General features: G+C 58.9%; 58 protein-coding genes, 1 tRNA gene and 1 other RNA gene (2 of these 60 running past the window's edge). 41 read left to right on the forward strand and 19 right to left on the reverse strand.

Translation table 11 applies throughout. The features are described 5' to 3' along the window. The 10 genes from ABJO75_RS10590 to ABJO75_RS10635 form a co-directional block, all read left to right on the forward strand. Window positions 1-1,593: the end of an indolepyruvate ferredoxin oxidoreductase family protein gene (locus ABJO75_RS10590; RefSeq protein WP_348130028.1), read on the forward strand. The gene continues 1,830 nt to the left of window position 1, outside the view; the window shows 1,593 of its 3,423 coding nt (coding positions 1,831-3,423); the start codon falls outside the window, past its left edge; the stop codon is at window positions 1,591-1,593. Window positions 1,594-1,678: 85 nt separating this feature from the next. Beyond that, window positions 1,679-2,557 carry a lysophospholipid acyltransferase family protein gene (locus ABJO75_RS10595; protein WP_348130031.1) on the forward strand — a complete coding sequence of 293 codons (879 nt, stop codon included), beginning with the start codon at window positions 1,679-1,681 and terminating at the stop codon, window positions 2,555-2,557. A gap of 5 nt (window positions 2,558-2,562) precedes the next feature. Continuing rightward, window positions 2,563-3,372 carry an aspartate/glutamate racemase family protein gene (locus ABJO75_RS10600; protein WP_348130469.1) on the forward strand — a complete coding sequence of 270 codons (810 nt, stop codon included), beginning with the start codon at window positions 2,563-2,565 and terminating at the stop codon, window positions 3,370-3,372. Between the two features lie 97 nt (window positions 3,373-3,469). Next, complete coding sequence (argC, locus tag ABJO75_RS10605) at window positions 3,470-4,498, forward strand: N-acetyl-gamma-glutamyl-phosphate reductase (protein ID WP_348130034.1); 1,029 nt, start codon at window positions 3,470-3,472, stop codon at window positions 4,496-4,498. A 35-nt stretch (window positions 4,499-4,533) separates the two neighbouring features. Next, window positions 4,534-4,980: a cytochrome c maturation protein CcmE gene (gene ccmE, locus ABJO75_RS10610; RefSeq protein WP_348130037.1), complete on the forward strand. Its 447-nt coding sequence runs from the start codon at window positions 4,534-4,536 to the stop codon at window positions 4,978-4,980. 112 nt (window positions 4,981-5,092) lie between these two features. Next, window positions 5,093-5,704, forward strand: coding sequence for a holin-associated N-acetylmuramidase (locus tag ABJO75_RS10615; RefSeq protein WP_348130040.1), 612 nt, complete (start codon window positions 5,093-5,095; stop codon window positions 5,702-5,704). Then, complete coding sequence (locus ABJO75_RS10620; protein WP_348130042.1) at window positions 5,695-6,273, forward strand: holin family protein; 579 nt, start codon at window positions 5,695-5,697, stop codon at window positions 6,271-6,273. Before ABJO75_RS10615 ends, ABJO75_RS10620 begins: the two co-directional genes overlap by 10 nt. Window positions 6,274-6,349: 76 nt before the next feature. Next, on the forward strand, window positions 6,350-8,317 hold the full coding sequence (locus ABJO75_RS10625; protein ID WP_348130045.1) for a heme lyase CcmF/NrfE family subunit: 1,968 nt from the start codon (window positions 6,350-6,352) through the stop codon (window positions 8,315-8,317). Then, window positions 8,314-8,769, forward strand: coding sequence for a cytochrome c-type biogenesis protein (locus tag ABJO75_RS10630; RefSeq protein ID WP_348130048.1), 456 nt, complete (start codon window positions 8,314-8,316; stop codon window positions 8,767-8,769). Before ABJO75_RS10625 ends, ABJO75_RS10630 begins: the two co-directional genes overlap by 4 nt. Window positions 8,770-8,838: 69 nt before the next feature. Next, a complete protein-coding gene (locus ABJO75_RS10635) occupies window positions 8,839-9,615 on the forward strand; it encodes an enoyl-CoA hydratase-related protein (protein ID WP_348130051.1) in 777 nt (258 codons plus the stop codon). Window positions 9,616-9,838: 223 nt separating this feature from the next. Here the strand turns inward: ABJO75_RS10635 and ssrA are convergent. Continuing rightward, window positions 9,839-10,186: a transfer-messenger RNA gene (gene ssrA / locus ABJO75_RS10640) on the reverse strand. Window positions 10,187-10,244: 58 nt separating this feature from the next. Then, a complete protein-coding gene (locus ABJO75_RS10645) occupies window positions 10,245-10,982 on the reverse strand; it encodes an FCD domain-containing protein (RefSeq protein ID WP_348130053.1) in 738 nt (245 codons plus the stop codon). Window positions 10,983-11,037: 55 nt separating this feature from the next. Between ABJO75_RS10645 and ABJO75_RS10650 the strand changes: the two genes are divergently transcribed. The 7 genes from ABJO75_RS10650 to ABJO75_RS10680 all read left to right on the forward strand — a co-directional run bounded on the left by ABJO75_RS10650 (window position 11,038) and on the right by ABJO75_RS10680 (window position 17,640). Continuing rightward, entirely contained in the window at window positions 11,038-11,856 is an 819-nt protein-coding gene (locus ABJO75_RS10650) for a DUF2182 domain-containing protein (protein ID WP_348130056.1), read from the forward strand. A 4-nt stretch (window positions 11,857-11,860) separates the two neighbouring features. Continuing rightward, window positions 11,861-12,565 (forward strand): DUF1326 domain-containing protein, encoded by a 705-nt coding sequence (locus ABJO75_RS10655; RefSeq protein ID WP_348130059.1) that lies wholly within the window; start codon window positions 11,861-11,863, stop codon window positions 12,563-12,565. Further along, on the forward strand, window positions 12,562-13,074 hold the full coding sequence (locus tag ABJO75_RS10660) for a DinB family protein (RefSeq protein ID WP_348130061.1): 513 nt from the start codon (window positions 12,562-12,564) through the stop codon (window positions 13,072-13,074). Before ABJO75_RS10655 ends, ABJO75_RS10660 begins: the two co-directional genes overlap by 4 nt. Beyond that, window positions 13,074-14,183, forward strand: a complete 1,110-nt coding sequence (locus ABJO75_RS10665) for a dimethylsulfoniopropionate demethylase (RefSeq protein WP_348130472.1) — start codon at window positions 13,074-13,076, stop codon at window positions 14,181-14,183. Before ABJO75_RS10660 ends, ABJO75_RS10665 begins: the two co-directional genes overlap by 1 nt. A 111-nt stretch (window positions 14,184-14,294) precedes the next feature. Further along, complete coding sequence (gene acuI, locus ABJO75_RS10670) at window positions 14,295-15,287, forward strand: acryloyl-CoA reductase (RefSeq protein ID WP_348130064.1); 993 nt, start codon at window positions 14,295-14,297, stop codon at window positions 15,285-15,287. A 247-nt stretch (window positions 15,288-15,534) separates the two neighbouring features. Beyond that, window positions 15,535-15,954, forward strand: a complete 420-nt coding sequence (locus tag ABJO75_RS10675) for a universal stress protein (protein ID WP_348130067.1) — start codon at window positions 15,535-15,537, stop codon at window positions 15,952-15,954. Between the two features lie 51 nt (window positions 15,955-16,005). Beyond that, window positions 16,006-17,640 carry a BCCT family transporter gene (locus ABJO75_RS10680; protein WP_348130070.1) on the forward strand — a complete coding sequence of 545 codons (1,635 nt, stop codon included), beginning with the start codon at window positions 16,006-16,008 and terminating at the stop codon, window positions 17,638-17,640. A 57-nt stretch (window positions 17,641-17,697) separates the two neighbouring features. Here the strand turns inward: ABJO75_RS10680 and ABJO75_RS10685 are convergent, their stop codons facing one another. After that, complete coding sequence (locus ABJO75_RS10685; RefSeq protein WP_348130073.1) at window positions 17,698-18,072, reverse strand: VOC family protein; 375 nt, start codon at window positions 18,070-18,072, stop codon at window positions 17,698-17,700. 132 nt (window positions 18,073-18,204) lie between these two features. Here ABJO75_RS10685 and ABJO75_RS10690 point away from each other — a divergent pair, with 132 nt between their 5' ends. From ABJO75_RS10690 to ABJO75_RS10720, 7 genes are all read left to right on the forward strand, one after another. Next, entirely contained in the window at window positions 18,205-19,428 is a 1,224-nt protein-coding gene (locus tag ABJO75_RS10690; protein WP_348130076.1) for an aminotransferase class V-fold PLP-dependent enzyme, read from the forward strand. 48 nt (window positions 19,429-19,476) lie between these two features. Beyond that, window positions 19,477-20,898, forward strand: coding sequence for a deoxyribodipyrimidine photo-lyase (locus ABJO75_RS10695; RefSeq protein ID WP_348130079.1), 1,422 nt, complete (start codon window positions 19,477-19,479; stop codon window positions 20,896-20,898). Window positions 20,899-20,975: 77 nt separating this feature from the next. Next, a complete protein-coding gene (locus ABJO75_RS10700; protein ID WP_348130082.1) occupies window positions 20,976-22,184 on the forward strand; it encodes a cyclopropane-fatty-acyl-phospholipid synthase family protein in 1,209 nt (402 codons plus the stop codon). Window positions 22,185-22,199: 15 nt separating this feature from the next. After that, complete coding sequence (locus ABJO75_RS10705; protein ID WP_348130085.1) at window positions 22,200-22,640, forward strand: TrgA family protein; 441 nt, start codon at window positions 22,200-22,202, stop codon at window positions 22,638-22,640. 20 nt (window positions 22,641-22,660) lie between these two features. Further along, window positions 22,661-23,782: an NUDIX domain-containing protein gene (locus ABJO75_RS10710; protein ID WP_348130088.1), complete on the forward strand. Its 1,122-nt coding sequence runs from the start codon at window positions 22,661-22,663 to the stop codon at window positions 23,780-23,782. A 72-nt stretch (window positions 23,783-23,854) separates the two neighbouring features. Next, window positions 23,855-24,889: a cysteine synthase A gene (locus ABJO75_RS10715; protein ID WP_348130091.1), complete on the forward strand. Its 1,035-nt coding sequence runs from the start codon at window positions 23,855-23,857 to the stop codon at window positions 24,887-24,889. A 1-nt stretch (window position 24,890) separates the two neighbouring features. Continuing rightward, window positions 24,891-27,311 carry a DUF3772 domain-containing protein gene (locus ABJO75_RS10720; protein ID WP_348130093.1) on the forward strand — a complete coding sequence of 807 codons (2,421 nt, stop codon included), beginning with the start codon at window positions 24,891-24,893 and terminating at the stop codon, window positions 27,309-27,311. 500 nt (window positions 27,312-27,811) lie between these two features. On the opposite strand, the gene ABJO75_RS10725 is transcribed toward ABJO75_RS10720, so the two are convergent. After that, window positions 27,812-28,651, reverse strand: a complete 840-nt coding sequence (locus ABJO75_RS10725; protein ID WP_348130096.1) for a MoxR family ATPase — start codon at window positions 28,649-28,651, stop codon at window positions 27,812-27,814. A 184-nt stretch (window positions 28,652-28,835) separates the two neighbouring features. On the opposite strand from ABJO75_RS10725, the gene dksA reads away from it, so the two are divergent. Further along, the gene (gene dksA, locus ABJO75_RS10730) at window positions 28,836-29,258 is read left to right on the forward strand and encodes an RNA polymerase-binding protein DksA (RefSeq protein WP_348130099.1); all 423 of its coding nucleotides are present in this window, start codon (window positions 28,836-28,838) and stop codon (window positions 29,256-29,258) included. A gap of 72 nt (window positions 29,259-29,330) precedes the next feature. Continuing rightward, window positions 29,331-30,485, forward strand: coding sequence for an FAD-dependent monooxygenase (locus ABJO75_RS10735; protein ID WP_348130102.1), 1,155 nt, complete (start codon window positions 29,331-29,333; stop codon window positions 30,483-30,485). Window positions 30,486-30,494: 9 nt separating this feature from the next. On the opposite strand, the gene xth is transcribed toward ABJO75_RS10735, so the two are convergent. Next, entirely contained in the window at window positions 30,495-31,274 is a 780-nt protein-coding gene (gene xth, locus ABJO75_RS10740) for an exodeoxyribonuclease III (protein ID WP_348130104.1), read from the reverse strand. Then, the gene (locus ABJO75_RS10745) at window positions 31,207-31,545 is read right to left on the reverse strand and encodes a hypothetical protein (RefSeq protein ID WP_348130107.1); all 339 of its coding nucleotides are present in this window, start codon (window positions 31,543-31,545) and stop codon (window positions 31,207-31,209) included. The genes xth and ABJO75_RS10745 overlap by 68 nt, the downstream gene beginning before the upstream one ends. Window positions 31,546-31,653: 108 nt before the next feature. On the opposite strand from ABJO75_RS10745, the gene ABJO75_RS10750 reads away from it, so the two are divergent. From ABJO75_RS10750 to ABJO75_RS10760, 3 genes are all read left to right on the forward strand, one after another. Further along, a complete protein-coding gene (locus ABJO75_RS10750) occupies window positions 31,654-32,202 on the forward strand; it encodes a hypothetical protein (RefSeq protein WP_348130110.1) in 549 nt (182 codons plus the stop codon). 69 nt (window positions 32,203-32,271) lie between these two features. Next, a complete protein-coding gene (locus ABJO75_RS10755) occupies window positions 32,272-33,348 on the forward strand; it encodes a hypothetical protein (RefSeq protein ID WP_348130112.1) in 1,077 nt (358 codons plus the stop codon). Then, a complete protein-coding gene (locus ABJO75_RS10760) occupies window positions 33,345-34,262 on the forward strand; it encodes a DMT family transporter (RefSeq protein ID WP_348130115.1) in 918 nt (305 codons plus the stop codon). The genes ABJO75_RS10755 and ABJO75_RS10760 overlap by 4 nt, the downstream gene beginning before the upstream one ends. 9 nt (window positions 34,263-34,271) lie before the next feature. Here the strand turns inward: ABJO75_RS10760 and ABJO75_RS10765 are convergent, their stop codons facing one another. Continuing rightward, window positions 34,272-34,595, reverse strand: coding sequence for an iron-sulfur cluster assembly accessory protein (locus tag ABJO75_RS10765; protein ID WP_348130118.1), 324 nt, complete (start codon window positions 34,593-34,595; stop codon window positions 34,272-34,274). A gap of 82 nt (window positions 34,596-34,677) precedes the next feature. Here ABJO75_RS10765 and ABJO75_RS10770 point away from each other — a divergent pair, with 82 nt between their 5' ends. The 7 genes from ABJO75_RS10770 to ABJO75_RS10800 all read left to right on the forward strand — a co-directional run bounded on the left by ABJO75_RS10770 (window position 34,678) and on the right by ABJO75_RS10800 (window position 41,528). Next, window positions 34,678-35,847 (forward strand): deoxyguanosinetriphosphate triphosphohydrolase, encoded by a 1,170-nt coding sequence (locus ABJO75_RS10770; protein WP_348130121.1) that lies wholly within the window; start codon window positions 34,678-34,680, stop codon window positions 35,845-35,847. 142 nt (window positions 35,848-35,989) lie between these two features. After that, window positions 35,990-37,735, forward strand: a complete 1,746-nt coding sequence (gene argS, locus ABJO75_RS10775; protein ID WP_348130474.1) for an arginine--tRNA ligase — start codon at window positions 35,990-35,992, stop codon at window positions 37,733-37,735. An 84-nt stretch (window positions 37,736-37,819) separates the two neighbouring features. Continuing rightward, window positions 37,820-38,773 (forward strand): SPOR domain-containing protein, encoded by a 954-nt coding sequence (locus tag ABJO75_RS10780; RefSeq protein WP_348130123.1) that lies wholly within the window; start codon window positions 37,820-37,822, stop codon window positions 38,771-38,773. After that, the gene (nagZ, locus tag ABJO75_RS10785; RefSeq protein ID WP_348130126.1) at window positions 38,770-39,774 is read left to right on the forward strand and encodes a beta-N-acetylhexosaminidase; all 1,005 of its coding nucleotides are present in this window, start codon (window positions 38,770-38,772) and stop codon (window positions 39,772-39,774) included. Before ABJO75_RS10780 ends, nagZ begins: the two co-directional genes overlap by 4 nt. Next, on the forward strand, window positions 39,767-40,558 hold the full coding sequence (locus ABJO75_RS10790; protein WP_348130129.1) for a ScpA family protein: 792 nt from the start codon (window positions 39,767-39,769) through the stop codon (window positions 40,556-40,558). Before nagZ ends, ABJO75_RS10790 begins: the two co-directional genes overlap by 8 nt. A 53-nt stretch (window positions 40,559-40,611) precedes the next feature. After that, window positions 40,612-41,220 (forward strand): SMC-Scp complex subunit ScpB, encoded by a 609-nt coding sequence (scpB, locus tag ABJO75_RS10795; RefSeq protein WP_348130477.1) that lies wholly within the window; start codon window positions 40,612-40,614, stop codon window positions 41,218-41,220. Between the two features lie 65 nt (window positions 41,221-41,285). Beyond that, complete coding sequence (locus tag ABJO75_RS10800) at window positions 41,286-41,528, forward strand: hypothetical protein (RefSeq protein ID WP_348130132.1); 243 nt, start codon at window positions 41,286-41,288, stop codon at window positions 41,526-41,528. Between the two features lie 12 nt (window positions 41,529-41,540). On the opposite strand, the gene ABJO75_RS10805 is transcribed toward ABJO75_RS10800, so the two are convergent. From ABJO75_RS10805 to ABJO75_RS10840, 8 genes are all read right to left on the reverse strand, one after another. Next, complete coding sequence (locus ABJO75_RS10805) at window positions 41,541-42,614, reverse strand: 2'-deoxycytidine 5'-triphosphate deaminase (protein WP_348130135.1); 1,074 nt, start codon at window positions 42,612-42,614, stop codon at window positions 41,541-41,543. A gap of 43 nt (window positions 42,615-42,657) precedes the next feature. Then, a tRNA-Pro gene (locus tag ABJO75_RS10810) sits at window positions 42,658-42,734 on the reverse strand. Between the two features lie 60 nt (window positions 42,735-42,794). Beyond that, window positions 42,795-43,574, reverse strand: coding sequence for a MerR family transcriptional regulator (locus ABJO75_RS10815; protein ID WP_348130137.1), 780 nt, complete (start codon window positions 43,572-43,574; stop codon window positions 42,795-42,797). Between the two features lie 15 nt (window positions 43,575-43,589). Then, window positions 43,590-43,895, reverse strand: a complete 306-nt coding sequence (gene ihfA, locus ABJO75_RS10820; RefSeq protein WP_348130140.1) for an integration host factor subunit alpha — start codon at window positions 43,893-43,895, stop codon at window positions 43,590-43,592. A gap of 100 nt (window positions 43,896-43,995) precedes the next feature. After that, a complete protein-coding gene (locus ABJO75_RS10825; RefSeq protein WP_348130143.1) occupies window positions 43,996-44,967 on the reverse strand; it encodes a beta-ketoacyl-ACP synthase III in 972 nt (323 codons plus the stop codon). Beyond that, on the reverse strand, window positions 44,964-46,088 hold the full coding sequence (plsX, locus tag ABJO75_RS10830) for a phosphate acyltransferase PlsX (protein ID WP_348130147.1): 1,125 nt from the start codon (window positions 46,086-46,088) through the stop codon (window positions 44,964-44,966). The genes ABJO75_RS10825 and plsX overlap by 4 nt, the downstream gene beginning before the upstream one ends. Before the next feature lie 21 nt (window positions 46,089-46,109). Next, window positions 46,110-46,316 (reverse strand): 50S ribosomal protein L32, encoded by a 207-nt coding sequence (gene rpmF, locus ABJO75_RS10835; protein WP_316774968.1) that lies wholly within the window; start codon window positions 46,314-46,316, stop codon window positions 46,110-46,112. Window positions 46,317-46,530: 214 nt separating this feature from the next. Next, entirely contained in the window at window positions 46,531-47,067 is a 537-nt protein-coding gene (locus ABJO75_RS10840; RefSeq protein ID WP_348130150.1) for a DUF177 domain-containing protein, read from the reverse strand. Between the two features lie 84 nt (window positions 47,068-47,151). Between ABJO75_RS10840 and ABJO75_RS10845 the strand changes: the two genes are divergently transcribed. From ABJO75_RS10845 to ABJO75_RS10855, 3 genes are all read left to right on the forward strand, one after another. Then, on the forward strand, window positions 47,152-47,622 hold the full coding sequence (locus ABJO75_RS10845; RefSeq protein WP_348130152.1) for an outer membrane protein assembly factor BamE: 471 nt from the start codon (window positions 47,152-47,154) through the stop codon (window positions 47,620-47,622). Window positions 47,623-47,701: 79 nt separating this feature from the next. Next, on the forward strand, window positions 47,702-48,442 hold the full coding sequence (locus tag ABJO75_RS10850; RefSeq protein WP_348130154.1) for a GNAT family N-acyltransferase: 741 nt from the start codon (window positions 47,702-47,704) through the stop codon (window positions 48,440-48,442). Window positions 48,443-48,515: 73 nt separating this feature from the next. Next, window positions 48,516-50,321, forward strand: a complete 1,806-nt coding sequence (locus ABJO75_RS10855) for an ATP-binding cassette domain-containing protein (protein WP_348130157.1) — start codon at window positions 48,516-48,518, stop codon at window positions 50,319-50,321. Here the strand turns inward: ABJO75_RS10855 and ABJO75_RS10860 are convergent. Further along, window positions 50,318-51,073, reverse strand: a complete 756-nt coding sequence (locus ABJO75_RS10860) for a 3-hydroxyacyl-CoA dehydrogenase (RefSeq protein WP_348130160.1) — start codon at window positions 51,071-51,073, stop codon at window positions 50,318-50,320. The genes ABJO75_RS10855 and ABJO75_RS10860 overlap by 4 nt on opposite strands. Window positions 51,074-51,137: 64 nt before the next feature. Beyond that, window positions 51,138-52,067, reverse strand: a complete 930-nt coding sequence (locus ABJO75_RS10865) for a GNAT family N-acetyltransferase (protein ID WP_348130163.1) — start codon at window positions 52,065-52,067, stop codon at window positions 51,138-51,140. Between the two features lie 46 nt (window positions 52,068-52,113). Between ABJO75_RS10865 and ABJO75_RS10870 the strand changes: the two genes are divergently transcribed. After that, the gene (locus tag ABJO75_RS10870; protein WP_348130166.1) at window positions 52,114-52,251 is read left to right on the forward strand and encodes a hypothetical protein; all 138 of its coding nucleotides are present in this window, start codon (window positions 52,114-52,116) and stop codon (window positions 52,249-52,251) included. 3 nt (window positions 52,252-52,254) lie between these two features. Here the strand turns inward: ABJO75_RS10870 and tyrS are convergent, their stop codons facing one another. Then, entirely contained in the window at window positions 52,255-53,508 is a 1,254-nt protein-coding gene (gene tyrS, locus ABJO75_RS10875) for a tyrosine--tRNA ligase (protein WP_348130169.1), read from the reverse strand. A gap of 63 nt (window positions 53,509-53,571) precedes the next feature. Here tyrS and ABJO75_RS10880 point away from each other — a divergent pair, with 63 nt between their 5' ends. Then, window positions 53,572-54,696, forward strand: coding sequence for an anhydro-N-acetylmuramic acid kinase (locus ABJO75_RS10880; protein WP_348130172.1), 1,125 nt, complete (start codon window positions 53,572-53,574; stop codon window positions 54,694-54,696). Here the strand turns inward: ABJO75_RS10880 and ABJO75_RS10885 are convergent. Then, window positions 54,662-54,865: the 3' portion of a fatty acid desaturase gene (locus tag ABJO75_RS10885; protein WP_348130175.1), read on the reverse strand. Its footprint extends 687 nt past the window's final position; only the last 204 of its 891 coding nucleotides appear in the window; its start codon lies off the right edge, out of view — the gene reads right to left on this strand; its stop codon occupies window positions 54,662-54,664. The genes ABJO75_RS10880 and ABJO75_RS10885 overlap by 35 nt on opposite strands.

A 54,865-nucleotide genomic window follows, 5' to 3' on the forward strand; every position in this document is an offset into this window, starting at 1 on the left:
GCCGAAAAACGTCGCCGCCGCAAGCGCGGGTTGTTTCCTGATCCCGACAAGCGCGTCTTTATCAATACGGATATCTGCGAAGGCTGTGGCGATTGCGGTGTTCAGTCCAACTGTGTGTCGATCGTGCCGGCCGAAACCGAACTGGGGCGCAAGCGGGCGATCGATCAATCCAGCTGCAACAAGGATTTTTCCTGTCTCAAGGGCTTCTGCCCGTCTTTCGTGACGCTGGAAGGGGCCAAGGTAAAGAAAGAGGCAACCACCGAGTTGACGCTTCCTGACTTGCCGCATCCGGATCTGCCCGAGATCAACGGCACTCATAACGTGGTGATTACCGGCGTCGGGGGCACTGGCGTGGTCACGATTGGCGCCCTGTTGGCGCAGGCTGCCCAGATCGACGGCAAAGGCGCCGGAATGATGGAAATGGCAGGGCTGGCCCAAAAGGGCGGCGCCGTGCACATCCACTGCCGGCTCGCCAACAAGCCCGAGGATATCAGCGCCATCCGGGTTGCGACAGGTGAGGCACACGCGCTGATCGGTGGTGATCTGGTGGTCAGTGCCGGGTCCAAGACGATTGGGCTGATGAAAACCGGACAAACCGGAGCAGTGGTGAACAGCCACGAGATCATCACTGGCGATTTTACCCGCAACACCGAGTTCGCGCTCCCCTCTGATCGGCTGGCACTGGCTCTGCAGGCGCGGATAAAGGAGCGGCTTGACCTGTTTGATGCCTCGGATCTGGCGCGTGCCACGCTGGGGGACTCAATCTTTTCCAACATGATGGTGTTTGGCGGAGCCTGGCAGCGCGGGTTGATCCCGGTGAGCTATGAAGCGTTGACTGGCGCGATCCAATTGAATGGCGCCGCGGTTGAGCGGAACCTTCGGGCGTTTGAAATCGGCAGATGGGCGGTGCTCTATCCCGACGAGGCAGCGGCCCTGTCCAAGCCCAAGGTGATCGAACTGCCGAGAACGCTGAACGACAAGATCGCATATCGCGTCGACCATTTGACTCAGTATCAGAACAAGCGGTTGGCCAAACGCTATCGTAAACTTGTGGATAGTGTAGAGGGCTCTGAATTGAGGGAAGCCGTGGCCAAGGGGTACCACAAGCTGCTGGCCTACAAGGACGAATACGAGGTGGCCCGCCTGTTGCTGAGCAGTCAGGAAAAGGCCGCCGCCGAGTTTGACGGTGATTTCAAGATGACATTCCATCTGGCGCCGCCGATGTTGGGTGGCACCGGTTCCGACGGACGCCCGAAAAAACGTGCCTTTGGTCCATGGATGCAAACACCTCTCAAAATGTTGAGGTCGCTCAAGATGCTGCGTGGTACGCCGCTGGACCTGTTCGGATACGGTGCAGAACGCAAGATGGAACGGGCGCTGATCCGGCAATACGAGACAGACATGCAGGAGGTATTGTCGAAAGTGACTCCGCAGACCCAGGAGATAGCAGTGGCGCTGGCACGTCTGCCTCTGGATATCCGAGGGTTCGGTCCGGTCAAGGTGGCGAACGAGGCTAAGGCGGCAAAACGGCGCGAGGAATTGCTCGCGGCGTTCCGCAAGGGAGGGCCGGAAATGGCTGCGGCAGCCGAATAGAAAAACTGTTACGAGTCTGATATACGATCATTCAGAGTGACAGCTATCGGCCAAGGCCGAAGCCCTGCAATAGTGGTCCGTCCGCATGATATCACGCCGACATGTTGTCCGCGACATTTCCTATTCCCATTCCGCCGCAACGCGCGGTGGACGCGTAATGATCCGGTTGATGGAAAACAGCACGGGACGGATACGGCTGATCAAACGCGCCATCGGATATGAGCAGGAGATTGCGCAAGGACGCGACTTTTGGTCGGTGATGGTCGAACGGTATGGCCTGACACTGGATGTGGTCGAAGGATCGTTGGCGAATATCCCGTCCGAAGGCCCACTGATCCTGATTGCCAACCATCCCTACGGGATTCTTGATGGGTTGATGATGGGGCATATTCTGTCGCAGACGCGCGCGGAGTTTCGAATTCTCGCCCACCGGATTTTTCGCAAGGCCGAGGAACTTGAGCGGATCGTCCTGCCGATTTCCTTTGATGAAACCAAGGAGGCCGTGCGCCTGAATCTTGAAACGCGGAAAGAGGCGTTGGGATATTTGCATCAGGGCGGCGCGATCGGGCTTTTCCCCGGGGGGACTGTCAGTACCGGGGTGAAGCCATTTTCCTATCCGATGGACCCGGGTTGGCGCAGCTTTACCGCAAGGATGATTGCCAAATCGAATGCCACGGTCGTGCCGGTGTTCTTTGATGGACACACCAGCCGATTGTTCCAGATCGCCAGCCATTTGCACACGAACTTGCGTATGGGGCTGCTAATCAAGGAGTTCCGCAAGCGCATCGACAGCCCAGTCAAGGTGGTCATTGGAGCACCGTTGGGGCGCGACATTCTCGACCCGCTTGCCAAAGACTCAAAAGCGATGATGGATTTTCTACGAAAAGCCACTTATGAGCTGTCTCCAACGCCGTTAAAGTCCTATGACTACGGCTGTGAGTTTGAGGACAAGCATCGCGCTTGAGCAAGATGGCAGTAGGTATTTTCGATTCCGGGCTGGGCGGGTTGACCGTTCTTGCGGCGGCGCAAAAGCGTCTGCCGGATGTGGATTTTCTGTATCTTGGCGACAGTGCCAACGCGCCCTATGGGGTTCGGGATGCGGATGATGTTTATGATCTGACGACCAAGGCGGTCGAACGCTTGTGGGATGCGGGCTGTGATCTGGTTATTCTCGCCTGCAACACCGCCAGCGCCGCTGCATTGCGGCGGATGCAGGAAGGTGGGTTGCCCAAGGGCAAACGGGTTCTGGGTGTCTTTGTGCCGTTGATTGAGGCCATGACCGAGCGGCAATGGGGCGACAATTCTCCGCCGCGTGAAGTCGCAGTCAAGCATGTCGCGCTGTTTGCTACCCCCGCGACCGTGGCCAGTCGGGCCTTTCAGCGGGAACTGGCGTTTCGCGCAATCGGTGTCGATGTCGAGGCGCAGGCCTGTGGCGGGGTCGTCGATGCCATTGAGGATGGCGACATGATCCTGGCCGAAGCCTTGGTGCGCAGTCATGTCGATGCACTGAAGCGCAAGATGCCGCACCCGCAGGCGGCAATCCTCGGCTGTACGCATTATCCTTTGATGCAGCAGGCGTTTCAGGATGCTCTGGGTCCCGACGTGCAGGTATTCAGTCAGGGCACGCTGGTCGCCGAAAGTCTCGCAGACTATCTGGAGCGGCATCCTGATATGCTGGGTACAGGCGCGGCCGGATATCTGACCACGGGCGATGCGCGCCGTGTGAGTGACCGCGCAACACAGTTCTTGCGACGACAGATCACATTTGACGCGGCCTGATCTTGGTCAAGGCGCGCACTGGATACAGCCGCTAGATTTCCCTTCGTTCCGAGGGCACTGGCACATCTCAATTCACTATCAATGAACGAAGTCTGACATGACCCACAAAATCGCAATTCTTGGTGCCAGCGGATATACAGGCGCCGAACTGATCCGGTTGATCGCCGGGCACCCGAACATGGAAATCGTTGCCCTGTCCGGTGAACGTAAGGCCGGAATGAAGATGGCCGAGGTGTTTCCACACCTGCGCCATATGGACCTGCCGACACTGTGCAAGATCGACGAGATTGATTTTACCGGCGTAGACCTGTGTTTCTGTGCCTTACCGCACAAGACGAGCCAAGAGGTCATTCGTGATCTTCCGAAGAACCTGAAAATCGTTGATTTGTCCGCTGATTTCCGGCTGCGTGACGCGGCGGACTATCAGAAATGGTATGGCAACGCTCATGCGGCCTTGGCGCAGCAGGACGAGGCGGTTTACGGACTGAGCGAGTTCTACCGTGACGAGATCCGCGCCGCGAGATTGGTGGCCGGAACCGGTTGCAACGCAGCGACCGGGCAGTTCGCACTGCGGCCATTGATTTCGGCAGGGGTCATTGATCTGGATGATATCATCCTCGATCTGAAATGCGCGGTTTCCGGCGCAGGGCGGAGCCTGAAGGAAAACCTGCTGCATGCGGAGTTGAGCGAGGGCTACAATGCCTATGCTGTCGGGGGCACGCACCGGCACCTTGGAGAATTTGATCAGGAATTCAGTGCCTTGGCAGGTCGTCCTGTGCGTGTACAATTCACGCCGCACTTGATCCCGGCGAACCGGGGTATTCTTGCGACGGTCTATGTCAAAGGCGATGCACAGGTGATCTACGAGACCTTTGTTGCGGCTTATGGCGACGAAACTTTTGTTGAAGTTCTGCCGTTTGGGAAAGCGCCAAGCACGCATGATGTGCGCGGATCGAACTTTGTCCATATCGGCGTTGCGGCGGATCGGATCGAAGGGCGGGCAATCGTGATCGCGGCACTGGATAATCTGACCAAAGGCAGCAGCGGGCAGGCATTGCAAAACGCCAACCTGATGCTGGGCGAGGAAGAGACTTTGGGGTTGATGATGGCTCCGCTGTTTCCCTGAATTCAGCGCATGACGCGCATATTGGAGGGCGATAGATGCGAAACCTGAAAAAACAACGCCGAATGCAGGTGATCGCATTGGCTGCGGTGTCTTTGCTGTTGGCAACCGCTTTGATCGGGTACGGGATGCGAGACGGGATCAACTTTTTCCGCGCGCCGAGCCAGATTATGGCGGAACCGCCGGCTCCGAATGAGGTCTTTCGCATTGGCGGATTGGTCGAGGAAGGCACGCTTGAACGTGGGCAGGGCGAAGTGATCAGGTTCTCCGTGACCGATGGGGGCGCGTCGGTCCCCGTCACGTTCTCTGGCGTGCTACCCGATCTTTTTGCCGAGAACCAAGGGATGGTGGGGACCGGAAATTACGTCAACGGGGTTTTCGAAGCCACTGAAATTCTTGCGAAACATGACGAAACTTATATGCCCAAAGAGGTTGTCGACGCGTTGAAGGAACAAGGCGTGTATCAGGATCCTAACGACAGCTGAACGCGTTGTCCTGACCGTGGTCGCGAAGTGTTCAGAACCGATGCGTACGGTGTAATTGGCAGGAATTAACATTTCTTGTGGAGATTTTCCGGCGTTGGTTCGGGAGACATCCATGCAGAGTGTACGTCAGATAGCCGAAGAAATCGTTGCCCGCGAAGGTGGGTATGTGAATGATCCGGATGATCGGGGAGGCGCGACAAAGTACGGCGTGACCATCCATACGATGCGCCGGTTGAGGCTGGACCTGACCGGGGATGGTGTGGTGGGCGTCGGCGATGTGCAAGCGTTGAGCCGAGCGCAAGCTGTCGACATTTTCATCACCCACTATTTTGAACAACCCCGGATCGCGGAAATGCCTGCCGCGCTGCAGGCCAGCCTGTTTGACATGTATGTGAATGCAGGCGGCAACGCGGTTAAGATCTTGCAACAGATGTTGCGTGATATGGGGTATGCCGTTGCCGTTGATGGGGCGATCGGGCCACAGACATTAAAGGCGGTGCGGGACGCTGCGGCGCCAGATGCTGCCTCATTGCGCGATGCCTATGGCGTGGCTCGACGTAACTACTATTTCCGGATTGCCGACAGCCGCGTGGCGAGCCGCAAGTATGCACGCACACGTGCTGGAGGAAAGGGCGGCTGGATCAAACGCGCCGAAGAGTTCCTGTCGCCTAAATTTCATCTCTCGCAGGCGCAGTTTCAACAGAGGGTGGCGGCATGGGGCTGATTCAGGGATTTCTGACACTGGTGTTTGGGAGCGGGCGAAATGTGATCCGCGAGACGGCCGAAGTCTTTACCGAAAATTCCGAGGCCGGAGCCCAGCGGGCAGCATCCGTTCAGGGGCAGGCGATGCAGCAATTCGGTGCCGAGTTCGCGGTGCCACGGGCCGGGCTGTTTGATCGGTTTATGGACGGGCTTAATCGGTTGCCGCGACCGGCATTGGCTCTTGGGACGCTTGGCCTGTTCATAACTGCAATGATTGATCCTTTGTGGTTTGCGGCGCGGATGCAGGGGATTGCGCTGGTGCCGGAACCGCTGTGGTGGTTGCTGGGCGTCATCGTGTCGTTCTACTTTGGTGCGCGTCACCAGATGAAAGCGCAACATTTTCAGCGCGAGGTCGCGACTACGATGTCGCGCGTGCCGCAGGTGATCGAGAACATCGGCAAGCTGGAGCGGATGCGGGCGGACAGCCCCGGTGCCGCCGACCCGGGACCGGACGCGAATCTGTGTGTCGCGGTACTGCATCCCGGAGACAATCCTGCGTTAGAGGAATGGAAGGCGCGTCGACTGGCATGAGGCTTGCGACAATGTGATCCTTGTTGGCCGTCGAAAAGCATTGGCCCTCCGCCGACGGGGGCCTATACCTTTCGGCATGATTACAGAACTTGGCCATTTCGCCCTGATCCTCGCCTTTATGGTTGCAATTGTTCAGATGGTGGTGCCCCTAGTCGGGGCCCATAATCGTTGGCCCGGTTGGATGGCATTGGCCGAGCCTGCAGCCACTGTGCAGTTCATGCTGACTGCGTTTTCCTTTTGTGCGCTGACCTGGGCCTTTGTGACGTCTGATTTCAGCCTGAAACTGGTCGTGGAGAATAGCCATTCGGCAAAGCCAATGCTCTACAAGATCAGCGGAACGTGGGGAAATCACGAAGGGTCAATGTTGCTCTGGGTGCTGATCGTCACCTTGTTTGGTGCGATGGCGGCATGGTTTGGCGGAGGGCTTCCGCCGTCGCTCAAGGCGCGGGTGCTCAGCGTTCAGGCGGCGATCGCGGTGGCGTTCTTTGCGTTCATTCTGTTCACGTCCAATCCTTTCCTGCGCCTTGCGGTACCGCCGTTTGACGGGCAGGATCTGAATCCGCTGTTGCAGGATCCGGGTTTGGCCTTTCACCCGCCATTCCTCTATCTGGGGTATGTTGGGCTGAGCATGGCATTTTCCTTTGCGGTGGCGGCGCTGATTGAGGGCCGTGTCGATGCCGCGTGGGGACGTTGGGTTCGCCCTTGGACGCTTGCGGCGTGGATATTTCTGACCATTGGCATCGCGCTCGGTTCTTGGTGGGCCTATTACGAGCTGGGTTGGGGCGGGTTCTGGTTTTGGGATCCGGTCGAAAACGCCTCGTTCATGCCGTGGTTGCTGGCGGCGGCCTTGTTGCATTCCGCGATTGTTGTGGAAAAGCGAGAAAGCCTGAAGAGCTGGACGATCCTGCTGGCGATCCTTGCCTTTGGCTTTTCCCTGATCGGGACGTTTATTGTGCGCTCGGGGCTGCTGACCAGTGTCCATGCCTTTGCCAATGACCCTGAACGTGGGGTCTTTATCCTGATGATCCTCGTCGTGTTTACCGGAGGCGCGCTGACGCTGTTTGCGATGCGTGCAGGTGCGCTTGAGGCCAAAGGCGTGTTTGGAATCGTCAGCCGGGAAAGTGCGCTTGTCGCGAACAATGTGATTCTAGCCGTGGCGTGTTTCGTGGTGTTCACCGGCACGATGTGGCCGATGATCGCCGAGATGTTCTTTGGCCGTAAGCTGAGCGTCGGGCCGCCTTTCTTTAATCTTGCCTTTACCCCGTTCATGGTGCTGCTGGGGCTGATCATGCCGATTGGTGCGATGCTGCCGTGGAAACGTGGGCGCATTGGTCGGGCGATCCGCCCACTGCGCGGTGCGTTCATACTGGCGGTGGCGCTTGGCATGTTGGTCTGGGCAATGCAGTCCGGGCGCAGTGCCTTGGGTCCGGTTGGCTTGTTCCTCGGTGCATGGATGGTGTTTGGTGCGCTGATCGACCTGTGGTCACGTACCGGGCGCGGGAATGACAGGTTTGGTCGGTTGCGCAGGTTGCCACGGGCGGATTGGGGCAAGGCCTGCGCCCATGCCGGGCTGGGCATCACGATGTTCGCGATTGCCGGGCTGACCGCTTGGGAAGAGGAAGACATTCGTGTTGTTGCTATGGGTGAACCCTACGATGTCGGTGCCTACACTCTGACTCTGCACGATGTGGCTGAGACGACCGGGCCAAACTATTTCAGTACGACCGGAAACGTGTCCCTCACGAGGGATGGTCGAGAGTTGGCGCAGTTGCACCCGGAAAAGCGTCAATATCCGGTGGCACGCATGCCCACGACCGAGGCGGCAATCGACTATCGGTTCATGCGTGATGTTTACGTGGTTCTCGGTGATAAGCAGGCCGATGGTGGTTGGATCATGCGGGTCTATATCAAGCCCTTTACCAACTGGATTTGGGGTGGTTGTTTGCTGATGGCACTTGGCGGGGCGCTTAGCCTGTCAGATCGTCGTTTCAGGGTGGCAGCCGGTGCGCGACGCCTCAAGGCGCAGGGGATTCCAGCAGAATGATCTTGCGTGTTGCCATTGCATTCCTGTTCTGCGCCTCGGCGGTTTTTGCCGTACAGCCTGACGAAGTCCTTGATGATCCGGTTCTGGAAGAACGGGCACGAGAGCTGAGCAAGGAGTTGCGCTGTCTCGTCTGCCGCAACGAGAGCATCGACGAAAGCAATGCCGATCTGGCGCGCGATCTGCGTTTGTTGGTGCGCGAGCGGTTGGTGGCCGGTGACAGCGATGATGAGGCCATTACATTCATCGTCGACCGTTACGGCGAATATGTCCTGCTGCGTCCGACCATGGGTGGCTCCAACTGGGTGCTGTGGGCGGCGGGACCGCTGATGCTCTTGCTTGCTGGGGGGATCGGTGCCGGATACCTGCGCAAACGAGCGCACGCCACCGGGACGCAAGAGGCCGCGTTGAGTGACGAGGAGCAGGAACGGCTGCGCCGAATTCTCGACGAATAACGCAGGGTTCCTCTTTTCATGAGGAACGGGTTGCGTCAGTCTGCCGCCGAACAGTCAGACGAGGGCGCGATGGACTATCAGACAATCACGGTCGAAATCACGGATGGGCTGGGCGTTCTGACGCTGAACCGGCCGGACAAGATGAATTCGCTGACCGGACAGATGCGAGCCGAGATCAACCACGCGATGCGCGATATGGCGGGTTCGGCACGGGTGATCGTGCTGACCGGGGCAGGGCGCGCGTTTTGCACCGGGCAGGACCTCGGTGATTCCGGCGATGCGACGCAGGTTGATCTGGAACGGACCCTGCGGGATGAATATGCGCCGATGCTGGAAGCGATATATGATTGTCCGGTGCCGACGATTGCCGCGGTGAACGGGCCGGCAGCAGGCGCAGGGGCCAACCTTGCGCTGGCCGCAGATATCGTGATCGCCACTGAGAGCGCTTACTTTCTGCAGGCCTTTGCCCGGATCGGGCTATTGCCGGATGCAGGCGGAACCTGGTTCATGCCGCGGCAGATGGGGTTCGCCAAGGCGATGGGGGCGGCATTGTTTGCTGACAAGATCAGCGCGCGCCAGGCCGATGACTGGGGCTTGATCTGGGAAGCCGTAGCGGATGACGCGTTCGAGGCACATTGGAAGGCGCGGGCCACACAGTTGGCGTCAGGACCGACCATGGCCTATGGCGCGATCAAACAGGCGATACGCGGCAGTTTTGGCAAGTCATTGCCAGAGCAGCTCGAAACCGAAGCGCATTTGCAAGGGCAATGCGGAAAGTCCCGCGATTTCCGCGAGGGCGTGCTGGCCTTCATGGAAAAGCGCCCGGCAAAATTCGAAGGTCGGTAGCGTCCTCTCTATGCGTCTGCGGCGACTCGAATGCGCAAGGCGTTGAACCGGGAGCGGAGTTAGTACCCGGCTCTGAAGGGCGCTTTGCCTCATGGGACTCGCGCGAATGTCGTGAACCGCGGATTTGAGCGAGTACCGTGAAAAACGGTGGCAGGTAGTTCGATAGCCACTCAAAGGGGCAAACAGAAACTCTGTATTTCAGAGGGTTCGCGACTGGAATGAAAGTGCAGGCTTCTGTTGCCAGGTGCCTGCGAACCCCGCCTTACACTGCTAGGCGCAAGGACTTAAGTTTCGGTACTGTTACTGCTTACGCAGCAACGGCAACCGGAGCACGATTGTCATTTGCAATTGTACTTGTTTCGCCGGTAACGGTGGCAGACAGCCGAGACAAAGCTAACCCCTTTAGACGTTCGTCGATCCTATTTCGGCCCCAAGATCCTCAAATGAAGGATGTTTGGTGGAGCCGCCGGGTACCGCCCCCGGGTCCGATCCGCTTATTACGAGCGCGTTTATGTCCATAGTCCCGAAGGACAGCCACAATATAGACAGGGAAGTCCGGGGTTGCAATTGGCGCTGTGTGGTTGTGAGCACAAACTTGCATTCTGTAGTTGATCAGAACGCCGCTTGCGTCATTCCTCTTGCGGCTTGGCGCGCGCGGCAAAGACGTTTTGCGCAAGTGTGAGCGTTTCGATCTCAAGTGCGGCGAGCGCGGCGCTTGCCGCAGGTCCGTCCTGCGATTCGATGGCATTGGCAATGTCGGTGTGAAGCTTGACGATGGCCTCGCGCGAACGGGCGGTAAAGGTGATCATGTTCATCAAGGGCTGCATTGCCTCGACCGCGCCGGCGAGCTGATAGGACAGCACCGGATTGCCGGCCCCATCGACCAACGCCCGGTGGAATGCCACGTCAGAGGCGCAGAATGCCTCGTCTGTCAGGCCGGGTTGGCCTTGCCTGAAAATCTCGGCACGCATCGTTGCCAGATGGTCCGCGCTGCGGCGGGCGGCAGACAGCGCGGCACAAGCGCGTTCCATCGCGTAACGCGCTTCGCAAGCGGTTTCAAAGCTGACTGCGTTCATCGACAGGAGCAGGGTCGAGGTGGTGATCTGCTGGGAATAGGCATCCAGATAGCTGAGACGATTGACGAATGCGCCGCCCGATGCGCCCCGTTGCGTGCGGATCAGCGATTGTGCCGCCAGCCGTTTCAGCGCTTCGCGCACCGTCGGGCGAGATACGGCGAAATGATCGGCAAGTTCGGCTTCCGATGGCAGGCGTTCATCCACGATCAATTCACCCGCCATGATCGCGTCGCGAATGGAAGTTGCGATTTGCGCTGAGAGGTCCGCATTGCTGTTGGGGTCAATTTGCATCGGTGAACTTTTCATTTGTCTGACATTTAAAAGTCTGACATTTAAAAGGCAAGAGATGAGTCGGGCAGACTGGGAGGATGCCGTGCCTGTGGCCATGCTTCGCAATGTTCTTTGGCTGGGTTTTTTCGCCGCGATCCTCTGGGCGTGGTGGGTGCTCTATTCGATGGCCGTTGGGATGGACCTCGATCTGATCGGGCAACCGGGACCCATGGGCGAATCCATGCGCGGGATGGACCCGCGCATGGACATGTATATGCCGATGGCGAATTTCTGGCCGCTGTTCTGGATGTGGGCGGTGATGATGGCGGCGATGATGCTGCCGACGCTGGTACCGACGCTGCAGAGCTATGACGACCTGATCACAAGCGCTGATGGCGGCCGGGCTGGATGGCTGGGCGTGACATCGGGCTATCTGATCGTCTGGATTGGCTTTGCGGCGATCATCGCGGTGGTACAACTGGCGCTGCTGTTCGGGGGCGCCATCGACATGCTCGGGATCGCGACCTCTCCGTTTCTGGCGGGGGGCCTACTGATCATGGTCGGACTGTTCCAGTTCACGCGAACAAAGGAGGTCTGCCACGGTGTTTGCCACAGCCCGATGACCTATTTTCTGGGCCATTGGCGGACCGGGTTCTCCGGAGGCCTGCGGATGGGACTCGGATTGGGGGCCTATTGCGTTGGCTGCTGTTGGGGCTTCATGGCGCTCGGGTTTGTGGGCGGCGTGATGAGCCTGCTCTGGATGGGGCTGGCGACACTCTTCATGGTGGTGGAAAAGCTACCGCAAATTGGACACTATGTAACAAAGCCAATGGGGTTCCTATTGGTTGCCGCGGGCATCGCGGTGATCGGTTGGCCCTGGTTTGTTGGAGGATAAAGACATGGCGACAAACAAGCGACCGGATGCGGACCGGCTGCCAATCAGTCAGAGAATCGACAGCCGAATGCCAAACCCGAAACGGCGCCAGATGACGCCGACGGAATGGGCGATCAAAGGCGAGCTCATCCTGAACTGTTCCTGTGACGTATTCTGCCCTTGTGTGGTCTCGCTGGGCGCACATCCTCCGACCGAGGGGCACTGTCATGCCTGGATGGGTATCATCATTGACGAGGGCCACTACGAGGGCGAAGACCTGTCGGGTCTGAATGTCGGCCTGCTGGTCGACATTCCGGGCCGCATGGGCGAGGGGCAATGGAAGGTGGCCGCCTATGTCGACGAACGTGCCAGTGGCAAAGCCTACAACGGCCTCTTGCAAATCTTCAGCGGTGCCGCAGGCGGTACAACGGGGTTGTTCACCATGTTGGTGAGCGAAATCATCGGGGCAGAACGTGCACCGGTGCAGATCGACCGTGATGGAAACCGGCGCCGTATTGCCATCGGACGCAAGATTCGGGGCGAGGTCGAAATGCTCGAAGGGAAGGATTCGGATCATCCCGTCATGGTGACCAACAGCAAATACTGGATGGGGCCGGATATCATCGTGGCGCGCGGTCTGAAATCCAAGGTGCGTGATTATGGTCGGGTCTGGGATTTTGGCGGGAAATCGGCCGAAGTGTGCCCGATTGACTGGCACGGCCCCAAATGAAGATCGGCCGTCAGTATTGCGTGATGATGGCGCGGTACAACACCTGGCAGAACCGACAGGTGTATGATCTGCTGCGCGATGTTGACCCGGACGAATTGACACGTGACCGGGGGGCATTCTTTGGCTCAATCCTTGCCACACTGAGCCATCTGTTGTGGGGCGACCATATCTGGATGTCTCGATTTGATGGTGGAAGCGCGCCAGAAGTGGCCGGTGACAAAAGCACAACCCTCGTTCCGACGCTGGGTGCCTGGGAGGCCGAACGGTTCCGGATGGACGGGCGCATTCGGTTGTGGGCAGAGGCGCTGGACAATGTCGATCTGCAGGGCGATCTGGTCTGGTTTTCCGGGATGTCCGGGCGCGAGATGAGAAAGCCATTGGCGCATTGTGTCGTCCACATGTTCAACCACCAAACCCATCATCGTGGTCAGGTACATGCGATGATGACAGGGGCGGGATTGACTGCGCCGGTCAGCGATCTGATCTTCATGCCAGAGGAGGATGCATGATGGCGGCTCCGGTGCTGTCCCTGTCGCGCAGGCTGCGCAGGACGCCGTTTTCTGACGGAGTCGAGGCTGCCGGGGTCAAGGCCTACTCGGTCTATAATCATATGCTGATCCCGACGATGTTTCGCAGCCTGCACGAGGACTATCGCCATCTCAAGGAGGCGGTACAGATCTGGGATGTGGCCTGCGAACGGCAGGTCGAACTGCGCGGTCCGGATGCCGGACGATTGATGCAGATGCTGACGCCGCGAGATCTGCGTGGGATGACGCCGGGGCAGTGTTACTATGTGCCGATCGTTGATGAGACCGGCGGCATGTTGAATGATCCGGTTGCAGTCAAGCTGGCCGAGGATCGGTGGTGGATATCCATCGCCGACAGCGATCTTCTGTATTGGGTCCGGGCGACGGCCATCGGTTGGCGACTGGATGTTCTGGTGGACGAACCCGACATCTCTCCATTGGCGATACAGGGGCCGAGGGCCGATGATCTTATGGCGCAGGTTTTTGGTGATTCCGTGCGCGACATCCGGTTCTTTCGTTTCGGAATTTTTGATTTTCAGGGGCGTGACATGGTGATCGCGCGCTCGGGCTATTCCAAGCAGGGCGGGTTTGAGATTTATGTCGAAGGCGGCGATATCGGCATGCCGCTGTGGCATGCGCTGATGGAGGCAGGCAAGTCGCTGGATGTGCATGCGGGCTGTCCGAACCTGATCGAGCGTATCGAAGGCGGGTTGCTGAGTTATGGCAATGACATGAACGACGACAACACGCCGCATGAATGTGGATTGGGCAAGTTTTGCAACACGCATACGGCGATTGGTTGCATTGGGCGGGACGCGTTATTGCGGGTCGCCAAGGAAGGCCCGGTTCAGCAGGTTCGCGCTATTGCGATCGACGGGCCGCCGGTGCCGGCATGTGATCGCTGGTGGCTGCTGACGGCAAAGGGCAAACCCGTCGGGCGGATAAGTTCCGCCGCGTGGAGCCCCGATTTTGACACCAACGTTGCCATCGGGATGGTTCGCATGACTCATTGGGAGCCGGATACCGAGGTCGAGGTTGTCACACCGGATGGAACACGCGGAGCAATCGTGCGCGAGACATTCTGGCTCTAGCGTGTACGGGAAGGTCGGATGCCTCCGGCGGGAGTATTTTCACAAAGCTGAAATCAGCAGAGACAAGCCTGGTCGCGCAGGACGCGTGGCCGCAACATGAAGGAGTTTGAGATGTTTAACGCATTGGTTGTGAACAAGGACGAAGAGAGCGGTAAGACGAGTGCTGCGGTCACGCAGATTGGTCTGGATGATCTTCCGCATGGTGATGTGACGGTGGCAGTGGAATACTCCACTGTGAACTACAAAGATGGTCTTTGTATCGGGCCGGGCGGCGGTTTGGTGCGCAAATACCCGCATGTGCCTGGCATTGATTTTGCCGGGACCGTCGAAGAGTCATCGGATGACCGTTACAAGGCAGGTGACAAGGTGGTTTTGACCGGTTGGCGTGTGGGCGAGGCGCATTGGGGCGGTTATTCCCAGAAGGCGCGCGTGAATGCGGATTGGCTGGTGCCGCTGCCGGACGGGCTGAACACACGGACGGCGATGGCAGTCGGAACGGCCGGGTTTACGGCGATGCTGGCGGTGATGGCGCTGGTGGATCATGGATTGGAAACCGGTCACGGGCCGGTCTTGGTGACCGGCGCTGCGGGCGGGGTTGGGTCTGTCGCGACGGCGATCCTCGCCGGACTTGGCTATGAAGTGGCCGGTGTGACCGGGCGACCCGAAACAGCAGACTATCTGAAATCGCTTGGCGCAAGCCAGATTGTTGCGCGAGAAGAGATCAACGAAACCATCAAGCGTCCGCTGGAAGGCGAGACCTGGGCTGGCTGTGTTGATGCCGTTGGTGGTGCGATGTTGGCACGGGTGCTTGGCCAGATGAAATACGGAGCCTCTGTTGCTGCCGTCGGTCTTGCCGGGGGCGCGGGGTTGCCGGCGACGGTGATTCCGTTCCTGCTGCGGGGCGTGAATCTGCTGGGCATCGACAGCGTGATGCAGCCCTACGATAACCGTCTGCGCGCGTGGCAGCGGATTGCGAGCGATCTGCCGATGGACAAGCTGGAAGCGATGGTGCAGCCAGCAACGCTGGGTGATCTGCCACAGTTGGGATCGGATATCCTGCAGGGCCAGGTAAAGGGCCGCGTTGTGGTAGACGTAAACGCCTGAGCAGGCACGCAGTACATTCTGTTTGAACGGATTTCTGGCGGGTGCACACTCGCCGGAGATATCAGTCCATCGTCGCAACCGGTGGACGATTGGTCGCGAGTGGTTGCAAGTCCTGATGTGTTCGCATTACCGTGAGTCCTGACAAGCTGGCCCAGCGAGGCCGGACATCTCCGATATCTGCTCGGGCAAACACGCATGGTCCGCTTGGTTCTTGCGGAACGTGCAACTACAGGAAAAGGGGTCTCTCGTGTTCTCCAAGATCATGGTGCCAGTCGATCTGGCCCACGTGGCACATCTGGGTCGCGCACTGAAGGTGGCGGCCGAGTTGGCCGGACTTTACAATGCCGAACTGTGCTTTGTCGCTATTACCGCACCGACACCGGGTCCGGCGGCGCATAATCCGCAGGAATTCGCTGCAAAGCTCGAGGCGTTCGCGCAGAGCGAGGCCGAAACATATGGTGTAAAGGCAACTTCGCACAGCGTCGTCAGCCACGATCCGGCAGTCGATCTGGATCGCTCGCTACTAAAGGCACGCGAAGAACTTGGCGCCGATCTGGTTGTCATGGCCAGTCACGTTCCGGGCATTGCCGACTACTTGTTTCCGTCTCACGGTGGCCGCATGGCGAAGCATGCCGAAGTCTCGGTAATGGTCGTGCGCCCAGAATGACGGCGACACGTCGTTTTATCGAACACAAAAGCAATTACACGGGAGTTCGCCATGAGCGATGAGACAGCCAATCAAGGCATACCGGAACCAGAAGGTGCCGCAGAGGTCATTGATACAGAATACGAAATTGGACAGGATAACGTAGAGGGCGCTGTCGGGCCGATCGGGTTTGACATTCACAACCCGGTGTTTCTGGTCTCGGGCATGTCGATCGTCGCCTTTGTCCTTTATGCACTCGTCATGCCAGAACATTCGGCGGCGCTGTTTGGGTGGCTGCGTCCGGCGGTGACCTCGACCTTTGACTGGTTCTTTCTGGCCTCGGCTGATGTCTTTGTCCTGTTTTGCCTGTTCCTGATCGTGTCGCCCTGGGGCAGCGTTCGGCTGGGGGGAGCGGACGCACAACCTGATTATTCCTACATCGGTTGGTTCGCGATGCTGTTTGCCGCCGGTATGGGCATTGGGTTGATGTTCTATGGTGTCAGCGAACCGATGAGCCATTTCTCGACGTCCTTCGGAGGCGTCGCGTCCGAGGGCGGAGTTCGGACCGATTGGGCGCCCTTGGGCGCTGCGGCAGGTGACGAGGCGGCGTCAGTGCGGTTGGGTATGGCCGCGACGATCTTTCACTGGGGTCTGCACCCTTGGGCAATCTATGCGATCGTTGCGTTGTCGTTGGCCTTGTTCACTTACAACAAGGGCTTGCCGCTGACGATCCGGTCGGCGTTCTATCCGATCTTTGGCGAACGGGTCTGGGGCTGGACCGGCCATATCATCGATACACTGGCGGTGTTTGCCACCTTGTTCGGACTCGCGACCTCATTGGGATTTGGCGCGACACAGGCCAATGCGGGTCTGAATGAATTGTTCGGTATTCCAATCGGATCAACGACCGAGGTTGTGCTGATCACGGCGATTACGGCGGTGGCGCTGATTTCGGTGGTGCGCGGTCTGGATGGCGGCGTCAAGATCCTCTCAGAAATCAACATGGGGCTGGCATTTGTCCTGCTGATCTTTGTGCTTCTCGTGGGACCGACCGTGGCGATCCTGACGGGATTTGCCGACAGTCTCCTCGCCTATGCAGAGTATCTGCCTGCGTTGGCCAATCCTTTTGGGCGCGAGGATGTCAACTTTAGCCAAGGCTGGACGGCGTTTTACTGGGCCTGGTGGATCAGTTGGTCACCTTTTGTCGGCATGTTCATCGCCCGCGTCAGCCGGGGCCGCAGCGTGCGCGAGTTCGTGATCTGCGTGCTGCTGATCCCTAGTCTGGTCTGTGTGCTGTGGATGAGCGTTTTTGGCGGCACTGCAATTCATCAGGTCGTCGCCGACGGGTTTACGGGCGCGCAGGACGCAACGCTTGAACTCAAGCTGTTCAAGATGCTTGGCGAATTGCCTCTGGCCTCGATCACGTCATTTGTCGGGATCGTCCTTGTTGTGGTGTTTTTTGTCACGTCGTCGGATTCAGGCTCGCTGGTGATCGACACGATCACGGCAGGCGGCAAGGTCGATGCGCCGGTGCCACAGCGGGTGTTCTGGTGCATCTTTGAAGGGGCCGTAGCGATCGTGCTGCTGCTTGGCGGTGGACTGGGTGCGCTACAGGCGATGGTGATCTCAACCGGGCTGCCCTTTACTGTCGTTCTGTTGCTCATGTGCTGGGCGATCATCAAGGGTCTTGCAAGCGAACCACGCTAGAGAGACTCCTATGGTTTTGAAACGCCCCGGCCAATCAGCCGGGGCGTTTGCCCTTTTTCAGGACCGGGGTCTGAAAAAACCCAACGAGTTGCCGTCCGGATCCGTCGCATAAAAGAACCGGCCCGGCGGGATGTCGATGATGGGTGATACGACATTGCCGCCTGCGTCATTTACCCGATCCATCGTTTCTTCCAGCGTTCCGGAACTGGCCAGATGCAGTGTTGAGCCTCGGCCATCTTCGGCGGGCTTGCCGGGATAGAGATGCAGCGCGACGCCATTGTCCCGCGTCTGAAAATCCGCAATTGGATTCGGCCCGGATTCATTTCGGTTCAGGCTGCCGCCGGTCACCGCCGAATAAAAGGCAATTGCCTTATCCAGATCCGAGACCGGGATCTCGGCCCATACGAGGGCATTTTGTGGCAGGTCGCTCATGGTGTGTCCTTTCGGGTTGGAATGGATCATCGATAGCAGGGACTGTTGACAGTTTTTGTCATCAGCGCTGACGCTTGACCTCTGCGGTCAGGAACGGCATCCATTTCAGGACAGGTCAGTTGGAGAGATGGTATGGCGTTGGATACAGAATTTGTGCGTGGTCAGTTTCCGGCGTTCTCCGAACCATCACTGCAGGGTCAGGCGTTTTTCGAGAATGCGGGCGGGTCCTATACCTGTGCGCCGGTGATTGACCGACTGACGCGCTATTACACGCAGCGCAAGGTGCAGCCCTATGCGCCTTATGAGGCCAGCCGGTTGGCTGGCGAAGAGATGGACGAGGCTCGCACGCGAATAGCGGCGATTCTGGGTGTCGAGGCTGATGAACTCAGCTTTGGACCAAGTACCACACAGAACACCTATGTGTTGGCGCAGGCTTTCGGTGCGTGGATGCAACCGGGCGAAGCGATTGTCGTCACCAATCAGGACCACGAAGCCAATTCCGGCCCTTGGCGGCGGCTCGCTGATCGCGGCATTGAAGTCCGCGAGTGGCAGATCGACCCTGCGACAGGTCATCTGAACCCTGAGGATCTGGAAGATCTGCTTGATGAAACCGTACGGCTTGTTTGTTTTCCCCATTGCTCGAATGTCGTGGGCGAGATCAATCCGGTGACTGAAATCACCGCGATTGCGCATGCCGCTGGTGCGTTTGTCTGCGTCGATGGCGTTTCATACGCGCCGCACGGCTTTGCCAATGTCGGGCGTTTGGGACCGGACATCTACCTGTTTTCGGCCTACAAGACATATGGGCCGCACCAAGGGCTTATGGTTATCCGCCGGACGCTGGGCGAAATGCTGCCCAACCAGGGACATGTCTTTAACGGCGACGCATTGTACAAGCGGTTTACGCCTGCAGGTCCGGACCATGCGCAGATCGCTGCCAGTGCGGGCATGGCGGATTACGTCGATATGCTGTGTTCACATCACGGCGGCCCGACGGGCAAGCCATCCGAGCGGGGCGCATTTGTGCATGATCTTATGCGCGCTCACGAGATTGAATTGCTGCAACCACTTCTGGATGCGGTCAAGGATCGCAATGCGGTGCGTCTGATTGGTCCGTCCGATGCCGCTCTGCGCGCTCCGACCGTTACGCTTGCGCTCACACGCAATGCCGAAGAGGTCGCTGCCGAACTCGCGACACATGGGATCATGGCAGGCGGCGGAGACTTCTATGCCGGGCGTGCGCTGCAAGCGGTTGGGGTCAACATGGACGCTGGCGTGCTGCGTCTCAGCTTTACGCATTATACCTCCAAAGCGGAAATTGATCAGCTTTTGACCGCGTTGGACCGCGTTCTCTGATCCGATGTCCGGGGTGGTGCGTATCCATCCGAAAGAGGTTGTATTTTAATGAGCAGCACTTCACCCATATTGATGTGGTTCAGGCGCGATCTGCGCCTGTTCGATCACCCGGCATTCAGCGCGGCAAGCAAGACCGGGCGTCCGATCATCCCGCTTTTCATTCTGGACCCGCAGGCCAGATCGCTGGGCGCGGCGCCGCAATTTCGATTGGGCCTCAGTGTCGCGCGCCTCGCCGAGAACCTCAAACCACACGCAAGTCAATTGATCCTGCGCAGCGGTGATGCGCAGACCGTGCTGGAACAGGTGATCAAGGAGACCGGGGCAGGGGCTGTCTTTTGGTCGCGCCTCTATGATCCCGAAACCGTGGCGCGGGATACCAAGATCAAGGCAGCGCTCAGGGAGCAGGGGATCGAGGCGCAGTCGTTCGGCGGGCATCTGATGTTTGAGCCGTGGACCGTTCAGACCAAGACGGCAGGATACTACAAGGTGTTCACGCCGTACTGGAATACGGTCAAGCAACGGGACGTAGACGTGCCATTGCCCGAGCCATCGCAATTGGCGGTGCCTGATAAATGGCCAACCTCGGAAAACCTGTCTGATTGGCAGCTGGGCGCAGCGATGTACCGGGGTGCGGAGATCGTGGGCAGCCATGCGCGCGTGGGCGAGGAAGCCGCCCGCGCACGGCTCGATCAGTTCATCGAGGATGGCGTTGACCGATACACAGAACGACGCGACATTCCGGGAGTCGATGGCACCTCGGGCCTTTCTGAAAATCTGAGCCTCGGTGAGATCAGCCCGCACCAGTGCTGGCATGCCGGGCTGCGCGCGCGTCACGAAGGCAAGCCGGGGGCAGAAACCTTTCTTAAGGAGCTGGCATGGCGCGAATTTGCCTATCATCTCATGCACCATACGCCGCGTATCCTGACGACGAACTGGCGCGAAGAATGGGAGGCGTTCCCGTGGGAAACAGACCCTGATCACCCGCACGCGGTTGCCTGGAAACAAGGGCGGACAGGGATCGAGTTTGTCGATGCGGCCATGCGCGAGATGTATGTGACCGGGCGAATGCACAATCGAGGTCGGATGATCGTAGCGAGCTATCTGACCAAGCATCTCATGTGCCACTGGAAGATCGGGATGGACTGGTTTGCCGATTGCCTGATCGACTGGGACCCGGCCAGCAACGCGATGGGGTGGCAATGGGCGGCGGGCTGCGGACCGGACGCGTCGCCGTATTTCAGGGTGTTCAACCCGGTCACACAGCTGGATAAATTCGATCGGGACCGCAGCTATGCGCGACGTTGGATTGCCGAGGGGCAGGGAGAGCCGCCCAAGGACGCGCTTGCCTATTTCGACGTCGTTCCGCGCCGCTGGGGGTTGTCGCCCGATAACCCGTATCCGTCGCCGGTCGTGACGGCGGGCGAGGGCAGAAAACGGGCGCTCTCTGCCTATCAATCTCGTGACTTCTAGGCGGGCTGCGCAGAGCTCTTGCCTGAAATTTGGAGAGGAATTAACCTCTACTTCGGAAAGTGGCATGGGAAGATCGGATGATTTTGACGACAGTTGACGGGCAGCAGAACCTGCCCAGATATTTTGCACAAGCGATGGATGTCGTGCAGCAGATGGGATGTGGTCGTCTGGATATCCGCCTGGATGACGGTCGGGTGTTTCGCTCCGAGGGGCCAAAACCGGGTCCAGTCGCCGAATTGCATGTGCATCATCCTGACCTGTTTGCGCGATTGATACGCGAAGGCGATCTGGGGTTCTGCGACGCCTATCTTGAAAACTGGTGGAGCACCCCGGACCTGCAGGCCTTCATGGACCTCGTACATCTGGGCAACGATACGATCTATGACGGGTTCCCCGGCATGTCGCTGGTGCGCGCCTATGAACGGCTTCGCTTTTGGTTGCGGCGAAACCATCGGGAACAGGCTCGCAAGAACATTTCGTATCACTATGACCTCGGAAATGATTTCTATGGTTTATGGCTGGACGATACGATGACCTATTCCAGTGCCTTGTTCACAACCGGACAAGAGAGCCTCGAGACCGCGCAGATCGCAAAATATGCCAGTATGTTGGACCAGATGGGCGCGCAGCCGGGCGATCATATTCTCGAAATCGGCTGCGGCTGGGGGGGCTTTGCGGAATACGCTGCTAAAGAGCGTGGGATGCGAGTGACCGGGTTGACCATCAGTCAGGAACAATTGAAATACGCAAGGGAGCGCATTGAAAAGGCGGGGTTAAGTGATCGCGTCGAATTCAAGATGCAGGACTATCGCGACGAAACCGGCAGCTATGACGGCATCGCCAGCATCGAGATGTTCGAAGCCGTGGGCGAAAAATACTGGCCGGTGTTCTTTCAGACGGTGCGGGAGCGGCTAAAGCCGGGTCGCAATGCGACCTTACAGATCATAACCGTCGCCGATCGCCGATGGGAGGTCTATCAGCGCGGTGTCGATTTCATTCAGAAATACATCTTTCCGGGCGGGATGCTGCCAGCTCCGTCGGTCCTGCGGCAACGGATAGAAGAGGCGGGTTTGATGGTCGCGAAATCGGTTGAATTCGGACCCAGCTATGATCAAACGCTTCGCCGTTGGCACGATACTTTCAACGAGCGATGGGACGAAATTGCAAAGCTCGGCTTTGATGATCGGTTTCGGCGGATGTGGAATTTCTATCTGACATCCTGTGCTGCGGCTTTTGACAGTTCCAATGTGGACGTGACACAGATAACGGTGACACGACCTGCCTAGGACCTGAATCGCCGAATGCCAACTTCGTCACGACTCGTCGCCGCAGTCTGTCTGGCGATTCTCGCCTATATCCTGTCTCGCCAGATCATGCCGCAGATGCCCGAGGGCATGAATTTTGGAAATTTCATCTACGTGAACATGGTGCTTGGCATACTTGTGGGCTGGAAAGTCGTGGGGAGCCGCGCGGGGCGGGGCGCGACCTCTGCGATCAACAACGGGCTGACCGGGGTTGCCGCGCTCGTGTTCTGGGGGCTTTTTGTGCAGGCTTGCTATGAAATGGTGGATCAGGCGATGCACGACCGTTTTGATGGTCCGTTCGAGGCTCTTTTAGGGATACTCGAGATTGGGGCAGAGTTCGGATTGATCCTGTTGGTTCCGACCATCATTCTGACCGCCCTTGTTGGCGGGGCGCTGTCTGGGCTGGCAACTGAATTTGCATGGCGTCGTTGGCGCTGACCTCTGGAATGGATGATAAATTGGCTGATTTCTTTTTCTATGGCACGCTGCGCCACTTGCCGCTTTTGCGGATCGTGCTGGGGCGCGATGTCGCCGACCCTGCACCGGAGGCGGCGCGTCTTGCAGATCATGGCGTGTTTCAGGTTGATGAAACCCCGTTTCCGCATTTTGCTGCCGCTCCCGGTTGCGAGGCCGTCGGTATCCTCGTGCGAGGCGTAACCGAAGAAGAGACCCAGCGGCTCCGCTTCTACGAAGGCGGATTTGATTTCGACGTTCGACCGGTTTTGGTGGAACTGGAAAGCGGCGACACTGTTCGCGCCGAGGTGTTCTATCCAGACGCCGATCACGCCCCGTCAGAGCGGCGATGGTCCCTTAGCGACTGGGAGCGCGATTGGTCCGAGATCAGCGTTTGCGCGGCAGACGAGGTGATGGCGTGGTATGGGCGCAAGTCTGCGGACGAGATTGCGGTTGCCTTTCCCAGCATCCGACGCCGCGCCTCGGCGCTTGTGGCTGGCAGGAGGCGCACCCCCGATCCTGAGCGGAACCTGTCACGTGACGTGATCGTGGCGGCGCATCATCATCCTTATGCCAAGTTCTTTTCCCTCCAAGAGATCGATGTGCAGGTGCGCCAGTATGATGGCGCGATGAGCGAGGTATTGAACCGCGCGGCGATATTGGTTGGGGAGGCCGCTGTGGTTCTGCCCTATGATCCGGTGCGTGACTGCGTGATGCTGGTCGAACAGTTTCGCGCCCCCGTGTTCATGGCGGGCGACCCGGCGCCTTGGATATGGGAACCCATTGCCGGGCTGCTCGAACCCGGCGAGGCGGCGGAAACCGCCGCCCGGCGCGAGGCGCTGGAAGAGGCGGGCTTGTCGCTTGGACAACTGGAATCCGCGGGCGAGATGTATTCCAGCACCGGCTCATCGACCGAATACCTGCATCTGTTTGTCGGCTTGGCGGATCTTGGTGGCGATGTCACCGGAACCGGGGGGACCGACGAGGGCGAAGACATCCGCAGCAAGGTGATCGGATATTCCGAACTGATGCAGGGGATCGATGCGGGTCACTATAAGGATATGCCGCTTGTCACCACCGCGCTATGGCTCGCGCGACATCGCGACCGGCTGCGCACATCCCCGTAACTGAGACGCGTCAACGCTTGAGATCGGCAGACGCCGACGATAGATGGGGCGGGAACAACTTTTGAGGGCATCATGCATATCGCACGTGATCTGGCCGAGGCCGTAGGAAACACCCCGTTGATCCGGCTGCGCCGCGTCAGCGAGGAAACCGGCTGTGAAATTCTGGGCAAGGCCGAGTTCATGAACCCCGGCCAATCGGTCAAGGACCGCGCGGCGCTGTTCATCATTCGCGATGCGATCGCCAAGGGCGAATTGCAACCCGGCGGAACCATTGTCGAGGGAACGGCAGGCAACACGGGTATCGGGCTTGCGCTGGTCGGCGCGTCGATGGGCTTTAAGACGGTTATTGTGATCCCTGAAACGCAGAGCGAAGAGAAAAAGGACATGCTGCGCCTCGCGGGGGCGGAGCTGGTTCAGGTTCCTGCGGCGCCATACCGAAACCCCAACAACTTTGTTCGCTATTCCGAACGACTGGCCAAGGAACTGGCCAAGACAGAGCCTCACGGCGCGATCTGGGCGAACCAATTCGACAACGTTGCCAACCGGCAAGCGCATGTGGAAACCACGGGGCCGGAAATCTGGGCGCAGACAGAAGGCCGGGTCGACGGGTTTGTAAGTGCGGTCGGGTCGGGCGGTACGCTCGCCGGTGTCGCCGAAGCCTTGCAGCCGAAGGGCGTCAAGATCGCATTGGCCGATCCGATGGGCGCGGCTCTGTTCAGCTATTACACCACCGGAGAGCTTGCGAGCGAAGGGGGCAGCATCGCCGAGGGGATCGGGCAGGTGCGCATCACCGAGAACCTGAAAGGGTTCCAGCCCGATTTCTCGTATCAGGTATCGGATGACGAGGCGCTGCCTTACGTGTTCGATCTGCTGCGGGACGAGGGTCTGGTGATGGGCGGATCAACTGCCATCAACATCGCCGGCGCTGTGCGGCTGGCGAGTGATCTGGGACCAGGGCACACGATCGTGACGGTGCTGTGCGACTATGGCACGCGGTATCAGTCCAAACTGTTCAACCCTGCCTTCCTGAAGGACAAGAACCTACCTGTGCCTGCTTGGATGACCAGAGGGCCTGTTTCCATTCCGGGCGTGTTTGAGGACGTCTGAGATGCGGTCGCTGCGCGCAGTCCTGTTTACAGCTCTGTCACTGGCCCTGCTTTGGGTCGGAACAATCGCGAGCGCTCAGCAAATCACTGACGAACAACGTGCGTTTCACGACAGGTGGCTTACCACAGCGCAACGCGCCGAAACCGTTCTGAACACTAAACGCGCGTCCGACGCGTCGCTGGAACAGCTACGCGCGGAAATCGCCACATACCGCGACAGGTTTAACGTAAGCCGTACGCGAAACAGCGACAGGATCGAGACCCTTCAAAGCCAGCTTGAGGCGCTCGGGCCGGCACCCGAGGATGGGGCCACCGAGGTGGCGGACATTGCGCAACTGCGCCAACGTCTCACTGAACAACTCGACAATCTGCGCGTTCCACAGGTTATTTCGGAAGAAGCACACAGCCGCGCCAATGGGCTGATCAGCGAAATCGACTCGACCATCTGGGATCGTACCAAGCGAGAACTGTTGGCGCGTGGGCCCTCACCACTAAATCTGGCCCTGTGGCCCGAGGCCTACAGGGAGACTCGTTTGGCGCTGCAGCGCCTGTACCATGAGACAATAGAGAATTTCGCTATTGGATCGGTCAGGGCCCAGATGCAGGATCGGTTGCCTGCGATCATCGGCATGATGGTCATTGGTCTTATCCTACTGTTCAAGGGAAAGCGTTGGTCGGACAGGTTCGGAAATTACCTGCGGGCACTTGGCGGTGCCGGAAGCGGTGTCTGGACATTCGTGGTCTCACTGACGCGAATCCTGATCCCTTGGATGGGCGTTGTCTTCATCTCCGGCGCCCTGCAGTTCACCGGCATCCTTGGTGTTCGCGGTACGTTGCTATTGCAGCAAATACCTTATCTTGCTGCCGTGTTCCTCTATCTCGACTGGATCCGCAGGCAGATTGTCACCTATGCGGAGATCAATGATCCCGAAGGTCCTGTCGCGACAAAGGCGACACAATACAGGATCTACGTCGGCTTGCTGGCATTGTCCCTGATCCTGCAGGAACTCATTCGTCTGTTCGAACGCATCGACAATCCATCAGATGGCACACTTGCGGTTATTTCCTTTCCGCTCATTCTGGCGACGGGTCTGGTCTTGCTGCGCATGATGCGCTTGCGAAAATCAAAGGCCGATGAGACCGGCGAGCCTGATGAAGAGGGGCGCAAGGTAGGGTTCTCCAGCGTTATCAGCCTCGTGCAGCGCATCGTGTACCTGCTCGGAGTGCTGTCCCCCATTCTTGCCGCGTTCGGCTATGTTGCCGCCGCAGATGCGATTGTCTTTCCCGCTGTCGAGACGATCGCCTTATTGGCAACGCTTGTTATCCTGCATCGGTTTGCCTCCAATCTTTACGGCTGGGTATCGGGCAAGGGCGAGGCTGCCGGAGATTCTTTGCTGATCGTCGTGGTCGGTTTCCTTCTGGCTGTCCTTGCTTTGCCTGTGCTTGCGTTAATCTGGGGCGCTCGGTTCGCGGAACTGAAAGAAGTCTGGTCGACATTGATGAGCGGATACGAGGTCGGTGGCATCACGATCTCACCGACAATATTCCTCGTGTTCGCCGCGGTCTTTACCATCGGCTACACGATGACGCGATTGTTGCAGGGCGGGTTGCGCAACTCGCTCTTGCCAAAGACGCGGATGGACGCGGGCGGGCAAAACGCGGTCGTCTCGGGTGTTGGATATATCGGCATCTTCCTAACCGCGCTTCTTGCGATTGTAAGCGCCGGTATTGACCTGACCGCCCTTGGTTATGTGGCCGGTGCGCTTTCCGTCGGTATCGGGTTTGGTTTGCAGAATATCGTCTCGAACTTTGTGTCGGGGATCATCCTGCTGATTGAACGGCCGATTTCCAAAGATGACTGGATCGACGTTAACGGACAGATGGGCTATGTGCGCGACATTTCTGTTCGGTCCACGCGGATCGAAACATTTGATCGAACTGACGTTATCGTCCCGAACTCCGATCTCATCAGCGGCACGGTCACCAATTTTACCCGAGGCAATACCGTCGGACGCGTGATCGTTCCTGTGGGCGTCGCGTATGGTACCGACCCCAGAAAGGTCGAAATGATCCTGTCCGAGATTGCCAACGACCATCCCATGGTTCTGGCGCGTCCTGCGCCAAGCGTCGTGTTCCAGGGGTTTGGCGCGGATTCTCTGGATTTCGAGATCCGGGCAATTTTGCGGGATGTGAACTGGGTTCTGTCGGTCAAGTCTGACATGAACCACGAGATCGCCCGTCGGTTCGCCGAAGAAGGGATCGAGATACCGTTTGCGCAACGTGACATCTGGCTACGCAACCCCGAAGCGCTCGCCGGGGCGCCCGCGCCTGAAGGTGACCCCGCACCGCAGCCTGCGAAGCCTCCTGCGACGAAACCCGTCGAATTCACTGACGGGGATATGGGCGAGGGCGACGATTATTGACGCTTTGGGAAACGCCCGAAATCGCGAATGAGGCGGGCAGTGGGTTGCTGTTGCCCTCAACGTGATTCCATCGAAGCCCTTGACAGACTGGTGATTGGGCGGCGCGGTCGAGCAGGAACTCGATGAAAACCCTGACATTTGACGAGAGTACGTTGCACTTGGCACAACGACGAAGGGCATTGTGCTTGCCGTTGGCAGCGTGGCCCTGCCTCTACGCCGTCCGGTGGCCAACCGCATTTGGGCGTGGCAACGGGTTATCGGTCTGTAGAATAGCTGACCAAAACATAAAAATTGCAGAACGTAGCGAACGTTTTCGCGACAATACGAGCCATATTGGTGCCATCACAGAGGATCACCCGAACGTGCAGAGCTGCAATTGACGCTTGATGCACCGACGGACTGCATGATCGTTTCAGGCACGCGCGGCAGCCTGCTGGTTGTCACGCGGACCTAATGTCTAAGCGCCCCGAAGTAAGCAAGGCGCTGTGCCTGATGCTAAGTTAGCGCGGGTTGCGTGCCATAAAAGCCAGCCGCTCAAACAGATGCACGTCCTGCTCGTTCTTCAGCAGTGCGCCGTGCAGTTTGGGCAGCGCATTTGCACCGTCGCGTTTGAGGTCCTCGGCGGTCAGATCCTCGGCCAGAAGCAGTTTCAGCCAATCGAGCACTTCGGATGTTGATGGCTTTTTCTTAAGCCCTGGCTGATCGCGCAATTCATAGAATTGGGTCAGTGCCGTGGTCAGCAATTGTTCCTTGATGCCAGGGTGATGGACCTCGACAATCTTGCGCATGGTCGTCTCATCCGGAAAGCGGATATAGTGGAAAAAGCAGCGACGCAAAAAGGCGTCAGGCAGTTCTTTTTCGTTGTTCGAGGTGATGATCACAACCGGGCGTTGACGCGCGCGAATTGTCTCGCCGGTCTCGTAGACAAAGAACTCCATCTTGTCGAGTTCTTGCAGCAGGTCGTTGGGAAACTCGATGTCCGCCTTGTCGATCTCGTCGATTAGCAAAACCACCTTTTCATCGGCTTCAAAGGCCTGCCAGAGTTTGCCCTTCTTTATGTAATTGGCAACGTCATGCACGCGTTCTTCGCCTAGCTGGCTGTCGCGCAAACGGCTCACGGCATCGTATTCATACAGGCCTTGCTGTGCGCGTGTCGTTGATTTGACGTTCCACTCAATCATGTTCAACCCGAGGGCATCGGCAACTTGCCTCGCCAGTTCGGTCTTGCCTGTGCCGGGCTCGCCCTTGACCAGCAGCGGCCGCTCCAATGTGACTGCTGCGTTTACAGCGATGGTCAGGTCACTTGTCGCAACGTAACTTTCGGTGCCTTGAAATTTCATGCTTTTACAACCCTTTGGTGATAGGTCCGCGAGGGAAACCGGTTGGCCGTGCTTTTAACCCGACCCGTGCAGGATTGTGTAGTGACATTCTGAATAGTGTCAGCTAAATGCAGCCACAGTGAGGAGCCAGATGTCTAAGGAAGTATCGTTGTCAGACAGTATTGGCCAATCCGAGGGAGCTAAGATGAAGCAGGACGTTTTTCTGCCGGATGACTATCGTCCGGCCGAGGATGAGCCGTTTATGAACGACATGCAGTTGGAGTATTTCCGCCGCAAGCTGATCGAGTGGAAGCACGAGTTGTTGGCAGGGAGCCGGGATACAATCGAGGGTCTGCAGGACGGAACGCGCAATATTCCTGATGTGGCTGATCGTGCCAGCGAAGAAACCGATCGCGCACTTGAACTTCGTACACGTGACCGCCAGCGCAAGCTGGTTGCCAAGATCGACAGCGCGTTGCGCCGGGTCGAAGAGGGCGAATATGGCTATTGCGAAGTGACCGGAGAGCCTATTTCGCTAAAGCGGCTCGACGCACGGCCGATTGCAACCATGAGCCTTGAGGCGCAGGAACGGCATGAACGGCGCGAGAAAGTACATCGCGACGACTGATCGTCTGATCGGGATGCGAACGGATATGCGCCGGGGCTGTTGCTCCGGCGTTTTTTGTGGGATCTGCTCCTTATGCATCTGAAGGAACTGAACGTTACGGTTGTCGGTGCCGGGATCGGCGGGCTGGCCACAGCGCTCGCCTTGCGTCAGGCAGGGGCGCGTGTCCGGGTTCTTGAACAGGCCGCAGAACTGACCGAGATCGGCGCGGGTCTGCAGATCAGTGCCAATGGTATGGTGGTGTTGCGCGCGCTTGGGGTTGTGCCACAGCAAGGCGGCGGCCCGGGGCTGCGCGCTGAGGGCACGCTTATCAGGGACTTTCGCACTGGTCGTCGTGTCACGACAATGCCGCCGCCAGTGGCTGGCCCGACCTACTACTTTCATCGGGCCGACCTGATCGACTTGCTGCGCAGTGCAGCAGAGCGGGCGGGCGTCAGCCTGATGCTGGGTCAACAGGTTACGGCTTATGACGTGCGTGACGGGCAAGCCCTTGTCGAAACATCAGATGGGAGCGTGCATCACGCGGATCTGGTGATTGCTGCGGATGGCGGGCGCAGTCTGCTGCGCGAAACGCTTGTTGGGGCAGAGGTCCCGACTTTTACAGGGCAGGTCGCGTGGCGGGCGACGATCAGCGGACAGCAAAGCGATATGGCTCCTCGGGCTGTGCTGACCATGGGGCCGGGGCGTCACATCGTGACATACCCTGTTCGTGGCGGCACACGCACAAATATCGTTGCGGTCGAAGAGCGGACCGATTGGCGCGAGGAAGGGTGGCGGCATCAAGGCAATCCCAATGATCTGCGGGCCCGGTTCTCGGGATTTGGCGGAGAGGTGGCCGAGCAACTGGCCGCGGTGGAAACCGTCCATCTCTGGGCGTTGTTTCTGCACCCGGTTGCGCGGCGGTGGCAAGATGGGCAACTGGCGCTTGTTGGCGACGCGGCGCATCCGACGTTACCTTTCATGGCGCAGGGTGCCTGTCTGGCGTTAGAGGATGCCTGGGTGCTGTCGCAATGCCTTGCCCGTGCCAGCGACACGGCTACGGGCCTGTCAGAGTACGAAGCCACGCGAAAAAATCGGACTCAAAGTGTCGTGGCCGCTGCGTCAGAGAATGCTCGGAATTTTCACTTCAAGAGTCCGATGCGCCAGATCGCGCAACTCGGTCTGTTTGTCCTGGGCCCGAGAATCGCGCGGCGCTATGACTGGATATATGGTCACGATGTAACCCGCTGAGGCGGGATGCTAGATATCCAGATCGACCCAGACCGGAACATGATCCGAGGGCTTCTCATAGCCGCGAATTTCCTTGTCGATTTGGCAATCCGTCAAAAGATCGGCGGCCTGTGGCGTCAGCAGGATGTGGTCGATCCGAATGCCATTGTTCTTGTTCCACGCGCCAGCCTGATAATCCCAGAACGAGTATTGCTCGGGTGCCTGTGATCGTGACCGGAAGGCATCGGTAAAGCCCAGATTGACGATGCGTTGATAGGCGTTGCGGCTCTCCGGCAGGAACAGGGCGTCGTCGCGCCACGACTCTGGATGCTTGGCATCTTCGGCTTGCGGGATGATGTTATAATCGCCCGCCATCAACGCGGGTTGCTCCTGTGCCAAGAGTTCAGCGGCTCGTGTGTGGAGGCGCTCCATCCAGGCCAGCTTGTAATCGTATTTTGGACCCGGGGCAGGGTTTCCGTTGGGCAGGTACAGCCCGCAAAGTCGAATGGGTTTCTTTCCCACGACTGTGGCTTCGATCCACCTGGCCTGATCGTCGGTTTCATCGCTCGGCAACCCCCGACTCACATCTTCAAGAGGATATTTTGACAAAATCGCGACGCCGTTAAAGGATTTTTGACCATGTGTGGCGACATTGTATCCGCGGTCTTCAAAAAGTTCGCGGGGAAAGTTCTCGTCTACTGACTTGATCTCCTGCAGCAGCACGACGTCTGGCCGCGCATCATCAAGCCATGCGGGCAACGCCTGCGCGCGCGCCTTGATGCCGTTGATGTTGAATGTAGCGATTTTCATGCTGTTCCCCGGACCCGATGCGCCTCGTCGTTCTATCGCTGATGCGGGCGTGCAGGGCAAGGTCGCCAGATAGCGGCAGTGCCGACACAATTTGTGTCGGTTCGATTCGTTGGGCGATCAGATGTTCAATAAAACGATCTGATTCGGCGCGATGACGTAGGGTAAGCGCGCCGGTGCGGACACATTTTGGGCATGTGGATAACATTTTTTTAACGAATTCTGCGTCAAGCTGTTTTCCTACAGCGTCAATATGCTGGCCAAAATTTCTCATGTGGATAAGTCGCCTAGTTGCAACCTATCCAAGAAAAAGTTCTTTGATAATCTACCAATGAGTGCAAGCGTCGAGGGGCAATCAACTCCAACATCGAGGATCACTGCCATGAACACTCAACGTAAAAGCGAAGAATTTCAGAATGTTACATCCAATGGAGAGGCCGGAAGCCTGTTTGATGGCGACGGGACTGCCATGTTCTCGTCCGGTTCGGCTCCAACTTGCCAGAGCGACGCTTTTGCCGGTGATGCGACTGCCCTGTTTTCCTCTGGTTCGGCCCCTGTTGCGTCGGGCGCAACAATCACCGGCGAAGGCGTGGAAATGTTCTCGTCAGGCTCCGCTCCGGCCACATTGTCGACCGCATTGACCGGCGATCTGGTCCAGATGTTCTCCTCCGGCTCTGCTCCGGTCGCCAGCGGTGACGTGATTACCGGTGAAGGCACACAGATGTTCTCCTCTGGCTCTGCCCCTATGGCCAGTGGCGATGCGATTACCGGTGAAGGCACGCAGATGTTCTCTTCCGGTTCCGCCCCTGTTGCCAGCAGCGCCGCAGCGACTGGCGAAGGTACTCAGATGTTTTCCTCTGGCTCCGCCCCGGTTGCCAGCAGCGATGTGTCGCTTGGCGAACGTACCGAGATGTTCTCCTCGGGCAGCTAAGCCCGATCTGATCGTCTGAAGTTGGAAGCGGGGCGTTCAGAAAGACGCCATTTGAAAAGGGGAATCCCAATGTCGAATGTCATTCATCTGAACGTTCCGTCCCAGCGTCAAAGCGGTGCCGCACGGCGCGCCGCCCTGATCGCGAGTTTCGCGCAATATCGCCGCTTTGGGGATGATGTGTTCTGGCTCAAGGAAAACGCCGAGCTGTTGAACATACTGGAATGCAGCGGGTTGCGCCTGGGGGAACAGGCGCTGGCCCCGCATCAGGGTTTTTACGATCAGGTGGAAAAGCGCCTGGGGTTCTTTCCACAATACTATCGCTTTCTTCTGTCGATCTGTCTGGATCTCGAAGATCTGGGGCTGCCGGGAAACAAGGCCGAAGCGCTCGCCAACTGGGTCGCGCAGGAAGGGCTTGCCGAAGCTGAACTCTCTGATTTGCAACGGCTTGAGGCACGTCGGTTGATGATGAGGCGGGGCATCGATCCGCTCCCTTGCGACGCCGGGCTGGAAGATCGCGTGCGCAGCTTCATTGATCGTTCTGAAACCTTTGCGATGCCCAACAAGAAAGCTGCTTACGAACTGACCCACATCGTGTTCTATCTGAGCGAATATGGACGACGCGATCCACAGCTTTCATCTGCAGCGATCACGTCACTCGAATTTGCGGGCATCCTCGCCTATCTGGATCAGAACGCCGATCTGCTCGCCGAAGTCTGTGTGGCCCTGCGGTATGCAGGAAAGATACCGTCTCAAATCTGGGAAAACTGGCTTGAGCGCGAAACCCATCGTTTTGGCGTGGAAACCGGCTCACACGTGAGCACGGCAGACCACTATCACGACTATTTCGTCTGCAATTGGCTGATGGCGGTCGCTGGGCGGAATGCGTTCCATAAGGAAGCCGCCGATGACCGGATGGCCTTTCACCGCGCCGAACCGTTTGTGGGACCACTGCGCGAAATGTCGGAGTGCATGTACCGGCTCGAGGACGCCCGCAGCGCGGACTGGAACAGTATGCGAACCCATGTCGAAGAGTCGCTGACCGAAATCGGGCATGGCATCCTGTCCGAAGCACAACAGAGCAGCGCCAAGTTTGACGATTTTTTTGCAGGTTTTGCGCGCACTGGCCTGCGCGGGGTGGCGCTGTGAGGGCAGCCGCCTTCGGGGCAATCCTTGTCATCATTTACACGGCTTTGATTTCGTCTGCGGATGCGATCACCAAACTGATCGCTGGCGGTTATTCGGCACCACAGCTGTTCTGTCTTTCGGGATTGATCGTCGTCACGCTTTGCGCATTTGCCGACCGGCATCGATCACAACAACGCGGGTTCCGCACCACCTGTCCTCGCGCGATGGCGCTCCGGGCAGGGGCGACTGTTCTGGCTGCCGTGTCGTTCTTTTATGCGTTTCGCCATCTTCCTTTTGCCGAGGTCTTTCTGTTCATCGGTTTGATGCCGATACTGGCCGGTTTGATGTCTGGCCTGATCCTTGGAGAGCACGTTCGTCCGGCAGCATGGGCGGCCTTGGTCGCTGGCTTCATCGGCGTGATGTGTCTGTTTCCAACTGGGTTGGGAGCGGCGACGATGGGCCACGGATTTGCACTGGCGGCGGCGATTTTCGGCACCCTGTCAATGATTATGGCCCGCTATATCGGGCGATTCGAAGCCAACAGTCTGGCGCAGGTGTTCTATCCGAATCTGGCCATCTTTGGCGTGATGGCGCTGGCCTTGCCGTTTGTATGGCAGCCCATGCCGTTGGCCGATCTGGGCCTTGTCGTCGCTTATGCGGCGCTGCTGTTCGGCGCGCGGTGGCTACTCGTCGTGGCGCTGCGCCTGCTGGCGGCCTATGCAGTGACGCCGTTGATGAACCTGCAATTCGTCTGGATGGTCGTTCTCGGGGCGGTGTTCTTTGGCGAATTCCCGGCGCCGGGCACATATCTTGGGGTCGCCATTGTGATCGGCAGCGGCTTGTTTCTGGTCTGGGATCAATTCACACCGGCGGGAAGCCGAAGCACGATGCCAAGCCTTTCATGGCGTATTCCGAGGTTCAAGACCGACCCGTAGAGAGCTGACTTACATTGAGAAAGACGTGCCGCATCCGCACGATGCGGTTGCGTTCGGGTTCTCGATCACAAAGCGTGCGCCGATCAGTTCTTCGGTGAAATCGATCACTGCATTTTCCAGAAATGGCAGCGACACGGTATCAACGACAACCTTCTGGCCCTGACCTTCGAGAACAAGATCGTCCTCGGCCGGCGCATCCAGCGCAATTTCGTATTGAAACCCCGAGCATCCACCGCCTTCGACGGCCACGCGCAGGGCCTGACCCTGATCCGATGCACCGATTTCGGCAAGCCGGGCAAAGGCACGGTCTGTGACTTTTGGGGGCAGGTTCATCGTCGCTTACTCCGCAGCGGTTTCAATAGGCGTCTTCCTATCATATAGAAATCCCAAGGACAGGCGACAAGGATAACCGATCATGCATGCGCCCTTTGCCTCGGATCCGATGACCAGCAGGGGACGGCTGGTTGCGGAAGAGGAGAGCAGCTTTCGTTCTTGTTTTCAACGCGACCGGGACAGGATCATCCATGCCAGCGCTTTCCGGCGGCTGAAGCACAAGACACAGGTGTTTGTCGAACATGAGGGCGATTACTATCGCACCCGACTGACGCACTCGATCGAGGTTGCGCAGGTTGCGCGCACGATTTCCGGCACGCTGGGGCTGAATGCGGAGCTGACCGAGGCGGTGGCGCTGGCGCATGACCTTGGCCACACACCGTTTGGACATACGGGCGAGGACGCGCTGCATGCGTTGATGCAACCCTATGGCGGGTTTGATCATAATGCGCAGGCAATCCGCATCGTGACCAACCTTGAACGGCACTATGCGGACTTTGATGGTCTGAACCTGACCTGGGAAACCCTTGAAGGAATTGCCAAGCACAATGGCCCGGTGCCGACGCCGATCCCCTGGGCGCTGGAAGACTACAACCAGCGGCACGATCTGGAGCTTGAGACCTATGCCAGTGCTGAGGCGCAGGTGGCCGCGATCGCAGATGATGTGGCTTACAACCACCACGACCTGCACGACGGATTGCGTGCCGAGCTGTTTTCCACGGATGAGCTGGCCGAGCTGCCGATTCTCGCACAGAATTTCGCTGAGGTTGATCGCCTCTATCCGGGGTTGAACTATTATCGCCGCCGGCACGAGGCGCTGCGCCGTTTCTTTGGGGTTTTGGTCGAGGATGTCATAACCGTGGCACAGAATCGATTGGCCGCGCTGAATCCGCAGAGTGCCATGGACGTGCGGCATGCAGGACATGCGATTGTTCAGTTCTCGGATGCGATTTTTGCGGATCTCAAGATCATCCGGCAGTTCCTGTTCGAACGGATGTACCGCGCGCCCAGTGTCGTCGTCATGCGGGCCGAGGTGACGGATGTTGTGACCGATCTGTTCCCCTATTTCATGGAGCACCCGGATCAATTGCCAAAACAATGGCGCAAGGACGTTGACGAAGTTGACGGCAAGACCGCGTTGGCCCGGATCGTGTCGGATTACATCGCCGGGATGACCGATCGGTTCGCACTGCAAGAACATGCGCGGCTGTGCCGGTCTGATGATGGGACCGATCGGCGGGCCCCTCTCTAGAGACCTCCGAACCGGATCAAAACCCGGCCATGCGCCAATGTTGTACCAGAGCGGTGTGGACTTCCGGTACCTCGCGAAGATGCAGAGCATTGACCGTCCCGGCGCGCATGATACACCGCGCCAAAGCCCTGAGGATGCCAAGATGAACCTGTTTGCCGATATTCGCACACTTGTACTGCACAGCCTTGATGCCATGGTCGCGGATGGTGCGCTGCCGGATGGTCTCGATTTCAAGAATGTCGCAGTCGAGCCTCCTCGCGACGCGGCGCATGGCGATATGGCGACCAACGCCGCGATGGTGCTGGCCAAAGCCGCCCGAATGAAACCCCGTGACATCGCAGAAGTGCTTGCAGGCAAGCTGGTCGCGGATAGCCGTATCCAAGCTGCTGACGTGGCGGGGCCGGGTTTCCTGAACCTGCGTCTCGCACCGGCGGTCTGGCAGGGAGTGATCGAGGAAGTCCTGAAAACCGGAACTGATTTTGGCCGATCGGACATGGGGCAGGGCCGTAAGGTCAATGTCGAATTTGTCAGCGCAAACCCGACGGGCCCTCTGCATGTGGGCCATACACGCGGCGCGGTATTTGGCGATGCGCTTGCCAGCCTGCTGCAGTTCTCGGGCCATGACGTGACCCGCGAATATTACATCAACGATGGCGGGGCGCAGGTCGATGTGCTCGCGCGGTCTGTCTATCTGCGCTATCTCGAAGCCCTCGGGCAGGAGGTTGCGTTTGAGGACGGCACCTATCCTGGCGACTATCTCATTCCCGTGGGCGAAGAGCTGGCGCGGGAAAAGGGCGACATCTGGGTCGATCAGGCCGAGAGCTTCTGGCTGGAGACCCTGCGCGATTATGCAACCGACGCGATGATGACACTCATTCGTGAGGATCTCGCGTCTCTGGGCATCGAAATGGATGTGTTCTTTTCCGAGAAGTCGCTTTATGGCACTGGCCGGATTGAAGCCGCGATCGAGGATTTGCGCGGCAAGGGGCTGATCTATCGCGGGGTACTCGAGCCGCCAAAGGGCAAAACGCCCGAAGACTGGGAACCGCGTGAGCAAACGTTGTTCAAGTCGACCGATCACGGTGACGATGTAGACCGCCCCATCATGAAGTCTGATGGTGGCTGGACCTATTTCGCGCCTGATATCGCCTATCATTATGACAAGGTTTCCAGAGGGTTCGACGCGCTTATTGATGTGTTTGGCGCGGACCATGGTGGGTATGTCAAGCGGATGAAGGCAGCGGTATCTGCGCTGTCAAACGGCACGGTGCCACTGGATATCAAACTTGCCCAACTGGTGCGGTTGTTCAAGGATGGTGCGCCGTTCAAGATGTCCAAACGGGCCGGCAACTTCGTGACTCTGCGCGATGTGGTGGATCAGGTCGGGCCGGATGTGACCCGGTTTGTCATGCTGACGCGCAAGAACGATGCGCCGCTGGACTTTGATTTCGACAAGGTGCTGGAACAGTCGCGCGAGAACCCGGTTTTCTATGTGCAATACGCCCATGCCCGCGTGATGAGCGTGATGCGCCGTGCCGCGGAGGCCGGGATCGCGACGGATGACGCGACGCTGACGGGGGCAGACCTCGCGGTGATTGACCATGAGGCAGAGCTGAACGTCGCCAAAAAGCTCGCGGAATGGCCGCGTCTAGTTGAAATCGCCGCCCGCACGAACGAGCCGCATCGCATCGCATTCTACCTCTATGAACTCGCCGGAGACTTTCACGCGCTGTGGAACCGGGGCAACGAATTTCCCGAATTGCGGTTCATCCAAGAGGGCGATATCGCCACCAGCCAATCAAAAATGGCGCTTGCCCGTGCCGTTTCCGTTGTTATTTCCTCAGGTCTTGGTATTCTCGGCGTTACACCGGCGCAGGAGATGCGATAACAATTTCGCCCGAAACGCCGGTCCGAGGCAGCAACGAGAACCCATTGCACCGCATTTCAGGTGCACAAGGGCAGTGAGGCGGACATGGCAGAACTCTATTCCACGCAGGACGTGGGCGAACAGGATTCATCCAGAGATCAGGGTGGGGCGCCGTTCGGTGCGGCGCTGAACCTGCTGGGGGCGGCGGCGTCAATTGCGCTGATCGCAGGGATCGGCATGTGGGGATATCAACTGGTCATGCGCGACGTCAGCGGTGTTCCGGTCGTCCGCGCAGTCGAAGGGCCGATGCGGATACAACCCGATGATCCGGGGGGGCTGCCCGCCGACCATCAGGGGCTGGCGGTGAATGCGGTTGCAGCCCAAGGGACAGCCGAGGCTCCGGCAGATCGACTCATTCTCGCGCCACGACCCGTTGACCTTGCCGACGAAGACCAACCCGCTAAGCCGGGTGAAGAGGTCATGGCCGCGAATGCGCCACCGACCGAAAGAGAGGCCGACTCCGGGAGCGTCAGTTCGATGGTTGATCGGTTGCTCGCCGGTGTCCTGTCCGGTTCGGACGAACAAGCGGATACCACAATCGTCAAAGCTGCGGCACGGATTGACCAGCCGGCAGATGTCACGGCGGCCCAAGAGGCCATCGCGACCGACACAGCGAATGTAACCGGCCCCGGCCCGGCGCGGTCGCTGCGCCCGAAATCCCGCCCGACAACTGCGACGGGCGCGGGTGCCGTTGTGACACCGGTTGCGCTCAAGCCGGGTTTGGATGTTGACCCTGACAGCCTGCCTGTCGGGACGCGGCTTGCGCAGCTTGGTGCGTTTGAAAGCCCGGATCTTGCACGGCAGGAATGGGATCGGCTCGCTGGCAAGTTTAGCGACTACATGGACGGCAAATCGCGCGTCGTGCAAAAGGCAAGCAGCGGCGGGCGCACGTTCTATCGCCTTCGGGCTATGGGGTTTGACGATCTCGCCGACGCGCGGCGCTTTTGTTCCGTGTTGGTTGCGGAAAAAGCAGACTGCATCCCGGTCGTCACCAGATGAGTTTTGGCGCGACAATCCTCGACGCCGAAGGCTTGCGCCTGAGCGCAGACGAAAAGGCATTCTTTCGCGATGCGGACCCATTCGGGTTCATTCTGTTCGCCCGCAATCTGGAAACATCCGATCAGATCCGCGCGCTGTGCGCAGAGTTTCGCGAGGCGGTTGGCCGCGAGGCACCGATCACCATCGATCAGGAAGGGGGCCGCGTTCAGCGTCTGCGCCCACCTTTGGCCCGCGAATGGCTGCCGCCGCTTGAACATGTTGCCAATGCCGGTGACGGTGCGGAACGGGCCATGTATCTGCGCTATCGGCTGATCGCGCATGAATTGCGCGAACTCGGAATTGACAGCAATTGCGCCCCGATGGTCGATGTGGCGGGGCCGCAAACCCATCCGTTCCTGTTGAACCGTTGTTATGGCGAAGAACCGGACCGGGTTGCGCAATTGGGGCGTGCCGCTGCCGACGGGATGTTGGCAGGTGGTGTATTGCCGGTGGTCAAACATATTCCGGGTCACGGGCGCGCGACACAAGATAGTCATTTTGACCTGCCTCATGTCTCAGTGAATGCCGAAGCGCTGGATGACACCGATTTTGCGCCGTTTCGCGATCTCAACGACCTGCCGATGGGGATGACGGCGCATCTGGTCTATGATGCGATTGATCCGCAACCGGCGACGATTTCCCCCCGGATGATCACGTTGATCCGCGAACAGATCGGGTTTGACGGGCTGATCATGACGGATGACATCTCGATGAAGGCAATGTCGGGATCGTTAACAGGTCTCTCACGTGCCGCCATCGAGGCGGGGTGCGACGTCATTCTGCACTGCAACGGAACGCTCGCGGAACGGGCAGAGGTGGCGGAGGCGGCAGGCCAAATGACCGATGCCGCCCAGGCGCGCGCTATGGCAGCGCTGGACGCCCGTCGTGACCCTGCAGAACTTGACATTCCGGCCTGCGAAGCCGACCTTCATCGCTTGATGAGCGGAAAGGTCTATGGCTGAGACACCCTTTCAGGAAGACAGCATGTCGGTGGCCGAACGCGTGGCCGCCGAGGCGCTGATTGTTGATGTCGATGGCTTTGAGGGTCCGCTGGATGTGCTGCTGACCCTGTCGCGGACACAAAAGGTAGATCTGCGCAAAATCTCGGTTTTGCAGCTGGCGCGGCAGTATCTCGGGTTTGTTGAAAAGGCCAAGGCGTTGCGCCTTGAACTGGCCGCTGACTATTTGGTGATGGCGGCGTGGTTGGCGTTCCTGAAATCCCGGCTGCTGTTGCCGCCCGATCCGACCGAAGAGGGGCCATCGGGCGAAGAGCTTGCCGCGCATCTGGCCTTTCAGCTTGAACGACTGCAAGCAATGCGCGATGCGGCGGCACGCCTGATGGGGCGGGATCGGCTGGGCCGGGATTTCTTTGCCCGCGGGCAGGCCGAGGATGTTACCCGGATCAAGACGGTGACCTATACCGCAACCTTGCTGGATCTCATGCAGGGCTATGCCCGGATCCGCACCCGCGACGAATTCCGGCCCTTTGTCATGGACCGGGAATCGATCTTTACCATGGAGCAGGCGCTGGACCGGATGCGACCGCTGATCGGGTTTGCCGGAACATGGACGGATCTCACGAGCTATATGCCCGAAGGATGGCATAGTGACCCGGTGCGGCGCCGCTCGGCCACGGCGTCGACTTTTGCCGCATCGCTTGAACTGGTAAAGGAGGGGCATCTGGAAATTCGGCAAACCGATAGCTTTGCCCCGATACAGTTGCGCAGGAAAGACAAAGGCTCGTGACCGAAGAGAGTGCAGCAGAGACTCAATCCGAGAGCTTGTTTCAGGCGCCGCCCATGGGCGAACAGGAACGCATGGTCGAAGCGGTTCTGTTTGCCAGCGCCGAACCGGTCAGCGTGCGTGACCTTGAGGCGCGAATGCCGCACGGGTGCGATGCGGCCGAGGCGCTGGTGCGTCTGCGCAAGCGCTATGACGGGCGCGGGGTGCAGGTTCTCAAGGTCGGCAATGCCTGGGCAATCCGAACCGCGCCTGATCTTGGTTTCCTCATGCAGAAGGAAACCGTGGAAACCCGAAAACTGAGCCGGGCCGCCATCGAAACGCTGGCGATCATCGCCTATCATCAACCCGTGACGCGGGCCGAGATCGAGGAGATCCGAGGTGTGTCGGTGTCACGCGGCACGGTGGATCAGTTGCTGGAAATGGAATGGATCCGGTTCGGACGGCGCAAGATGACACCGGGGCGGCCGGTGACATTTGTCGTTACACCAGAGTTCCTTGATCACTTTGGCTTGGAAAGCGCGCGCGATCTGCCGGGCCTCAAGGAACTGCGCTCTGCTGGCCTGCTGGAAAACCGATTGCCGCCAAGCGCGCTGCCAACAGTGGGCGACGGGGATGATGACGACGAAGAGATCGGCGCGGGTCAACCAGAATTGTTTGAAGATTAGCACCATTTAGGCCATGCAAATGACCCGATCCGGCATATATAGGGGCTAACAAGGTAAGGAACGGTATGAACCTGAACCAAGTCATCAACATGGTGGTGCGCATTCTGATGCGCAAGGCCATTCACAAGGGGGTCAACGCCGGTATTGGCGCGGCCTCGGATTTTTCCCGTCGGCGTAATGCGGCCAAGGGCGGCGCAGAGCAGCCCCGGCAGAACGCAGGCAACCAACCTCAGTTGACTGAACAGCAGCGTCAAGCCAAGCGCGCCGTCAAGATGGCAAGCCGCGCGTCACGTATCACCAAGCTGTAAAAGCCGTTGCTGTCAGGATTTGAAATGCTTGGACAGCTTGAGCCCCTGACCCTGATAATTTGAAGAGATACCCGCGCCGTAAAGCTGTGTCGGGACCTCTGCCATCCGTTCGTAAACCAATTTACCAACGATCTGACCGTGTTCCAGCACAAATGGCGCTTCGTGGCAGCGGACTTCGAGCACCCCGCGTGATCCGGCACCGCCTGCTGCGGCATAGCCAAAGCCGGGGTCAAAAAAGCCCGCGTAATGCACCCGGAATTCACCGACCATGGCGAGGTAGGGTGCCATTTCAGCGGCGCAATGTGGCGGGATCGCGATCGCCTCGCGGCTGACCAGAATATAAAACGCGCCGGGATCAAGAATGATCCAGCCGGTATCAGTGCGCACTGGCTCCCAGAAATCGTCGGCGGCGTAATGGTTCAACCGGGCCAGATCGATCACGCCCGTGTGTGGTTTCGCGCGATAGCCTACCAGTGTTCCTGTCTCTGGTCGCAAATCAACGGAAAAGCCCAACCCGTCGGATATCACCGCATCACCGGACACGATGGGCGAGGCCGCATGGATGTCGCGCAGTTCGTCATCTTCGATAATGGTCTTGCCAGTGCGAAAGATGATTTGGTTCAGCATCTGGCCTGCACGGGCGATGACCGAAAAACTCTGAGGGCAGATTTCGACATAGAGTTGGCCGCAATACCCCGGCGCAACCCGGTCAAATTCCACTCCGCGATCAGTGATGATGCGGGTCAGAAGATCGAGTCGTCCGATGGATGATTTTGCACTGGCAGCGCCCGACATGTTGGCGGGCAGGGCGAGGCTCTCCATCAAGGGCACGACATAGACGCAGCCCTTTTCCAGAACCGCGCCACCGCTCAGGTCGATCTCATGCATGGCGAAATCCGCCATCCGTTCGCGGACCGTGCGTTCAGGCCCCGCCAGAAACGACGCGCGCACACGATAGGCAACATTGCCAAGACGCAGGTCGAGGCTGGCAGGTTGAACCTGACCGGGCGCGATGGGCGTTGTAGCGGTGATTGCGCCGCTTTCCAGCATCGCGGTGATCTGCTGATTCGGACTGACGCCTGTCATCTTGTTCCCCTTGGCGATCGGGGGTGTAATCGTCGGTGTGTTTTGGTCGGGCTAGCAGGACTCGAACCTGCGACCTTCCGTCCCCCAGACGGACGCGCTACCAGGCTGCGCCATAGCCCGACGATGGGCCGTTCATACCGGTTTTCAGACCGGGGGCAAGAGGGAATCACCGGAATTAACCTATGCCGCGCCAGACACTTTATCGAGCCACTCATCCAAGGCCCGGATCAGGGGTTTCGCGGCGGCCGCTTTCTCTGCGCCGAGCTTGTTAAATGTCACCAACTCGGCCATAACACCCGGATTGTAAGGGATTTCATCTTCCTGCGGTGGGTCGGGCGCATCGACGACAAGGGCCACAGGCTTTGCCGGTTCTGCTGGCGCATCATCAAGCTCTGAGGATGCCGCCACATCTGCGGGTTGCGCAGGCGATTCTAGGGGGGCGGGGGCCTCAACCTCGGGCGCTTGGGCTGCGTGATGCGTGAACGAGGGGAGGGGGAGTTGTTCTTCCTCGCCGCCGTCATCTGATACGACTTCAAGCTCGGGTGCCTCTGGTGGGGAAACCTCTTCGGCAACCTCGGTCTTGGCAGTCGGCGGTTCGGCGATTTCAGACGGCGGTTCGGGCGCCTTGTCCTCAAGAATGGGCGGCTCAGGACTGTCGTCCACAGGCGTTTCTTCGGGGCCTTCTGCCAGCGGCGCAGACATAGCGGAAACGTGATTAACGCCTTGCTCCCTCAGGATTTTCTGAACGCCCTTGATCGTCAGACCATCCTCGTAAAGCAACTGTTTGATGCCTCCCAGCAATTGCATATCCGTCGGCCGGTAATACCGCCGTCCCCCGGCACGCTTTACCGGTTTCACCTGGCTGAATTTGCTTTCCCAAAAGCGCAGGACATGGGCTTGAATGCCCAGCCAATCCGCCACTTCGCTGATTGTGCGAAATGCGTCAGGCGACTTGGTCATACGGTGGACTCCGGATCAGGTATTCTTGTTGCCCGCTGCTACGCGATCTTTCATCAGATGCGACGGGCGAAACGTCAGAACACGGCGGGGTTGAATTGGAACTTCTTCCCCGGTCTTGGGATTCCGTCCGATACGGGCAGATTTGTCACGTACGCTGAAGGTGCCAAAAGAAGAGATCTTGACCTGCTCTCCGCGTACCAGAGCATCCGACATATGCTCGAGCATACTCTCGACAAGCTGCGCACTTTCGTTTCTCGAAAGACCGACTTCTCGGAAAACGGCTTCGCTCAGGTCCATCCGAGTCAATGTCTTTTCGCCCATAGTCACCCCCTACTGTTGAAACGCAGCATAGGGCGGTGGCAAATTCGCTGTCAATATCAATGATTTGCAAGCAGAGAGATAAGCGTGATTGCGCGGGTCCTTACCAGCGCAAAACCACGGCGCCCCAGGCCAATCCGCCGCCGATGGCCTCGGTCACGATCAAATCGCCGGGTTTGATCTGGCCGCGCTGTTTGCCGACTGACAGTGCAAGCGGAATTGAAGCGGCGGAGGTGTTGCCATGGTCCTGAACCGTCACGACCACCCGGTCCATATCGAGGCCCATCCTGCGCGCGGTGCCCTGAATGATTCTGATATTGGCTTGATGGGGGACGATCCAATCGACGTCATCAGACGTCAGCCCGGCCTTTTCCAATGCAGTTTCCGCTGTGGAGGCCAGTTTTTCGACCGCGTGGCGGAAAACCTGATTGCCCTGCATCCGCAAGTGCCCGGTGCTCTGGGTGGAAACGCCCCCGTCGACATAGAGCAGATCCTTGAATTGACCGTCCGAATGCAGATCAGTCGCCAGAATTCCGCTGTCGGCGGCGGTGCCTTCACCTTCTTGTGCTTCAAGAACAAGCGCTCCCGCGCCGTCTCCGAACAGGACACAGGTTGTCCTGTCGGTCCAGTCCATGATCCGGCTGAAGGTTTCGGCACCTATGACCAAAACGCGTCGGGCCTGACCGGATACGATCATCGCATTGGCTGTGCTCAGCGCATAGACAAAGCCAGCACAGACTGCCTGAACGTCAAAGGCAAACCCATGCGTCATGCCCAGTTCTGACTGAACCATGGTTGCGGCGGATGGAAAGGTCAGGTCAGCAGTCGACGTTGCGACGATGATTGCGTCCACATCGGCGACAGTGATGCCGGCATCCTGAATCGCGGCAGTGGCAGCCTTGGTCGCCATGTTTGATGTGGTTTCGCCTTCGGCCGCAAAATGGCGGCGCTGGATTCCGGATCGCGAACGAATCCATTCGTCGGTGGTGTCCAGTGTCGCTTCGAATTCTGAGTTTGGGACCACACGGTCCGGCAGGTAGTGTCCGATCCCGATGGCGGCTGCGCGCAGTGTCATGCCTGACCTTTTTCTTCTTGTTCTTCCGCCGTGTCATCGGTCGGTTCCAGAGCATCTTGGGCAAGCTCTACCGTGGATGCAACCCGAGCGGCCAGTTTTTCCGAGAAACCGGTCTTGGCGAGTTGGAAGGCCAGTTTGACCGCGGCTGATATGCCGGTCGCATCTGCGCTGCCGTGTGATTTGATCACGGTGCCGTTCAGCCCGAGAAAAACGCCGCCATTGACGCGGCGGGGATCGATTCGCTTTTTCAGGCGGCCCAACGAGGTGATCGCAAGAACAGATGCCAATCTTGACAGCATCGAATACTTGAACGCGTCGCGCAGCAGCGAGGCAATCAGACGGGCGGTGCCTTCGCCGGTCTTGATCGCGATATTGCCGGTAAATCCGTCCGTGACGATGACATCGGCGGCATCGCCGGGGATGTCGCTGCCCTCGACAAAACCGACAAATTCGAAATTGGCCTGATCGGCGAATCCTGAGATCAGACCATGCGCTTCTTTCAGTTCAGTGCGGCCTTTGTGTTCTTCGGTGCCGACATTGAGCAGGCCCACGCGCGGGTGGTCCAATTCCAGACCATTGCGCGCGTACGACGCCCCCATCAGCGCAAACTGCAGCAGATCACGTTCGTCCGCGCGGATATCCGCACCGGCGTCAAGCATCAGGGTGAACCCATGCGGGTTGCGGGACGGGAAGAGAATCGCAATGGCCGGGCGGTTTACGCCCGGGAGCTTGCGGAGCCGAATGACACTCAGCGCCATCAGGGCGCCGGTGTTGCCGCAGGATACGACGCCTGCCGCTTCGCCGTTGCACATGGACTCAAGCGCCGACCACATGGACGTGCCCTTGCCATTGCGCATCACGTCACGGGGCTTGTCCTCCATCGTCACGACATCGGTCGTGTTGCGATATTCAACCCGGTCGTTCAGGATCGTGCGCTTGGCCACCAGGGGCCGCAGCTCTGCTTCCGGGCCATGCAGAATGAACCCGATTTCCGGGTTCTTGTCTGCAGATTTCGCAATGCCCGCCACAACGGCCGAAGGGCCGTTGTCTCCGCCCATGGCGTCAACCGAAATTACGATGCGGTCGGCTTGTGCCGGGTTCTGATCGGGCAGGGCCGTCATTCAGGGGCTTGCCTGGCCGACTTACGCGGCGTCTTCGTCCAGATCGATCTCTTCGGTCAGTACGACAATTTCCTTGTCGTCATAGTGACCGCAGGACGCACAGACGTGGTGCGGGCGCTTCAGCTCGCCACAGTTCGGGCATTCGTTCGGGTTTGCAGCAACCAGCGCATCGTGCGCACGACGATTGTTGCGGCGCGATTTGGATACTTTGTTCTGTTGGACAGCCATGTCTCAACCTTTGTCTGATAGGGGCCGGCGGACGATCCGGGGCCGAGTTGCATTTCTTGTTTCGCGTATCGTTCTGACCGGCGTGACGTGCGTTTAGGCCGAGGCCCGTACGATGTCCAACCAAAAATCCGGTGAGCGCGAGAAAATACTGCGATTTTCTGCATGTGCAAGCAATTTTTCCACGCGCCGGGTCGGATCGAATTGTCGTTGGCGGCTAGCTATCCTTTTTCAACGCATCACGCAACTCTGCCAGACCGGCAAATGGGCGCGCATCGTCATCGGTCATGGGTTTGATTCCCTTTTCCGCAAAAGTCGCGTTTTCCGCCTCGATCCCGTCTTTGCGCGGATAAAGGGGGAGCGCCAGAGTCAGCGCTTCGGCCATCACGGCGCCCGGGTCGATCACTTTGCCCAGTCTTTCGACGTTGTCATCCTCGGGCATTTCGACTTCTTCTTCGCTGACATCCGGCAGGTCTGCGACATAGAGCCGCCGAACATCCACGTCGATACGCGTTGTCACCGGTTCCAGCGTGACAACACAGGGCTGAACCACGGTTGCACCAAGTTTTCCGGTCAATTCCCAATCACGGCGCCCCTGCGCATTGACCTCTCCGACAAAACGCAGCTTGCGCAGACCGCTCAACCCAAGCTCGTTTGCCAGTGCTTTCTGGGTATCGGGGCCGGGGTGCAGCTCAAATGCGGTGGGTGCGTTCTGCGGCAGATCGGCGACCCGCAGGGTGGTTGTGTCTGGCATCTTGGGACTTTCGTTTCTTGAACCATCCGTCCGGTTTCTGTAATCGGGATAAAAGGCGTATCACGCCAAGGCAAGAGGGCAGCCATGTTCGGCACAGCATCGCGTATCAGACCGGCATTGCGCGCGGCGGTCATTCTGACTGCCGGTTTGGCGATTGCCGGTTGCTCGGCGATCTACCGCAATCACGGCTATGTGCCGACCGAAGAGGATCTCGCCAAGGTCACGGTCGGGGTCGATACCCGCGATACCGTTGCCGAGGCCGTTGGCGTGCCATCGGTCTCAGGGGTGTTGAATGAGAGCGGCTACTATTATGTCAGTTCACGCTTGCGCCACTATGGCGCGTTGGAACCAAAGGTTGTCGAACGTCAACTGGTCGCAATCAGCTTCAGTCAAACCGGAGTGGTGCAGAACATCGAACGGTATGGGCTCGAAGATGGCCGGGTGATCACGCTGAACCGTCGCGTTACCGAATCCAGCGTCAACGACCAAACCTTCCTGCGTCAGCTTCTCGGCAATATCGGCAATTTCAATCCGGGCACTGCGATCGGCGAATAATTTGGCAGGCCTTTGCCTTCTGCCTTGAAGCTGTGACCTTGCAGACCTACGATTCGTTTGGTTGCCATACGAGTTCGCCATGCTTCAACAGAACCCAATTCTGGCTCAAGGCCGGTATCATGTGCGTCAGGCAAGCTGCGCAGGCGACATTGCCGCTGCGAGAGCCCTGCGACAACGAGGGTTTGCGCTCGCAGAACCGGATGCCGATATCTTTGATGACACCTGTCACCACATGTTGGTGCAGGACAGGCAAACCGACGCGATCGTCTGTTGTTTTCGTCTGAGCGTGCTCCGTCACCGCGCCGACTGCCAACACAGTTATTGCGCGCAATATTATGACTTTGGGCATCTGTTCGACGATAGTAGCCCTTTGCTCGAAATGGGCCGGTTCTGCGTTGAACCCGGTGTGCGTGATGCAGATATTCTGCGGGCGGCCTGGGCGGCGTTGACCGTCCTTGTCGATGACATCAGGGCACGTATGCTCATTGGTTGCACCTCTTTTGCAGGCACCGATCCGGCACCATACTTCGATGCGCTTACAGAACTTTCGGCGCGCCACCTCGCGCCGGAGTCGTGGAAACTGGAGACGACGGCACCCCGAACCATCTGTTTAGCCGAAAACGCCGATCGAAAACCTGACGAAACCCGCGCCTTGGCGCAAATGCCGCCGCTTTTGCGCAGCTACCTGGCAATGGGGGGGCGGGTCAGTGATCACGCTGTGATCGACGAACAGATGAACACGTTGCATGTGTTCACAGGACTTGAAATCGACGCGATTCCAGCGGGTCGCAAACGCTTGCTGCGGGCGCTCGCGCGGTAGGCTTGCGGCGCTGATCATTGAAAGATGCGTTCGGCACGTTGACGCCTCGGGCAAGGCGGTTTAGCTGGCAGCCATGGCGCGTATTCCCCTGCTTCAACTTTCCGGCATATCCCTCGGCTTTGGCGGGGATCCGGTGTTTGCGGATCTCGATCTGGTGATCCAACCCGGCGACCGACTGGCGCTGGTCGGACGCAATGGATCAGGTAAATCCACATTGATGAAGGTGATGGCGGGCCTTGTCGAAGCTGACGGCGGCTCGGTTGTGGTCACGCCCGGATCCTCGGTGGGGTACATGGAACAGGACCCCGATATGGCGGGTTTTGCCACGCTGGGTGATTATGCCACCAGCGGGCTTGAGCCGGGCGAGATGTACCGGGTCGAACGCGCGGGCGAGGGGTTGAAATTCGATCCCGACCGCCCCGTTGAAACTGCATCCGGTGGCGAACGACGACGTGCGGCGCTGGCCAAGCTGATGGGCGAAGCGCCTGATCTGATGCTGCTGGACGAGCCGACCAACCATCTGGACATCGAGGCCATTCATTGGCTCGAACGGGAACTCTCCGCAACGCGCGCAGCCTATGTTCTGATCAGCCATGACCGTGCCTTTTTGCGGGCCTTGTCGCGTGCAACCCTCTGGATCGACAGGGGACGTGTGCGCAGACAGGATAAGGGGTTCGAGGCGTTCGAGGCTTGGCGCGACGGTGTCTGGGAAGAAGAGGACATGCAGCGGCACAAGCTGAACCGGTTGATCAAATCCGAGGCTCGTTGGGCCGTCGAAGGTATCAGCGCCCGGCGCAAGCGCAACCAGGGGCGTGTGCGGGCGCTGCAGGATCTGCGGGCCGAACGTGCCAGCCAGATTCGTCGTCAGGGCACCGCCGATCTCGCGCTGTCGTCGGGCGGCAAATCGGGCAAGAAGGTGATTGATGCCGAGGGTATTTCCAAAGCCTTTGGCGCTACCGAAATTGTCCGGAATTTTACGATCAATGTGCACCGCGGCGACCGAATCGCGTTTGTCGGTCCGAATGGCGCAGGCAAGACCACGCTTCTCAAGATGTTGCTGGGAGAAATCGAACCTGATTCGGGCCAGATCAAACTCGGCACCAATCTTGAGGTCGCGGTGTTCGACCAGGCGCGCGCCCAACTTGATCCGGATATGACCCTGTGGGACAGCCTGACAGGGGATGCCGACATGCGCGTATCGGGCCGGGCCGATCAGGTGATGGTGCGCGGGGCGCCACGGCATGTGGTCGGCTACCTCAAGGATTTCCTGTTTGACGAAGCGCAGGCCCGCGCGCCGGTCCGGTCATTGTCGGGCGGGGAAAAAGCGCGGCTTTTGTTGGCGCGGCTGATGGCGCGGCAAAGCAATCTGTTGGTGATGGATGAACCAACCAACGATCTGGACGTTGAAACGCTCGATCTGTTGCAGGAGTTGCTGGACGATTACGACGGCACCGTACTGCTGGTCAGCCATGACCGGGATTTTCTGGATCGGGTTGCAACGGCCACGGTTGCGATGGAAGGCAATGGGCAGGCGACGCTTTATGCGGGAGGGTGGAGCGATTACGTCGCACAGCGCGGTGACACGCCCGAAACCGCCGAAAGTAAACCCAAATCCGCCAAACCCAAGGCGCAAAAGCCTGCGGCAACCAAGACCGGCCTGTCCTTTACCGAAAAGCATCGGCTGGAAGCCTTGCCGGAAGAAATCGAACGGCTCGAGGCCGAGATTGCCAAGTTGGAACAACTGATGGCCGACCCGGAGCTTTATGCTCGCGAGCCGGTCAAGTTTCAAAAGGCCACCGAGGCGCTTGTTGCGCGGCAGAACAAGCTTGCCGCGTCAGAAGAGGAATGGCTGGTTCTGGAAGAGAAGGCGGGCGGTTAACGCATCCGCAGCGCACCGTCGATTCGGATCACCTCGCCATTGAGATATCCGGCTTCTACGATGAACCCGGCAAGCTGCCCGTACTCTGATGGATCACCCAGACGCGGTGGGTTGGGCACATCGGTTGCCAGTTGTTTCTGAACATCCTCGGGTAGACCCGCCAGCATCGGCGTCATGAATATCCCCGGTGCGATGGTCATCACCCGAATACCCGTACTTGCCAGATCACGGGCCATGGGCAGCGTCAAACCAACAACTCCGCCCTTTGAGGCGGAGTAGGCGGCCTGACCCTTTTGGCCATCAAACGCGGCGATCGAAGCCGTGTTGATGATGACGCCGCGCGCGCCATCGCTCTCGGGTTCGTTCTTGGCGATTTCGACTGCGGCGAGCCGCGAGACGTTGAATGTGCCCGCGAGGTTGATGTCCAAGGTGCGTTTGAACGCATCCAACGGGTGCGGCCCATCCTTGCCGACCGTCTTGATGCCAAAGGCGATGCCAGCGCAGCTGACGCAGGCAGTGATCTTGCCCATCTTATCCATCGCCAGCGCAATCGCCGCGGCAACCGAATCCTCGTCCGTCACGTCGGTTTCAGCGAAATATCCGCCAATGTCGGCAGCAACGGCCTTGCCGCGCTCTGCATCGCGATCCAGAATTGTCACCTGTGCGCCGCTTTCGGCGAAATGGCGGGCCGTAGCTTCGCCAAGGCCGGATGCGCCGCCGGTGATGATCGCGGCTGTGCTGGACAGTTTCATGGGTGGTTCCCCCTCATTTGAACATGCGTTCAGTTAACCGTTCGGCAGAGTGCATGTCCAGCGGTCAGATTGGCTGCACGCGCATTGATCTACGATCAAGGGCCGCAAGGCACCGCAGCGTTTTCCCCAGAGGTGGCCACCATAGCCATGTTCCGCCAAGTGGGCGGGTAACGGCACCTGCGCCCAGTTTGAACCGGGCGAGGCCAGCGGCATGTTGCGTGTCGATCAGCCCCAAATCCAGACGCCGGTGCCCATGGGCCGCACACCAGCACGCGGCGTGCCACAACAACAGGGTGTACGCCGAAAGCGACCTGCCTGCGGGGGTGCTGTGGCCGATGTGATAGGTAACCGCGTCCCCATGGCGCAGAAACAGCATCGCCGCCACCGGATCGCGCCCATCGTATGCGGTAAAGAGCACTGTTTGGTTCGGGTTCTCGCGCCCATAGGCCAGCGTGAGTGCTTCGGGCCAGCTGCGATAGCCGCGCCGCCGCTGCAACGCGCGATCCGCTGCGAACAGCCAGTGGCCGGGGGCAGGGGCGCGGGTGCATTCTGTGACGCGCAAACGATTCTGGGTTTCGGCGCGGGTAAGCCGATTGCGCCATTTCTGATGCAGACGGGCGCGGCGCTGATCCTCAGAGATCGTCAGATCGATTTCGGCCACGCTGGTAGGGGTCACTAGCGGCACCGCGCCCAGAGTTTCGAGCAGGTCGGCGCAGGGAGAATCGGGCGAAAGCAGAATTGGGGCGCGTCCCAGGTCGGCGCCAAGCAACCAGTCGCGCAGCGCGTCTGGCTCTGGCGGCAGTAACCTCGGGTCCGGACGCGACAGCATGGTCACGGGCAATCGCCCGCCCAACCTGCGTCGCAAGATCACCGTCGTGTAGGGCATTGGCAGGACCAAAGGAGCCTGTCCACAAGCGCGTAGGGCTGCAACAAAGTTCAGATGTTGTTGCAGAGCACCGGGGCGGTGATTGGCATGGGGCATGCTATCGAACATGGGCGGCATTAACCCGGCCTAAACCTAAGACCGGGTTAATGTAGCCATGGCCAAACCTGACACCGTACAAGGCATCACCTGCACATCTGCGCGCCCGACCCTTGCCGCCGCCATATTGCTGGCCTGCGTCCTTTCGGTGCCGGTGTTTCTGATCCTCAGCCTGATTGATTGGCTGTTTCTCTAGGGCCTAGTCTGCCAGTTGCACCAAGGCATGACGTTTCTTGCCGGCGCTCAGCTTTACCGGTGACGACAACGCCGCCGCGTCCAGCATCAGCCCCGCGTCGGTCAGCGGCGCATCGTTGAACCGCGCCCCTTGTTCCGCAATCAGGCGCTTGGCTTCTTTGCCGGACTTCGCAAGCCCCGCACGCACGATCACCTGCACGATGGATATGCCATCGCCGATCTCTTCACGCGTCAGGTCGAGCGTTGGAAGATCATCGCCCACGCCGCCTTTGGCAAAGACCTCATGTGCCGTTTCCTGCGCGGTGGCGGCCGCATCGGCGCCATGGCACAGGGTCGTGACCGCATTGGCGAGCACGATCTTGGCCTCGTTGATCTCTTGCCCCTGCAGCGCGCCCAGACGGTTGCATTCATCAACCGGCATCTCGGTGTAAAGCTTGAGGAACCGGCCCACATCCGCATCCGTCGTGTTGCGCCAGAATTGCCAGAATTCATAAGGCGATAGCATGTCGGCGTTCAGCCAGATTGCTCCGCCCTGACTCTTGCCCATCTTGCGACCGTCGCTGGTGGTAAGCAGTGGTGACGTCAGGCCGTAAATCTCGTGATCGAGAACCCGACGGGTCAGGTCGATGCCGTTGACGATGTTGCCCCATTGATCAGAGCCGCCCATCTGCAAGAGGCAACCATAGCGGCGATTCAATTCGAGGAAATCATAGGCCTGAAGGATCATGTAGTTGAATTCGAGGAAGGACAGCGACTGTTCCCGGTCAAGCCGCGATTTCACCGATTCAAACGACAGCATCCGATTGACGGAGAAATGCCGCCCGATGTCACGCAGGAAATCGAGATAGTTCAGATCATCCAGCCATTCCGCATTGTTCAGCATCAGCGCATCAGACGGCCCATCGCCATAGGTCAGGTACTTGGCAAAGACCTGTTTCATTCCGGCGATGTTCTCGTCGATCTGTTCAGGGCCGAGCAGGGGGCGTTCATCAGACCGAAAGCTGGGATCGCCAACCTTGGTGGTGCCGCCACCCATCAGAGTAATCGGTTTGTGACCTGTCTTTTGCAGCCAGCGCAGCATCATGATGTTCAACAAATGGCCCACATGCAGCGACTTGGCGGTCGCGTCATAGCCGATATAGGTCGGGACCACCCCTGCGATCATGGCGTCGTCAAGGCCCTGATAATCGGTGCAGTCGGCGAGAAAGCCGCGCTCGATCATCGTGGCGATGAAATCCGATTTGGGATGGTAGGTCATGGCTTGCCTCGGTCTGGTGTTGCGGGGCAGTGTATAGGCGGCAGATGAGCAAAGGAAAAGGCCATGGATAAGGCCAGGGACCAAACAGGCACGGTGCGGGCGCTTGGGTTGATGTCAGGCACCTCGCTTGATGGCGTCGATGCGGCGGTGATCGAGACGGATGGGCACACATTATCGGCCTTTGGGCCGGGCAAATACCGGGCCTATTCCGCCGATGAGCAGACCGTGTTGAGCGCGGCTCTTGGCCAGTGGAACGGAGCACCTGTCGAGGCCGTCGCCGCTGTGGTTGAAGCTGCGCATCGAGACGTGATTGCAGAGTTTGAGGGGATCGACCTTGTCGGTTTTCACGGTCAGACGGTGGCGCATGAGCCGCACGGACGTGGCACGCTGCAAGTCGGTGACGGGGCCAGCCTTACCGAAACTCTGGGTGTGCCGGTAGTCTGGGATTTCCGCAGTGAAGACGTGGCACAGGGCGGCGAAGGCGCGCCACTGGCTCCGTTCTTTCATTTCGCATGCGCTCTCAAGATCGGAGCGCTGGCACCGATCTGTTTCCTCAATCTGGGCGGCGTTGGCAACCTGACATATGTGGACCCGTCGTTTAAGCGGCCAGAGGAACCGGGGGCGTTGCTGGCCTTTGACACCGGTCCTGCAAATGCGCCGATCAATGATCTGATGCAGGCGCGATTGGGAGCGGCAATGGACAAGGACGGGGTAATGGCCGCACGCGGGACAGTTGATGGTGCGGCCCTGAAACAGTTTCTGACCTCATCCTATTTTGAAAGAACGCCACCCAAGTCTCTGGACCGAAACGATTTTGACAGTTCCGCTGCACTGGTCGAAAGCCTGCCCGATGCAGATGCCGTCGCCACCTTGACGGCCATGGCCACCGCCGCCGTGGTACGGGGGATTGGCCTTTGCCCACAACCGCCGAGCCGGTTGCTGGTCACCGGTGGCGGGCGGCTCAACCCGGTGATGATGGCGATGTTGCGCGATGCGCTGGACTGCCCTGTCGATCCGGTCGAGGCCGTAGGGCTTGATGGTGACATGCTCGAGGCGCAGGCCTTTGCCTATCTCGCAGTTCGCGTGGCGCGGGGGCTGCCGACCTCATGCCCGGGCACAACCGGCGTGGACCGCCCCGTGGGTGGCGGTAGGATCAGTGATCCAGCACCTGCACATAGTCTCGCGTGAATTCCGCATAGCCATCCGACGTTGATCTCAGATGCTCTCGTGTAAACTGATGCAGCGCGGGAAGCTGGTGAAACGGCACTGAAGGAAAGGTGTGGTGTTCGGCGTGATAGGGCATGTTCCACGCCAGAAACCGCACCACGCGATTGGTAAACGTGGTGCGCGAATTTTC

It is taken from the genome of Sedimentitalea sp. (assembly GCF_039973035.1).
Taxonomy (GTDB): domain Bacteria; phylum Pseudomonadota; class Alphaproteobacteria; order Rhodobacterales; family Rhodobacteraceae; genus Sedimentitalea.

What these genes read in the sequence shown, in the direction of transcription:
- ABJO75_RS10595 (WP_348130031.1), top strand. Translation starts at nt 1,679, where the DNA reads ATGATATCACGCCGACATGTTGTCCGCGACATTTCCTATTCCCATTCC.
- ABJO75_RS10600 (WP_348130469.1), top strand. Translation starts at nt 2,563, where the DNA reads ATGGCAGTAGGTATTTTCGATTCCGGGCTGGGCGGGTTGACCGTTCTT.
- argC (WP_348130034.1), top strand. Translation starts at nt 3,470, where the DNA reads ATGACCCACAAAATCGCAATTCTTGGTGCCAGCGGATATACAGGCGCC.
- ccmE (WP_348130037.1), top strand. Translation starts at nt 4,534, where the DNA reads ATGCGAAACCTGAAAAAACAACGCCGAATGCAGGTGATCGCATTGGCT.
- ABJO75_RS10615 (WP_348130040.1), top strand. Translation starts at nt 5,093, where the DNA reads ATGCAGAGTGTACGTCAGATAGCCGAAGAAATCGTTGCCCGCGAAGGT.
- ABJO75_RS10620 (WP_348130042.1), top strand. Translation starts at nt 5,695, where the DNA reads ATGGGGCTGATTCAGGGATTTCTGACACTGGTGTTTGGGAGCGGGCGA.
- ABJO75_RS10625 (WP_348130045.1), top strand. Translation starts at nt 6,350, where the DNA reads ATGATTACAGAACTTGGCCATTTCGCCCTGATCCTCGCCTTTATGGTT.
- ABJO75_RS10630 (WP_348130048.1), top strand. Translation starts at nt 8,314, where the DNA reads ATGATCTTGCGTGTTGCCATTGCATTCCTGTTCTGCGCCTCGGCGGTT.
- ABJO75_RS10635 (WP_348130051.1), top strand. Translation starts at nt 8,839, where the DNA reads ATGGACTATCAGACAATCACGGTCGAAATCACGGATGGGCTGGGCGTT.
- ABJO75_RS10645 (WP_348130053.1), bottom strand. Translation starts at nt 10,982, where the DNA reads ATGCAAATTGACCCCAACAGCAATGCGGACCTCTCAGCGCAAATCGCA.
- ABJO75_RS10650 (WP_348130056.1), top strand. Translation starts at nt 11,038, where the DNA reads ATGAGTCGGGCAGACTGGGAGGATGCCGTGCCTGTGGCCATGCTTCGC.
- ABJO75_RS10655 (WP_348130059.1), top strand. Translation starts at nt 11,861, where the DNA reads ATGGCGACAAACAAGCGACCGGATGCGGACCGGCTGCCAATCAGTCAG.
- ABJO75_RS10660 (WP_348130061.1), top strand. Translation starts at nt 12,562, where the DNA reads ATGAAGATCGGCCGTCAGTATTGCGTGATGATGGCGCGGTACAACACC.
- ABJO75_RS10665 (WP_348130472.1), top strand. Translation starts at nt 13,074, where the DNA reads ATGGCGGCTCCGGTGCTGTCCCTGTCGCGCAGGCTGCGCAGGACGCCG.
- acuI (WP_348130064.1), top strand. Translation starts at nt 14,295, where the DNA reads ATGTTTAACGCATTGGTTGTGAACAAGGACGAAGAGAGCGGTAAGACG.
- ABJO75_RS10680 (WP_348130070.1), top strand. Translation starts at nt 16,006, where the DNA reads ATGAGCGATGAGACAGCCAATCAAGGCATACCGGAACCAGAAGGTGCC.
- ABJO75_RS10685 (WP_348130073.1), bottom strand. Translation starts at nt 18,072, where the DNA reads ATGAGCGACCTGCCACAAAATGCCCTCGTATGGGCCGAGATCCCGGTC.
- ABJO75_RS10690 (WP_348130076.1), top strand. Translation starts at nt 18,205, where the DNA reads ATGGCGTTGGATACAGAATTTGTGCGTGGTCAGTTTCCGGCGTTCTCC.
- ABJO75_RS10695 (WP_348130079.1), top strand. Translation starts at nt 19,477, where the DNA reads ATGAGCAGCACTTCACCCATATTGATGTGGTTCAGGCGCGATCTGCGC.
- ABJO75_RS10700 (WP_348130082.1), top strand. Translation starts at nt 20,976, where the DNA reads ATGATTTTGACGACAGTTGACGGGCAGCAGAACCTGCCCAGATATTTT.
- ABJO75_RS10705 (WP_348130085.1), top strand. Translation starts at nt 22,200, where the DNA reads ATGCCAACTTCGTCACGACTCGTCGCCGCAGTCTGTCTGGCGATTCTC.
- ABJO75_RS10715 (WP_348130091.1), top strand. Translation starts at nt 23,855, where the DNA reads ATGCATATCGCACGTGATCTGGCCGAGGCCGTAGGAAACACCCCGTTG.
- ABJO75_RS10720 (WP_348130093.1), top strand. Translation starts at nt 24,891, where the DNA reads ATGCGGTCGCTGCGCGCAGTCCTGTTTACAGCTCTGTCACTGGCCCTG.
- ABJO75_RS10725 (WP_348130096.1), bottom strand. Translation starts at nt 28,651, where the DNA reads ATGAAATTTCAAGGCACCGAAAGTTACGTTGCGACAAGTGACCTGACC.
- dksA (WP_348130099.1), top strand. Translation starts at nt 28,836, where the DNA reads ATGAAGCAGGACGTTTTTCTGCCGGATGACTATCGTCCGGCCGAGGAT.
- ABJO75_RS10735 (WP_348130102.1), top strand. Translation starts at nt 29,331, where the DNA reads ATGCATCTGAAGGAACTGAACGTTACGGTTGTCGGTGCCGGGATCGGC.
- xth (WP_348130104.1), bottom strand. Translation starts at nt 31,274, where the DNA reads ATGAAAATCGCTACATTCAACATCAACGGCATCAAGGCGCGCGCGCAG.
- ABJO75_RS10745 (WP_348130107.1), bottom strand. Translation starts at nt 31,545, where the DNA reads ATGAGAAATTTTGGCCAGCATATTGACGCTGTAGGAAAACAGCTTGAC.
- ABJO75_RS10750 (WP_348130110.1), top strand. Translation starts at nt 31,654, where the DNA reads ATGAACACTCAACGTAAAAGCGAAGAATTTCAGAATGTTACATCCAAT.
- ABJO75_RS10755 (WP_348130112.1), top strand. Translation starts at nt 32,272, where the DNA reads ATGTCGAATGTCATTCATCTGAACGTTCCGTCCCAGCGTCAAAGCGGT.
- ABJO75_RS10765 (WP_348130118.1), bottom strand. Translation starts at nt 34,595, where the DNA reads ATGAACCTGCCCCCAAAAGTCACAGACCGTGCCTTTGCCCGGCTTGCC.
- ABJO75_RS10770 (WP_348130121.1), top strand. Translation starts at nt 34,678, where the DNA reads ATGCATGCGCCCTTTGCCTCGGATCCGATGACCAGCAGGGGACGGCTG.
- argS (WP_348130474.1), top strand. Translation starts at nt 35,990, where the DNA reads ATGAACCTGTTTGCCGATATTCGCACACTTGTACTGCACAGCCTTGAT.
- ABJO75_RS10780 (WP_348130123.1), top strand. Translation starts at nt 37,820, where the DNA reads ATGGCAGAACTCTATTCCACGCAGGACGTGGGCGAACAGGATTCATCC.
- nagZ (WP_348130126.1), top strand. Translation starts at nt 38,770, where the DNA reads ATGAGTTTTGGCGCGACAATCCTCGACGCCGAAGGCTTGCGCCTGAGC.
- ABJO75_RS10790 (WP_348130129.1), top strand. Translation starts at nt 39,767, where the DNA reads ATGGCTGAGACACCCTTTCAGGAAGACAGCATGTCGGTGGCCGAACGC.
- scpB (WP_348130477.1), top strand. Translation starts at nt 40,612, where the DNA reads ATGGGCGAACAGGAACGCATGGTCGAAGCGGTTCTGTTTGCCAGCGCC.
- ABJO75_RS10800 (WP_348130132.1), top strand. Translation starts at nt 41,286, where the DNA reads ATGAACCTGAACCAAGTCATCAACATGGTGGTGCGCATTCTGATGCGC.
- ABJO75_RS10805 (WP_348130135.1), bottom strand. Translation starts at nt 42,614, where the DNA reads ATGACAGGCGTCAGTCCGAATCAGCAGATCACCGCGATGCTGGAAAGC.
- ABJO75_RS10815 (WP_348130137.1), bottom strand. Translation starts at nt 43,574, where the DNA reads ATGACCAAGTCGCCTGACGCATTTCGCACAATCAGCGAAGTGGCGGAT.
- ihfA (WP_348130140.1), bottom strand. Translation starts at nt 43,895, where the DNA reads ATGGGCGAAAAGACATTGACTCGGATGGACCTGAGCGAAGCCGTTTTC.
- ABJO75_RS10825 (WP_348130143.1), bottom strand. Translation starts at nt 44,967, where the DNA reads ATGACACTGCGCGCAGCCGCCATCGGGATCGGACACTACCTGCCGGAC.
- plsX (WP_348130147.1), bottom strand. Translation starts at nt 46,088, where the DNA reads ATGACGGCCCTGCCCGATCAGAACCCGGCACAAGCCGACCGCATCGTA.
- rpmF (WP_316774968.1), bottom strand. Translation starts at nt 46,316, where the DNA reads ATGGCTGTCCAACAGAACAAAGTATCCAAATCGCGCCGCAACAATCGT.
- ABJO75_RS10840 (WP_348130150.1), bottom strand. Translation starts at nt 47,067, where the DNA reads ATGCCAGACACAACCACCCTGCGGGTCGCCGATCTGCCGCAGAACGCA.
- ABJO75_RS10845 (WP_348130152.1), top strand. Translation starts at nt 47,152, where the DNA reads ATGTTCGGCACAGCATCGCGTATCAGACCGGCATTGCGCGCGGCGGTC.
- ABJO75_RS10850 (WP_348130154.1), top strand. Translation starts at nt 47,702, where the DNA reads ATGCTTCAACAGAACCCAATTCTGGCTCAAGGCCGGTATCATGTGCGT.
- ABJO75_RS10855 (WP_348130157.1), top strand. Translation starts at nt 48,516, where the DNA reads ATGGCGCGTATTCCCCTGCTTCAACTTTCCGGCATATCCCTCGGCTTT.
- ABJO75_RS10860 (WP_348130160.1), bottom strand. Translation starts at nt 51,073, where the DNA reads ATGAAACTGTCCAGCACAGCCGCGATCATCACCGGCGGCGCATCCGGC.
- ABJO75_RS10865 (WP_348130163.1), bottom strand. Translation starts at nt 52,067, where the DNA reads ATGTTCGATAGCATGCCCCATGCCAATCACCGCCCCGGTGCTCTGCAA.
- ABJO75_RS10870 (WP_348130166.1), top strand. Translation starts at nt 52,114, where the DNA reads ATGGCCAAACCTGACACCGTACAAGGCATCACCTGCACATCTGCGCGC.
- tyrS (WP_348130169.1), bottom strand. Translation starts at nt 53,508, where the DNA reads ATGACCTACCATCCCAAATCGGATTTCATCGCCACGATGATCGAGCGC.
- ABJO75_RS10880 (WP_348130172.1), top strand. Translation starts at nt 53,572, where the DNA reads ATGGATAAGGCCAGGGACCAAACAGGCACGGTGCGGGCGCTTGGGTTG.